This window comes from Vreelandella andesensis, from assembly GCF_003989795.1.
Taxonomy (GTDB): Bacteria; Pseudomonadota; Gammaproteobacteria; order Pseudomonadales; family Halomonadaceae; genus Vreelandella; species Vreelandella andesensis.
The window spans coordinates 1-57,671 of record NZ_RZHG01000015.1; the positions used below are offsets into that span (position 1 = coordinate 1).

Annotated in this window: 53 protein-coding genes (1 of these 53 running past the window's edge); 20 read left to right on the plus strand and 33 right to left on the minus strand. The window is 54.5% G+C overall.

Annotated features, from left to right (window positions below; genetic code table 11):
- The 4 genes from ELY33_RS07335 to lptF form a co-directional block, all read right to left on the minus strand.
- Positions 1–229, minus strand: a 229-nt coding sequence (locus ELY33_RS07335; RefSeq protein ID WP_167470059.1) for a helix-turn-helix domain-containing protein, incomplete at its 3' end; no start/stop codon positions are given.
- 180 nt (positions 230–409) lie between these two features.
- Complete coding sequence (locus tag ELY33_RS07340; RefSeq protein ID WP_126946158.1) at positions 410–901, minus strand: RDD family protein; 492 nt, start codon at positions 899–901, stop codon at positions 410–412.
- A 31-nt stretch (positions 902–932) separates the two neighbouring features.
- Positions 933–1,997: an LPS export ABC transporter permease LptG gene (lptG, locus tag ELY33_RS07345; protein WP_126946161.1), complete on the minus strand. Its 1,065-nt coding sequence runs from the start codon at positions 1,995–1,997 to the stop codon at positions 933–935.
- 15 nt (positions 1,998–2,012) lie between these two features.
- Positions 2,013–3,092: an LPS export ABC transporter permease LptF gene (lptF, locus tag ELY33_RS07350; RefSeq protein WP_126946164.1), complete on the minus strand. Its 1,080-nt coding sequence runs from the start codon at positions 3,090–3,092 to the stop codon at positions 2,013–2,015.
- A 152-nt stretch (positions 3,093–3,244) separates the two neighbouring features.
- Between lptF and ELY33_RS07355 the strand changes: the two genes are divergently transcribed.
- The 10 genes from ELY33_RS07355 to ELY33_RS07400 all read left to right on the plus strand — a co-directional run bounded on the left by ELY33_RS07355 (position 3,245) and on the right by ELY33_RS07400 (position 17,913).
- Complete coding sequence (locus tag ELY33_RS07355; protein ID WP_126946167.1) at positions 3,245–4,765, plus strand: leucyl aminopeptidase; 1,521 nt, start codon at positions 3,245–3,247, stop codon at positions 4,763–4,765.
- A 152-nt stretch (positions 4,766–4,917) separates the two neighbouring features.
- The gene (locus tag ELY33_RS07360) at positions 4,918–6,039 is read left to right on the plus strand and encodes a branched-chain amino acid aminotransferase (RefSeq protein ID WP_126946170.1); all 1,122 of its coding nucleotides are present in this window, start codon (positions 4,918–4,920) and stop codon (positions 6,037–6,039) included.
- A 154-nt stretch (positions 6,040–6,193) separates the two neighbouring features.
- On the plus strand, positions 6,194–6,625 hold the full coding sequence (locus tag ELY33_RS07365) for a DNA polymerase III subunit chi (protein WP_126946173.1): 432 nt from the start codon (positions 6,194–6,196) through the stop codon (positions 6,623–6,625).
- A gap of 77 nt (positions 6,626–6,702) precedes the next feature.
- Positions 6,703–7,914: an MFS transporter gene (locus ELY33_RS07370; RefSeq protein ID WP_126946176.1), complete on the plus strand. Its 1,212-nt coding sequence runs from the start codon at positions 6,703–6,705 to the stop codon at positions 7,912–7,914.
- A 58-nt stretch (positions 7,915–7,972) separates the two neighbouring features.
- Positions 7,973–8,752 (plus strand): SapC family protein, encoded by a 780-nt coding sequence (locus tag ELY33_RS07375; RefSeq protein WP_126946179.1) that lies wholly within the window; start codon positions 7,973–7,975, stop codon positions 8,750–8,752.
- A gap of 36 nt (positions 8,753–8,788) precedes the next feature.
- On the plus strand, positions 8,789–10,243 hold the full coding sequence (locus ELY33_RS07380) for a TolC family protein (RefSeq protein WP_126946182.1): 1,455 nt from the start codon (positions 8,789–8,791) through the stop codon (positions 10,241–10,243).
- Positions 10,230–12,368: a type I secretion system permease/ATPase gene (locus ELY33_RS07385; protein WP_126946185.1), complete on the plus strand. Its 2,139-nt coding sequence runs from the start codon at positions 10,230–10,232 to the stop codon at positions 12,366–12,368. The genes ELY33_RS07380 and ELY33_RS07385 overlap by 14 nt, the downstream gene beginning before the upstream one ends.
- Positions 12,365–13,681, plus strand: coding sequence for an HlyD family type I secretion periplasmic adaptor subunit (locus ELY33_RS07390; protein ID WP_126946188.1), 1,317 nt, complete (start codon positions 12,365–12,367; stop codon positions 13,679–13,681). Before ELY33_RS07385 ends, ELY33_RS07390 begins: the two co-directional genes overlap by 4 nt.
- A gap of 92 nt (positions 13,682–13,773) precedes the next feature.
- Positions 13,774–16,632, plus strand: a complete 2,859-nt coding sequence (locus ELY33_RS07395) for a valine--tRNA ligase (protein ID WP_126946191.1) — start codon at positions 13,774–13,776, stop codon at positions 16,630–16,632.
- Between the two features lie 204 nt (positions 16,633–16,836).
- A complete protein-coding gene (locus ELY33_RS07400) occupies positions 16,837–17,913 on the plus strand; it encodes a TauD/TfdA dioxygenase family protein (RefSeq protein ID WP_126946194.1) in 1,077 nt (358 codons plus the stop codon).
- Positions 17,914–18,083: 170 nt separating this feature from the next.
- On the opposite strand, the gene ELY33_RS07405 is transcribed toward ELY33_RS07400, so the two are convergent.
- The 8 genes from ELY33_RS07405 to ELY33_RS07440 form a co-directional block, all read right to left on the minus strand.
- On the minus strand, positions 18,084–19,718 hold the full coding sequence (locus tag ELY33_RS07405; protein WP_126946197.1) for an acyl-CoA synthetase: 1,635 nt from the start codon (positions 19,716–19,718) through the stop codon (positions 18,084–18,086).
- A gap of 98 nt (positions 19,719–19,816) precedes the next feature.
- Positions 19,817–20,266: an OsmC family protein gene (locus ELY33_RS07410; RefSeq protein ID WP_126946200.1), complete on the minus strand. Its 450-nt coding sequence runs from the start codon at positions 20,264–20,266 to the stop codon at positions 19,817–19,819.
- A 53-nt stretch (positions 20,267–20,319) separates the two neighbouring features.
- The gene (gene folD, locus ELY33_RS07415) at positions 20,320–21,210 is read right to left on the minus strand and encodes a bifunctional methylenetetrahydrofolate dehydrogenase/methenyltetrahydrofolate cyclohydrolase FolD (RefSeq protein ID WP_126946203.1); all 891 of its coding nucleotides are present in this window, start codon (positions 21,208–21,210) and stop codon (positions 20,320–20,322) included.
- Between the two features lie 16 nt (positions 21,211–21,226).
- Entirely contained in the window at positions 21,227–22,102 is an 876-nt protein-coding gene (gene purU / locus ELY33_RS07420) for a formyltetrahydrofolate deformylase (protein WP_244208580.1), read from the minus strand.
- Between the two features lie 115 nt (positions 22,103–22,217).
- Positions 22,218–23,267 carry a methylenetetrahydrofolate reductase gene (locus ELY33_RS07425; protein WP_126946206.1) on the minus strand — a complete coding sequence of 350 codons (1,050 nt, stop codon included), beginning with the start codon at positions 23,265–23,267 and terminating at the stop codon, positions 22,218–22,220.
- Positions 23,260–23,742: a methylenetetrahydrofolate reductase C-terminal domain-containing protein gene (locus ELY33_RS07430; protein WP_126946209.1), complete on the minus strand. Its 483-nt coding sequence runs from the start codon at positions 23,740–23,742 to the stop codon at positions 23,260–23,262. Before ELY33_RS07430 ends, ELY33_RS07425 begins: the two co-directional genes overlap by 8 nt.
- 62 nt (positions 23,743–23,804) lie before the next feature.
- Positions 23,805–24,983 carry a glycine cleavage T C-terminal barrel domain-containing protein gene (locus tag ELY33_RS07435; RefSeq protein WP_208644217.1) on the minus strand — a complete coding sequence of 393 codons (1,179 nt, stop codon included), beginning with the start codon at positions 24,981–24,983 and terminating at the stop codon, positions 23,805–23,807.
- Between the two features lie 255 nt (positions 24,984–25,238).
- The gene (locus tag ELY33_RS07440) at positions 25,239–25,730 is read right to left on the minus strand and encodes an Lrp/AsnC family transcriptional regulator (RefSeq protein ID WP_126946212.1); all 492 of its coding nucleotides are present in this window, start codon (positions 25,728–25,730) and stop codon (positions 25,239–25,241) included.
- A 254-nt stretch (positions 25,731–25,984) separates the two neighbouring features.
- On the opposite strand from ELY33_RS07440, the gene ELY33_RS07445 reads away from it, so the two are divergent.
- The 8 genes from ELY33_RS07445 to ELY33_RS07480 all read left to right on the plus strand — a co-directional run bounded on the left by ELY33_RS07445 (position 25,985) and on the right by ELY33_RS07480 (position 35,303).
- Positions 25,985–27,034 (plus strand): aminoglycoside phosphotransferase family protein, encoded by a 1,050-nt coding sequence (locus ELY33_RS07445; protein WP_126946215.1) that lies wholly within the window; start codon positions 25,985–25,987, stop codon positions 27,032–27,034.
- A gap of 24 nt (positions 27,035–27,058) precedes the next feature.
- Positions 27,059–28,273: an ABC transporter substrate-binding protein gene (locus ELY33_RS07450; RefSeq protein ID WP_126946218.1), complete on the plus strand. Its 1,215-nt coding sequence runs from the start codon at positions 27,059–27,061 to the stop codon at positions 28,271–28,273.
- A gap of 3 nt (positions 28,274–28,276) precedes the next feature.
- Positions 28,277–29,959: an ABC transporter permease gene (locus ELY33_RS07455; RefSeq protein ID WP_126946221.1), complete on the plus strand. Its 1,683-nt coding sequence runs from the start codon at positions 28,277–28,279 to the stop codon at positions 29,957–29,959.
- On the plus strand, positions 29,956–30,591 hold the full coding sequence (locus tag ELY33_RS07460; RefSeq protein WP_126946224.1) for an ATP-binding cassette domain-containing protein: 636 nt from the start codon (positions 29,956–29,958) through the stop codon (positions 30,589–30,591). Before ELY33_RS07455 ends, ELY33_RS07460 begins: the two co-directional genes overlap by 4 nt.
- Complete coding sequence (locus ELY33_RS07465; RefSeq protein WP_422822287.1) at positions 30,578–31,288, plus strand: TIGR04283 family arsenosugar biosynthesis glycosyltransferase; 711 nt, start codon at positions 30,578–30,580, stop codon at positions 31,286–31,288. Before ELY33_RS07460 ends, ELY33_RS07465 begins: the two co-directional genes overlap by 14 nt.
- Positions 31,278–31,910 carry a TIGR04282 family arsenosugar biosynthesis glycosyltransferase gene (locus tag ELY33_RS07470; protein ID WP_126946230.1) on the plus strand — a complete coding sequence of 211 codons (633 nt, stop codon included), beginning with the start codon at positions 31,278–31,280 and terminating at the stop codon, positions 31,908–31,910. Before ELY33_RS07465 ends, ELY33_RS07470 begins: the two co-directional genes overlap by 11 nt.
- 76 nt (positions 31,911–31,986) lie before the next feature.
- Positions 31,987–34,131, plus strand: a complete 2,145-nt coding sequence (locus ELY33_RS07475; protein ID WP_126946233.1) for an FAD-dependent oxidoreductase — start codon at positions 31,987–31,989, stop codon at positions 34,129–34,131.
- Positions 34,131–35,303, plus strand: a complete 1,173-nt coding sequence (locus ELY33_RS07480; RefSeq protein WP_244208581.1) for an FAD-dependent oxidoreductase — start codon at positions 34,131–34,133, stop codon at positions 35,301–35,303. The genes ELY33_RS07475 and ELY33_RS07480 overlap by 1 nt, the downstream gene beginning before the upstream one ends.
- A gap of 19 nt (positions 35,304–35,322) precedes the next feature.
- Here ELY33_RS07480 and ELY33_RS07485 read toward each other — a convergent pair whose 3' ends face one another.
- Genes ELY33_RS07485 through ELY33_RS07495 form a run of 3 tightly spaced genes read right to left on the minus strand, consistent with a single transcriptional unit; the run spans position 35,323 to position 36,708 of the window.
- Positions 35,323–35,754, minus strand: a complete 432-nt coding sequence (locus tag ELY33_RS07485; RefSeq protein ID WP_167470062.1) for an META domain-containing protein — start codon at positions 35,752–35,754, stop codon at positions 35,323–35,325.
- Between the two features lie 45 nt (positions 35,755–35,799).
- Positions 35,800–36,240: a lactoylglutathione lyase gene (gene gloA / locus ELY33_RS07490; protein ID WP_126946242.1), complete on the minus strand. Its 441-nt coding sequence runs from the start codon at positions 36,238–36,240 to the stop codon at positions 35,800–35,802.
- 18 nt (positions 36,241–36,258) lie between these two features.
- Positions 36,259–36,708: a DUF411 domain-containing protein gene (locus ELY33_RS07495; RefSeq protein WP_126946245.1), complete on the minus strand. Its 450-nt coding sequence runs from the start codon at positions 36,706–36,708 to the stop codon at positions 36,259–36,261.
- Positions 36,709–36,785: 77 nt separating this feature from the next.
- Between ELY33_RS07495 and ELY33_RS07500 the strand changes: the two genes are divergently transcribed.
- Positions 36,786–37,856, plus strand: a complete 1,071-nt coding sequence (locus ELY33_RS07500; protein WP_126946248.1) for a metal-dependent hydrolase — start codon at positions 36,786–36,788, stop codon at positions 37,854–37,856.
- A 31-nt stretch (positions 37,857–37,887) separates the two neighbouring features.
- Here ELY33_RS07500 and ELY33_RS07505 read toward each other — a convergent pair whose 3' ends face one another.
- The 8 genes from ELY33_RS07505 to rho all read right to left on the minus strand — a co-directional run bounded on the left by ELY33_RS07505 (position 37,888) and on the right by rho (position 44,785).
- Positions 37,888–38,628 (minus strand): MliC family protein, encoded by a 741-nt coding sequence (locus ELY33_RS07505; protein WP_126946251.1) that lies wholly within the window; start codon positions 38,626–38,628, stop codon positions 37,888–37,890.
- A gap of 47 nt (positions 38,629–38,675) precedes the next feature.
- Entirely contained in the window at positions 38,676–39,188 is a 513-nt protein-coding gene (locus tag ELY33_RS07510; RefSeq protein ID WP_126946254.1) for a DUF3087 family protein, read from the minus strand.
- Positions 39,189–39,316: 128 nt separating this feature from the next.
- Entirely contained in the window at positions 39,317–40,399 is a 1,083-nt protein-coding gene (locus tag ELY33_RS07515) for a 3-deoxy-7-phosphoheptulonate synthase (protein WP_126946257.1), read from the minus strand.
- Between the two features lie 3 nt (positions 40,400–40,402).
- Positions 40,403–40,570, minus strand: coding sequence for a hypothetical protein (locus tag ELY33_RS17830; protein WP_167470061.1), 168 nt, complete (start codon positions 40,568–40,570; stop codon positions 40,403–40,405).
- Positions 40,571–40,943: 373 nt separating this feature from the next.
- Positions 40,944–41,072, minus strand: coding sequence for a hypothetical protein (locus ELY33_RS18225; RefSeq protein WP_279629875.1), 129 nt, complete (start codon positions 41,070–41,072; stop codon positions 40,944–40,946).
- A 65-nt stretch (positions 41,073–41,137) separates the two neighbouring features.
- Entirely contained in the window at positions 41,138–41,917 is a 780-nt protein-coding gene (locus ELY33_RS07520; RefSeq protein WP_126946260.1) for an NAD(P)H-flavin reductase, read from the minus strand.
- Positions 41,918–41,959: 42 nt separating this feature from the next.
- A complete protein-coding gene (gene ubiD / locus ELY33_RS07525) occupies positions 41,960–43,453 on the minus strand; it encodes a 4-hydroxy-3-polyprenylbenzoate decarboxylase (protein ID WP_126946263.1) in 1,494 nt (497 codons plus the stop codon).
- 72 nt (positions 43,454–43,525) lie between these two features.
- Positions 43,526–44,785 carry a transcription termination factor Rho gene (gene rho / locus ELY33_RS07530; protein WP_009724159.1) on the minus strand — a complete coding sequence of 420 codons (1,260 nt, stop codon included), beginning with the start codon at positions 44,783–44,785 and terminating at the stop codon, positions 43,526–43,528.
- 466 nt (positions 44,786–45,251) lie between these two features.
- Here rho and ppx point away from each other — a divergent pair, with 466 nt between their 5' ends.
- Positions 45,252–46,787 carry an exopolyphosphatase gene (gene ppx, locus ELY33_RS07535; RefSeq protein ID WP_126946266.1) on the plus strand — a complete coding sequence of 512 codons (1,536 nt, stop codon included), beginning with the start codon at positions 45,252–45,254 and terminating at the stop codon, positions 46,785–46,787.
- On the opposite strand, the gene tilS is transcribed toward ppx, so the two are convergent.
- The 10 genes from tilS to bamA all read right to left on the minus strand — a co-directional run.
- Positions 46,768–48,054 carry a tRNA lysidine(34) synthetase TilS gene (gene tilS, locus ELY33_RS07540; protein ID WP_126946269.1) on the minus strand — a complete coding sequence of 429 codons (1,287 nt, stop codon included), beginning with the start codon at positions 48,052–48,054 and terminating at the stop codon, positions 46,768–46,770. The genes ppx and tilS overlap by 20 nt on opposite strands.
- Positions 48,035–48,991: an acetyl-CoA carboxylase carboxyltransferase subunit alpha gene (locus tag ELY33_RS07545; protein WP_126946272.1), complete on the minus strand. Its 957-nt coding sequence runs from the start codon at positions 48,989–48,991 to the stop codon at positions 48,035–48,037. The genes tilS and ELY33_RS07545 overlap by 20 nt, the downstream gene beginning before the upstream one ends.
- Before the next feature lie 173 nt (positions 48,992–49,164).
- Positions 49,165–52,668: a DNA polymerase III subunit alpha gene (gene dnaE, locus ELY33_RS07550; RefSeq protein ID WP_126946275.1), complete on the minus strand. Its 3,504-nt coding sequence runs from the start codon at positions 52,666–52,668 to the stop codon at positions 49,165–49,167.
- 39 nt (positions 52,669–52,707) lie between these two features.
- Entirely contained in the window at positions 52,708–53,325 is a 618-nt protein-coding gene (gene rnhB / locus ELY33_RS07555; RefSeq protein ID WP_126946278.1) for a ribonuclease HII, read from the minus strand.
- Entirely contained in the window at positions 53,315–54,517 is a 1,203-nt protein-coding gene (gene lpxB / locus ELY33_RS07560) for a lipid-A-disaccharide synthase (RefSeq protein ID WP_126946481.1), read from the minus strand. Before lpxB ends, rnhB begins: the two co-directional genes overlap by 11 nt.
- 61 nt (positions 54,518–54,578) lie before the next feature.
- On the minus strand, positions 54,579–55,346 hold the full coding sequence (gene lpxA, locus ELY33_RS07565) for an acyl-ACP--UDP-N-acetylglucosamine O-acyltransferase (RefSeq protein WP_126946280.1): 768 nt from the start codon (positions 55,344–55,346) through the stop codon (positions 54,579–54,581).
- A complete protein-coding gene (fabZ, locus tag ELY33_RS07570; RefSeq protein WP_009724151.1) occupies positions 55,343–55,786 on the minus strand; it encodes a 3-hydroxyacyl-ACP dehydratase FabZ in 444 nt (147 codons plus the stop codon). The genes lpxA and fabZ overlap by 4 nt, the downstream gene beginning before the upstream one ends.
- Before the next feature lie 134 nt (positions 55,787–55,920).
- A complete protein-coding gene (lpxD, locus tag ELY33_RS07575) occupies positions 55,921–56,958 on the minus strand; it encodes a UDP-3-O-(3-hydroxymyristoyl)glucosamine N-acyltransferase (RefSeq protein ID WP_126946283.1) in 1,038 nt (345 codons plus the stop codon).
- 51 nt (positions 56,959–57,009) lie between these two features.
- Positions 57,010–57,516 carry an OmpH/Skp family outer membrane protein gene (locus tag ELY33_RS07580; RefSeq protein ID WP_126946286.1) on the minus strand — a complete coding sequence of 169 codons (507 nt, stop codon included), beginning with the start codon at positions 57,514–57,516 and terminating at the stop codon, positions 57,010–57,012.
- Between the two features lie 47 nt (positions 57,517–57,563).
- On the minus strand, positions 57,564–57,671 hold the final stretch of the coding sequence (gene bamA / locus ELY33_RS07585; protein ID WP_422822288.1) for an outer membrane protein assembly factor BamA. Its footprint extends 2,244 nt past the window's final position; 108 of the gene's 2,352 nt are visible here — the last part of the coding sequence; its start codon lies off the right edge, out of view — the gene reads right to left on this strand; it ends in the stop codon at positions 57,564–57,566.

Sequence of the window (57,671 nt, forward strand, 5' to 3'; positions counted from 1 at the left end):
CCGAACTGACGTCGGCCAGAAAGGCCGTGTCCGGCTGCTTCTTTAACTGCGTTAAGAACGCGCGGGCGTCGTTATAGCCAACCTTTTCCTGGCGCTCGTAGAACGCATCGGTGCGGTAGCGTAGCACCGCATTCCAAACAAACCGCACGCACCCAAACGTCCGCGCCAGCAGGGCGGCCTGCTCGGGCGTGGGGTAAAAGCGATATTTGAAAGCGCGTTCGGTTTTCATGTCTTACAATTTAACCTACTTTATGTAAGAAAGCAATGCACAAGGCGTCCTGCGGACGCCGCGCTATTCATCCCCACCCAATGCGGTTACTTGGATGGAGTATTCCGCGCTTATCGATAAAAAAAAGCCCTCGGATAACGTCTTGTCATAGCACTATTTTTGGCAAAGCAGACGGTGAAATTATTTTTTCGGTAGTACGACGGTTTGCGTATTAGAGGCAATATCTGGCCAACTTCTACGTTCCCGATCAAACAAGACCCACCAGTAGCCAATACCAAACGCGGCCAGGGAAAGCCAGGCTGTTACACAACGAATTAGGCTTTGCTTAAGCGTAATCGCATGACCATCGTTGGTTTGCACCCTTAGCCGCCATGCTTGCATGCCTAACGTCATGCCGCCACGCCGCCAAGAATAAACAAAGAACAGCGTGACAAAAAACACCAGCATCAACCTTAGGCTCCAGATATCGAACGACGTTGTGCCTATCTCATCAGCCTGCTGCCCCAACACGAACCGAAAAAATGCCAAATGAACCACCGTCACCGCGATCCAAATGGCCGTCACCAAAAATCCGTCATATAGCATCGCACCCAAACGACGGCTTAACCCAGCAGGCCATACGCTATCTAATTGGGTAAAGCGTCGGGTTCTCGTCACCTTGCTTGTCACCATGCTCATCCTCTTTCATGTATCACAGCCCCAACTAGCCGTTGCGGCGTAAGAAATAAATACCCACCACCGCGCAGGCAAGGGTTGGCACCAACACGGCCCACACAGGCGAAAAACCAAAGATAGTTGACGCCGGTGCCAGCAGGTCTTGTACATACTTAAAAGTAAGACCTGTCACCACGCCGTAAAACACTCGCGTTCCCGCCGCCACCGTGCGCAATGGGCCAAACACAAAGGAAGCGGCGATTAACACCAGCGATCCCATCGTTAGCGGCATTAACACCTTTTGCCAGAAGTAGAGCAACGGCTGGTCAGCTTGGAGATTTTGGCTTTGCAAAAAATGGGCGTACGCCCACAACTCACTAGGCGCTTGGCTTTCAATATCACGCAGCAAGCGCTCCAATTGGGTAGGCGTTAATGCTGTATCCCAGCCTGCGCGTTGCTGATAGTCCGATTCCGTATGGTCATCAAAAATACGCGTGGTGGTAACGCCCTCAAGCTGCCATGCCCCCTCTTCCCAATGCGCGCGATTCGCATGGGTGGCTTCAATTAGCCGACGCTCGTTAAATCGATAGCGCGTTAAGTCCAGCACCACGTTATCCGCACGAATAGCGCCAAAGCGATACACACTTTCTCCTTCGAACTGCCAACCACTGCGGCTAGTTAGCTGTGCCCCTTCTCCCTGGCGTTGCTCTAAGCGCCATGCCTCGGCAAATTGTTCGGTGCGGGGAGATACAAATTCAGCGACCAGTAGTACCACCACTACCACTACCAACACCGGTTTCATGACGCCCCAAACAATCCGTGCAAGCGACCGACCAGCCGCGCGCATCACCGTTAATTCATTGCTAGAGGCCATGCTCCCCAAACCAATCAGTGCGCCAATCAATACCGCGACCGGGGCATATTGATAAAAACGCCAGGGCAGTCGCATACCCAAATAAATCAGCACATCCAGGGCGGAATAATCACCCTGGGTATCGCTTAAATCACCGATATAGGCAATGGTGATATCTAAGCCAAGTAAGACGAACTGAACAACAATTATGGCCGCCAATACGTTGCGGGCGATATAACGATCAAGACGATCAGCAAGCATGAGTTAGCCCCTTCATTAGCGCATTCCTTTACGTTGCGAGTGCCATAACAGCAGACAGCCAAGCGCCAAGAACAGCCCGTGCACAGGCCAAACACCAATAACAACCGCTAGCGAGCCGCTTCCAATGGCATCCACTGCGGCCAATAGCAGGCTTAAGTAGGCGACATAAAGGAAAACCGCTGGCAACAGTTTGGCAAACCGTCCTTGGCGTGGGTTTACTCTGGAAAGCGGCTGAGCCAGTAGCGCCAAAACAAACACCATTAGCGGCAACCCCGCTCGCCACTGAAACTGCGCTTGGGCCCGAGGGCTGGGGTCATTCCATAGCTCAGTCGTGGTCGCGTACTCTAATGAATCCAACTCTTGTCGATTCCGGCTCAAGCCCAGACGCAGCGTGTAGCGCTCAAACGTTAACCGCTCGGCGGTGTGCTTGCCTGGCGTCACGCCATAGCGCTCGCCATCTTCCAACACTAGAAAACGACTGCCGGTTTCTATGCTGGTTTCTTGATAACCAGAGCCTGCCCGGGTCACGTAGCTATGGGTCTTTTCCGCCCCAGCAACGGGCAGCTCATGAACCAACACTTCCTGCATTTTAGTGCCATCACTGCTGAAGTCGCTGATATAGGCAGTGCGCCCTCCACCGAAATCTTGAAAGCGCCCTGGTGCTAACACCGACACATCCAACCGGCTGCGTTGTTCTTCAAGCGCGGCCTCAGTTTGTAGGGCGCCCGCAGGCGTTAACCACAAGCTACAAAGCCCTACCAGCACCGCCACCACCGACGCTGGCAACAGCGTTACTCGCAGCAGCCGCATAGGGCTCATGCCACAAGCCACCATCACCGTAATCTCGCTATTCATATAAAGTTGACCATAGGCCAGCAAAATTCCCAGGAAAAATGACAGTGGTAGAATTAGCTCCATAAATCCAGGCAGGTGAAAAACCATCAGGCTGCCTAGAATAGTGACAGGAATGTCGCCCTCTGCCGCATCAGAGAAGTAGCGAATAAAACGGCTGCCCATGATGACCAGCAGCAAAATTCCAGCCACTGCAGACATGGTCAGTAACACTTCGCGAGTTAAGTACCGAAATAAAATCAACGCACTCTCCGGCTAGTAGCGCAGGTTGCAATGCAATGCGCCCATGGCTTGGGTACACTAATAAGACTGTTACCAAAATCTAAGCAGCTATTAAAACTCAAGTAGCGAGGTATTATCCCGAATCACTCGATGCTTGTCTTGTTGGAGACGTCATGGAATTTTCCGTTCAGACCGCGAACCCAGCCAAAGCCGAAACGGCTTGCCTCGTTCTGCCTGTCTTTAAAAGTGGCGACTTATTGCCCGCCGTCGCCAAATCAGATGACGCGAGCGAAAGGCTAATTGGCCAGTTACTTGACCGTGGCGACTTTGATGCCACGCTAGGCAATGTTCAGCTCGTGCCTTTTGCGCCGGGCCTGGGCGCCGAACGTTTGTTGCTCGTTGGCCTGGGCGAACGTGCCAAATGTCAGGAAGCAGCGTTTATTAAAGCGCTAGACGCCGCGATGACAGCGTTAACCAAGCTGTCGATTGATGAAGCTAGTACAACGTTTACTGACGTTCCTTTAGGCGATCGCGATACTGCATGGAAAGCCCGTAAAACGCTGGAAGCGGCTGAACGCGCCATCTATCGCTTTGACCAATTCAAATCGTCACCCGCAAAAGCCCCCAGCCTGACCAAGCTGAATCTTATTGTCAGCGATGCCGACGAAGCACCATTGGCCAAACAAGGAGCAGCTCTAGGTTCCGCCATTGGCCAGGGCATCAACGTCACCCGTACGCTGGGCAACTTACCGAGCAATGTCTGCACGCCTCGCTACCTTGCCGAGCAGGCCGAGCAGCTGGGTCGCAACTCTCAAGGCGCACTTGAGGTTGAGATTCTGGATGAAGAGGCACTAGAAACGCTGGGAGCCGGCTCACTGTTGTCCGTTGGGCGCGGCAGCCAAGAACCAACACGGCTGATCGTAATGAAGTACCAGGGGGCGGAAAACCCCAAAGAAGCGCCCCATGTGCTGGTAGGCAAAGGCATCACGTTTGATACCGGCGGTATTTCGCTGAAGCCCGGCGAAGGCATGGATGAAATGAAGTTCGATATGGGCGGCGCAGCCAGCGTATTCGGCACCGTAAACGCTGTGCTCGCTATCAAGCCCAAGCTGAATGTAGTCTTCATTGTTGCCGCTGCTGAAAACATGCCTGACGGTGCGGCCACCAAACCCGGCGATATTATCAAAACCTTAAAAGGCTTGACGGTTGAAGTGCTCAACACCGACGCCGAAGGTCGGCTAGTGTTGTGCGATGCACTTACCTACGCCGAGCGTTTCACCCCGGCAAGCGTGGTCGATATCGCAACCTTGACCGGCGCGGTCATTATTGGCCTGGGCCACCACGCCACGGGGCTGCTTTCCAACGACGATGATCTCGCGCTAGACCTATTGGACGCTGGCGAAGCGGCCTGGGATCGCGCTTGGCATCTGCCGCTGTGGGATGAGTACCAGGAGCAGCTGGACTCCAACTTTGCCGACCTGGCTAATATTGGTGGCAAACCAGCGGGCACCATCACTGCCGCCTGTTTCCTATCGCGCTTTGCCGACCACTTCCCCTGGGCACACCTGGATATCGCCGGCACCGCTTGGCATTCCGGCAAGCAAAAAGGTGCCACCGGCCGCCCGGTAGGGCTGTTAACCCAGTACTTGCTTGATCGTGAGGCCGAAGCCCAAGTAGAAAATAGCGACGACTAACATCACAATCAGGCGACCAACGGTTGCCATTCGTTGACGTAGACGTTACATCTAAGGGCATTAGCGTGCGCGCTGTTTTCAGGGCGCACGCTACACCTAATAAACACTAACATTTGCCCTTCGGGGCCAGGCTATAGCGGAGAGAATACGCCGTGCCCACAGTTTCAGATACCCAGCTTACATCTCATTTTGAAATACTACCGTCCAATCAACCGATGGCCGATGAGATCCGTGACAACATTTTAAAAAACCCCGGTTTTGGCAAGCACTTCACTGACCATATGGCCCACGTCCGCTGGACAGTCGACGCTGACTGGCACGGCCATCAAGTGCGCCCTTACGGCCCGCTAACTCTCGACCCAGCGGCCTCTGTGTTGCATTACGGTCAGGAAATTTTTGAAGGCATTAAAGCCTACCGCCATGCCGATGGCTCTATCTGGACCTTCCGCCCGGAGAAAAACGCTGAGCGTTTCCGCCGCAGCGCTCGCCGTTTAGCACTACCTGAGCTTTCCGATGAGGATTTTATCGGTTCACTGAAGGCGCTGCTGGCCCAAGACCATACCTGGGTGCCCACGCCCGCTAGCGATGCCGACGAGTGCAGTCTCTACCTGCGCCCGTTTATGATCGCCTCTGAGGCTTTTTTAGGTGTGCGTCCGTCCCATGAAGTGGACTACTACGTGATTGCCTCACCGGCAGCGGCTTACTTCAAGGGCGGCATTGAACCGGTGTCAATCTGGCTTTCGTCTCACTATAAGCGCGCCGCCCCTGGCGGCACCGGGTTTGCCAAGTGTGGCGGCAACTACGCGGCCTCGCTAGCTGCCCAGAAAGAAGCTGCCGCAAACGGGTGCAGCCAAGTGGCCTTCTTAGACGCCGCTGAAAACAAATGGATCGAAGAACTAGGCGGTATGAACCTGTTCTTCGTTTATAAAGATGGTCGTTTGGTAACGCCTCGTCTCACTGACACCATTCTGGAAGGCGTGACTCGCAACTCCGTACTTACGCTGGCAAAAGATGCGGGATTAACACCGGAAGAGCGTGCCATCAGCATCGACGAATGGCGTGAAGGCGCAGCGTCCGGCGAGATTACCGAAGTGTTCGCCTGCGGCACGGCAGCGGTTATTACCCCGGTCGGCGAACTGGTCACCGAAAACGAGCGTATTCGTTTACAAGGCGACGGCAACAACGAGATCGCTAAGCGTATCCGCAAAACGCTGCTTGATCTGCAATATGGCCGCAGTGAAGACAAGTACGGCTGGCTCACCCGGTTGGTATAAACCAGTTGGTATAAACCGGTTGGTAAAAAACCAGTTGGTAAAAAACCAGTTGGTAAAACCAGCCGGTATCAATCGGCTGGTATAATTGAAAGCTTCGTCGCCGCTGACAGCGGAGGCGAAGCTTTTAAGCGTGTTAACACCGCTGGAGCCTTCGATGGCACGTATCGATTTTTATATCCTTCCCGACACCACCCTGGAAGCGCGCCTGCAGTTTGCCTGCAAGCTTGCCGAGACCATTCACCGCAAAGGCTATCGGTTACACCTACACTGCGAAAATAAAGCCCTAGCCGAACAGGCCGATGAGGCCCTTTGGCAGTTTCGTGAAGATGCCTATCTACCTCACGCACTGGAAGACAGCGACATGGCCGCCAGCGTACCAATTACGCTAGGTTGGCAACAACTCCCCGTGCCCACGCAAGACACCGCACTGCTGAACTTACACCCCGACATTCCCGAAGGCGTGGAACATTACGCCCGCGTTGCCGAAATTATCAACCAGCACCAGCAGGTACTGGTCGCCAAGCGCGCCTGTTGGCAGCGCTATAAAGAAATGGGCCATGAGGTGGTGCCGCATAAGTTGGGGTAATCTTCCGCCTTCTGTCCAATGATTCCCAACAGCTTACGGCAGCGCCCCACATACCCCCTTCAGCGGAAGAGTCACAAATGCGTTTTCCCTCTCGGCTTGCTTCCAATCAACCATCTAACGCTTTTTTGGCGCGCGCCCCACTGGCGGTGATCGTCATCGCGCAACTGTTCGGCACATCGCTCTGGTTCAGCGTTAACGGCGTTGGGCTTGCGCTTCAGCAGGCTGTGGGCTTGAGTGAAAGCGATTTGGGACTGCTCACGATTGCGGTGCAAGCAGGCTTTATTATTGGCACGCTGTTGATTGCCACCACCGGCCTTGCCGACCGCGTGCGCGCCAGTCACTTGTTTGCTATTTCTGCGGTAGCAGGCGCGCTGATTAATGCGGCGTTTATTGGGGTGGCCGAGAGCATCAGCTTAGCCGCAGCGGCACGCTTTTTGGTTGGGCTGTGTCTTGCCGGTATCTATCCGCTTGGGATGAAGTTGGTGGTGAGCTGGACGCCCACCCACGCAGGCGCTGCATTGGGCTGGCTAGTGGGCATGCTGACGCTGGGCATTGCCTCGCCGCATCTACTGCGCGGGCTAACGCTGCACTTGCCATGGCAGTGGCCACTGCTACTGGCCTCTGCCCTTGCGCTGCTCGCCGCACTGATGATTTTTAAACTAGGCGTTGGGCCACACCTGCCTGCCAAAGCCAGCGGAGGACGCCCTTGGGCGGGGCTTGCTGCTTTCAGACAAAAGTATTTCCGCGCAGCGGCGCTGGGCTACTTCGGCCACTGTTGGGAGCTATACGCCCTATGGGCGCTGGTGCCGTTTTTAGTTGCTAGAGAGCTAGAGCGACTAGCCGCCGCGCCGGGCCTGCAGCCATGGCTCAGTTTTGCCGTCATTGCCTTGGGCCTGCCTGGCTGCGTATGGGCTGGCCGCTGGAGCCGCCGTGTGGGCAGCGCACGGGTGGCCTTTGTCGCATTAGCCACTTCCGGCATGCTTTGTTTAGCCTACCCGCTCTTAAGTGGCACATCGCCCTGGCTGCTGCTAACCCTGCTAGGAATTTGGGGCGTTAGCGTGATTGCCGATTCCGCGCAGTTTTCCGCGCTGGCGTCGGCCGCCGCCCCACCTGAGCGCCTCGGCGCGGCACTTGCCATGATGAATGCTGTTGGCTTTGGCCTAACGATACCTTCCATTGCCCTGGTCACCGCCCTGTGGGCAAGCCAAGGCCCCTGGGTGATCTGGTGGCTTCTGCCTGGCCCAGTGCTTGGATTAATCGCCATGCGTGGGCTCTCTTCGAGTAAATGAATAACACGTGTTTTTGGTAAGGTGGCCGCCTTATTAACAACACCCTAAAGGTTTTCCTATGGCCAACGCTGCCCACTGGGTGCCGCTTAACGTTAAGCACCATGGCGGTTTGATGTGGCAACGTTTTACTGCCTACCATTTTGCTCAGCACATCACCCAGGCAAGCCTAGCAGCGACCGAATTACGTCACGCCGCTGCCTGTTTTCCTATTGGATTTAACCAAACAACACAAGGCTGGCAGGCTGTCGCACTGTTGGGGCTGCGCGATAGTCAAAATCTTATGGTCGATAGCCAAGGGCGCTGGCGCGCAGCTTATGTGCCCGCCGTGCTACGCAGCCATCCGTTTGGGCTGTCTGCCGATACCCCTGAAACACTTTGCATCGATCAGCACTCCCCCTTTGTGGTATCGCGCCTGGATGCCGAACCGTTCTTTAATCAACACGGCGAGCTAGCCAGCTTTCCCCAACACGTACTGGCGTTTCTCCAGCAGCGGGAAACCGGTTGCCAGCGAGTTGCCCAGCAGCTTGAAGCCCTGGCCAATGCCAACCTACTCACGCCTTGGCTGCCAGAAGGCTATCAAGGCAGCGCGCCGTTATATCAAATTGATGAGCCCGCTTGGAAGGCGCTATCCACTGAACAAATGGGGCTTTTCTGGCAATTGGATGCCGTCCCTTTAGTGTACGCTCAGCTCATTTCCCAACAGCAACTTGGCGTTCTTCGCAGCCTCTTTCAGCGGCCAACAACACCGCCGCTGGCAGAATCTCCTTCCCGCCCTCTTTCCGAGTGGCAGGAAGCGTTCAGCAATGAAGAGCGCTATCAATGGCCGGATCCCTCTTAATTGGGTGCCAAGCACCGACGTTATTCAGGAAAGTGAATGTCTTTTAATGTTGATACGCGGCCACGCAAATGGCGACTACTCAGCAGCGTGGCCGCTGCGCTTTTGCTGGCAAGCCCATTACTGTTAGCTCAAACGGCGTTTGATGAAACGCTTACCGCAGCCCCGCCATTGCCCGCTTCATCCCTGAAAGGCCCTGCCTTTTCGCCGGAACTGTCGCAACTGCTAACGCGCTTTCGTTGGCACACGGGTCAGCCAACCGAAGCTACCCCAGCGCTAGGCGTTCTACGCCAAAAGATCCAACAGGCCCTAGAGCAACAACCGCGGATTCTTGCCCAGCGCTCTCGTGAACGTGAATCGGTGTTACAAATTGATGAAGTGCGCGCCGTGCGTCGCCCCCAGGTGAACGCTGGGCTTGAGTACCGTAATGACTTGCAACGCACCGAATCACTGCCCGACCGTGGCTCTCGCGTCGATGCGGTCGTCACGCTCAGCCAGCTACTGGTAGATTTTGGCGCGAGTGGCGAGCGCATTCGCGCGGCCGATCTTAGCGCTGAAGCGGCTTATTGGCAGTCCCACGCCAGTGTCGAAGAAGAAGTGCTTTATGCTGTGAACGCCTATCTGGATGTTGCCCGCGTTACCGCCCAGCGCCAGTTGGCCGAACACAATGTGCAGCAGCATCAGCGTATTTTTGAAGACGTTCAACTGCGCCGCGAGGCAGGCGCTGGTTCGCGAGCCGATGTGCTACGTGCCCAAAGCCGCTTAAGCGACGCTAACTCCCGGCTAATCTCTTTAGAGGGTGAGCTAGCCCGCGCGATGAACGTCTACCAAGAAGCGTTTTTCTCCACACCCGACGTGCTGGCCCTACCCCAAGGAGGTGCGCTGCTAAGCGAGGCCAGTGCCGACCAACTGCTGGATAACGCCCTTGCCCGCAACGCTTCGCTGCGCAGCCAAACCCTGGCTAGCGAGGCCAGCGAAGCCGAGGCTCAAGCCACTCGCAACGCTCGATTACCCAGCCTGAGCGTGGCTGTAGAAGGTCGCCAATTCGATGTGAATGAGTTCAACGAATCCGATAACGACGTGGCGCTGCTGTTTAATCTTGATTACACGCCTTATAGCGGCGGCGCGACCTCCTCGCGAATTGCCCAGGCGGTTGAACGTCAGCAGCAGAGCCAATTTGAACGCCAAGCGCTGCATCGCGAGTTGGAGCGGGAAGTCCGCTCTGCCTATACCGATACGCGTACCCGCCTAGCGGAGCTGGAAGCACAAACCGCTACGCTAGCCGCTGAAGAAGAAGCCCTGCTGGCCTATCGCGATCAGTTCGCTGTGGGAAGAAGCAGCATTAACGATTTGCTGGATGCCCAGCGCGATCTATTCCAAACCGCACTAGAACTGATCAACCGCCGCGTGCGTTGGGAGCAAGCTAGCTTTCAGCAGCTCGCGGTGACCGGGCAGTTACTCGATGTGATGGAGATTCACCTTGAACGCCGCTAACCCCCGCTCGGATGCCCTTGAACAATGCCTGACGTTTGTGGCAACGCGGCTTGAACTACCGGTGTCTGAAGCCGCTATTCGTGCCCAACGAGTAGGCACAGGCACCCCGCTCACCCCCGACGGTTTTATTGATGCTGCCGAGCGACACGGCATGGTCGCCGCCCTGGGGGAACACACACTGGCAACCCTGGGTAATTCGCTGCTACCAGCGGTCGCGCTGTTAAAAAACGGCCGCGCCGTGGTGATCATCGAGCGCATTGATGATGAGCGATTTGCGCTGTTCGATCCGGCATTGGGTAACCAGCCGGTCGAAACCGCGCTAAATGCGCTGCAAGCAGAGTACATCGGTCACTTAATTGCGGTGCGCGCCCGCTACCGGCCGGTAACACTGAATAGTGAACCAGCGATACAGGGTGGCCACTGGTTTTGGAGCGCACTCTCGTCTAACCGTTGGGTGTACACCCAAGTGGTGATTGCCGCTGCGTTAACCAACTTTCTTGGGCTTGCCACCTCGCTGTTTATCATGGTGGTTTACGACCGCGTGTTGCCGAACGAGGCCATTGAATCACTGGTTGCACTGACCATTGGTGTCAGCATCGCCTTGCTGTTTGATTTTGCGGTAAAAACGCTGCGCCAGCTGTTTATTGAACGAGCAGGCCAAGAAGCCGACCTGCGCATGGGCAGGCGTATTTTCGACCATGTGCTCAATCTACAAATGAGCGCCAAGCGCGGGTCTACCGGTGGGTTTGCCAATACCCTGAGGGAGTTTGAGTCGCTGCGCGATTTTTTCGCTTCGGCATCGCTGGTAGCCCTCGTCGATTTGCCGTTTATTTTTCTGTTTATCGGCGTCATTTATCTGATCGGTGGACCGCTCTTTATGGTGCCGCTGATTGCCGTGCCGCTGGTGCTGCTGATTGGTCTTGCCGTGCAGCCTTTCCTTAAACGCCTTTCCGGCCAAGCGTTTGAAGAGAGTCGTTCCAAGCAGGGCGTGTTGATTGAAGCCGTGGCGGGATTGGAAACTATTAAAGCCAGCGGTGCTGCCCCCATGATTCGCCAGCGCTGGGAAGAGAGTGTTCAGCAGCAATCTAACGTGGGTCGAAAAGGCCGCGCTATTCAACAGTTCGCCCTGAATGCCACCGCGTTCGCCCAGCAAGCTGCCCAGGTGAGTATCGTGGTGTACGGGGTATTTTTAGTGGGAGATGGCGTGATTTCCATGGGGGCAATGATCGCCTGTGTGATTCTAACCGGACGGGCACTCGCGCCGCTGGCACAGTTAGCACAAACCATGACCCGCATTAACCAAGCCCGCACCTCCTACCGCGCGCTCGATCAGCTCATGAATATGCCTTCCGAGCGCCCGGCTGGTCGTCACTACTTAAGCCGCCCTACCCTTGAAGGCAAAATCAGCTTGCAAGACGTAAGTTTTCGCTATCCAGAGCAAACCACTGCGGCACTGGCCAATATCAACTTGACCATCGAGCCTGGTGAGAAAGTTGCGCTACTGGGCCGCGTGGGTTCCGGGAAAAGTACCCTGGCGCGGCTACTGCTCGGCATTTACCCACCGGAAAAAGGCGCGGTGCTGGTAGACGACACCGACATTCGCCAAATCGACCCCGCAGATTTACGCCACAACATTGGCAGCGTGCTGCAGGAAGCGTGGCTGTTTTCCGGTACCGTTCGCCAGAATATTGCTATTGGTGCCCACCACCCCACTGATGAGCAAATTCTCCAAGCGGCCAAACTGGCCGGTGCCCACGACTTTATCGCCCGCCACCCCCAGGGCTACGACATGCCCATTGGTGAGCGCGGCGAAGGGCTTTCCGGTGGCCAGCGGCAGCTCATCTGCCTTGCCCGCGCGCTGCTGGGAGCACCCCCAATGTTGCTGATGGACGAGCCGACCAGCGCCATGGATATTCAAACCGAAAAAGAGGTTATTGCACGCCTAAGCGCTGCTAGCCAGTCGCAAACCCTGGTCATCGTGACGCACCGCACCAGCCTGTTAGCGCTAGTTGATCGCGTGATTATTGTTGATCAAGGCCAGATTATTGCCGATGGCCCTAAAGCCCAGGTGATGCGCCCTGTTGAAGCGGCGCCCCACCGTACGCGTGAAGGAACAACATTGTGAGCCGCCCGACTTCACAACTTGATTTTGAACATTTTGTGCGCCATGGCCGCGCCAAGCGCCCGATTGCCAGCAGCCTGCTGCTGCTCAGCATTATTGGCTTTTTAGTAATTGGCTTTTTGTGGGCTTATCTCACGGAAGTAGACGAAGTGACCCGAGGCCAAGGTAAAGTCGTGCCCTCGCGCAGCCTGCAAGTCGTGGAAAGCCTAGAGGGCGGCGTAGTGACTGAAATTAACGTGCGCCGTGGAGATACCGTCGAACAAGGCGACACGCTGATGGTGCTGAGTGGTGGCACACTGGAAGGTGACTACGAAGAGAGCTTACAGCGCCTGCGTTCGTTGCAACTGCGTTTGCAACGCCTGGAAGCCGAAATTAACCAAACTCCTTTAACACTGGATGACACACTCAGCCAAGGTGCCCCCAGCGTAGCCGCGAGTGAAACCCGCCTGTTTCACGGGCGTCAACTGGAGCTAAGCGCCGAACTTCAAGTGCTAGAACAGCAAGGCTATCAGCGCCGTCAGGAAAAAGCTGAGCTTGAAGCCGCGCTAAGCACTGCCCGTTCCGGCGTGCAACTGGCCGAACGTGAGCTGGCCATTATTCAGCCGCTGGCCCAGCGCGGCATTGAACCTGAAACCTCGCTGCTGCGAATACGTCAATCGCTTAATGAACTACGTGGCGAAGTCGCCCGCCAACAAAGCGCCGTGGCCCGCGCGGAATCCTCCATTGCTGAAATTGAAGACCGCAAAACAGCCGCCCGCAACGCCTTTGAAGCCGATGCGCTCGCTCAACTGGCAGAAGCGACCTCCCAGGCTGCGGAGCTACAAAAGACCCTTCCCGGCCGAGCGAATCAGGTGGCACGCACGACCATTCGTTCACCGGTCGCGGGGGTCGTTAATCAAGTGCATATTAGCACCGTCGGCGGCGTCGCAGGCTCAGGTGAGCCGCTGGTGGAAGTGGTTCCTGCCGACGACACCTTGGTCGTAGAAGCCCATATTCGTCCCTCGGATATCGCCTTCCTTTACCCTGGCCAGCCGGTAAAGGTGAAGCTAACTGCCTACGACTTTGCCCGCTACGGCGGCTTGGATGGTGAGCTGGTCACTATTGCCGCCGACGCCGTTCAAATGCCGGAAAGCGGTGAACTTATGTACCCCGTGGAAGTGCGCACCGACGGCTATCTTTATGACGCCGACAATGAACCGCTGGCGATTATTCCCGGCATGGTGGCGGAAATCGATATTCTCAGCGGTAAGCGCAGCATATTGGACTACCTCATGGAGCCCGTGGTGAAAGTACGCGACCGCGCCCTGCGCGATTAACCAACGCGCGGTTTCATCAACGCCCCTGACGCCAGGGGGTCGTTCGCGGTATACTTGGCACCATTTTTTTGCAAGCCGTGAGCCGACTCCCCATGGAAAAGACCTACCAACCCGAACAGATCGAAACCCGCTGGTACGAACGCTGGGAAGCCGACAATCGCTTCGCCCCCTCAGGCCGTGGTGAACCGTTTTCGATCATGATTCCGCCGCCTAACGTGACCGGCAGCCTACACATGGGCCACGCGTTCCAGGACACCATTATGGATACCCTGACGCGCTGGAAGCGGATGCAGGGCAACAACACCCTGTGGCAGGTAGGCACCGACCACGCCGGTATCGCCACCCAAATGCTGGTAGAGCGCAAAATTGCCGCCGAAGAAGGCAAAACGCGCCACGACCTGGGCCGCGATGCGTTTATCGACAAAGTGTGGGAGTGGAAAGAAGAGTCCGGTGGCCAGATCACCCGCCAGTTACGCCGCATGGGCGCCAGTGTTGATTGGTCACGCGAGCGTTTCACCATGGATGACGGCTTCTATAAAGCCGTACAAGAAGTATTCGTGCGCTTGCACGAAGAAAAGCTGATCTACCGTGGCAAGCGCCTAGTGAACTGGGACCCCACCTTGCACACCGCTATTTCCGACCTGGAAGTGGAAAACAAAGAGCAGCAAGGCAGCTTTTGGCACTTCCGCTACCCCCTAGCAGATGGCGTCAAAACCGCCGACGGTAACGACTACCTAGTGGTAGCGACCACGCGCCCCGAAACCTTGCTGGGTGATACCGGCGTTGCGGTTAACCCCGACGATGCTCGCTATGCCTCGCTGGTCGGCAAATTTATCGAATTGCCGCTGGTTGGCCGCCGCATTCCTATCGTTGCCGACGAGCATGCCGATATGGAAAAAGGCTCCGGCTGCGTGAAGATTACCCCAGCCCACGACTTCAACGACTACGAAGTAGGCAAGCGCCAGAACCACCTGCTGATCAACGTGTTTACCAAGGATGCTACCATTCTTGAACGCGCTGAAATCTTCGATATTAAAGGCCAGCCGCAGCCCAACGAAGACGCCACTCTGCCCGCCAAGTACGCAGGTCTTGACCGCTTTGAAGCGCGTAAGCAGATGGTTGCTGACATGGATGCCTTGGGCCTTCTGGAACAAGTGGAAACCATCAACAACACCCTGCCTTATGGGGACCGCTCTGGCGACGTGATCGAGCCGCTGCTCACCGACCAATGGTTTGTGGCGGTGGAAGAGTTGGCAAAGCCTGCGATTGAAGCGGTGGAAAATGGCGATATCCAGTTCGTGCCGAAGAACTACGAAAACATGTATTTTGCCTGGATGCGCGATCTACAAGACTGGTGTATTTCCCGACAGCTGTGGTGGGGCCACCGCATTCCCGCCTGGTACGACACCGACGGCAATGTCTACGTTGCCCGCACGGAAGCCGACGCCCGCGAAAAGCATGGATTGGGGGCAGATGTTGAGTTAACCCAAGACGAAGACGTGCTCGATACGTGGTTCAGCTCGGGCCTGTGGACGTTCGGCACCCTTGGCTGGCCAGAAGAAACGCCGGAGCTTGAGACCTTCCACCCCACCAGCGTGCTGGTGACCGGTTTTGACATCATCTTCTTCTGGGTTGCCCGGATGATCATGATGACCCTGAAATTCACCAAGCAGGTACCGTTTAAGACGGTTTACGTGCACGGTTTGGTCCGCGATGGTCAGGGTCAGAAAATGTCCAAATCCAAGGGCAACGTGCTGGACCCCATCGACCTGATTGACGGCATCACGCTAGATGCGCTGCTGGAAAAACGCACCGGCAATATGATGCAGCCGAAACAGGCCAAAGCCATTGCCAAGTCGACCAAGGAGGAATTTAAAGACGGCATTGAAGCCCACGGCACTGATGCACTGCGCTTTACGTTCCTTTCCCAGGCCACTACCGGGCGCGATATCAAGTTCGATATGAACCGCCTAGACGGCTACCGCAACTTCTGCAACAAGCTCTGGAACGCCTCGCGCTATGTGCTGATGAACGCCGAAGGCGAAGATTGCGGTATCTCTTCTCAAGGTCAAGGCAGCGAGGTCGAACTTTCCCTGGCCGACCGCTGGATTATCTCGCAACTACAGAAAACCGAAGCCCACGTCACCAAAGCGATGAACGAGTACCGCTTTGACCACGCTTCCCAAGCGCTGTATGAGTTTGTCTGGAACGAGTATTGCGACTGGTACCTTGAGCTTTCCAAGCCTGTTTTATGGGACGACAATGCCAGTGTCGAAGCCAAGCGCGGCACACGTCGCACGCTGGTGCGCGTACTAGAAGCGATTTTGCGCCTTGCCCACCCGATGATGCCTTACATCACAGAAGAAATCTGGCAGCGCGTTGCACCGCTGGCAGGCACCTTCGTCGGAGATGGCGCGTCCATCATGCTGCAAGCCTGGCCAGAAGCCGATGAAAGCAAAATCGATGAGCAGGCGAGCCTGGATATCGAGTGGCTAAAAGGCGTCATCATCGCGGTGCGTAACATCCGCGCCGAAATGAACATTGCCCCCGGCAAACCGCTGGACGTGTTGCTCACCAAAGGCAAGCCGGAAGACGCCGAACGCCTGGAAAGCAACCGTCACTTCCTAGCCAAGCTGGCCAAGCTAGAAAGCGCCACCTGGCTTGCCAACCCAGACGACGCGCCGCTTTGCGCAACGCAGTTAGTGAGTGACATGGAAGTGTTGGTGCCGATGGCGGACCTGATCGACAAAGACGCCGAACTCAAACGCCTCGCCAAAGAAATTGAAAAGCAGGACAAACTGATCGGCGGCATCGAGAAGAAACTCGGCAATGACGGTTTTATTGCCAAAGCCCCGATTGCCGTGGTGGAAAAAGAGCGAGGCAAACTCGCTGAATTCCAAGCTGCTAAAAAACTGCTGGAAGAGCAGCAAACGAAAATTGCGACGCTTTAAACATCCGCTTATAGCGCGACCCAAGACGGCACCTTTGAGGTGCCGTTTTGGGTAATGTACCCCGCACGGCTGAACGCGTCAGGAACAAAACCGCTGACAGCCTGCCCATAAGTGTTAGACCATAAGATTCTGATGGTCTGAGGCAAATCACTACCCTTTACCGAGTGACACTGCCTTGCATTCACCTATGGAGATCATTCCCATATGGCAACATTATCCGATAACGGCAGCAGCACGCTTCCTACCATACCGACGCTGAACCCTGACCACGTATCGCTGTTCGAGCGAGAAGGGTTGACGGTCAAGCCCCTGGAACCGCTTGGCATTGAAATATATGGCGCCGATGTTCGCACTCGGCTCTCCGAGCCTGTCATTGAAGCCCTGGAAGTGGAAATGGCCCATCGCGGATTTATCGTCTTCAAGCACCAAACAGACCTCTCGGCAGATGAGCTGGTCGATGCCAGCAAATGGTGGGGCGCCGGAGAAATCCATTCGACCCACGGTGTCCACCCCGCCACGCCGGGGATGAACCGAGACATTTTCCGCTGCTCCAACGACAACCGCTACGGGATCCTAGGCGTGGGGCCCCAGTGGCACAACGACGGCAGCTTCGAGGCCGCGACGTTCTCTCACTCAGCCTACTATATGGCACGCGCCCCCGAGCAAGGAGGCGGCACGCACTTTGCCCACCAGGGCGCCGCTTTTGATGCGCTACCCGAAGAAAAGCAAGCTTTTTGGGAGCGTTTGGTGTCAGTTAACTCGGCATCAGGCGTGAGCCACCCTGTTGTTCACACGCATCCCATTTCGGGGCGCAAGAGCGTGTGGCTTCACCTAGGAATGACCGGGGCGGTCATCGAACGGTTTCCCGAAGAAGACGTACCCATTGATGAACTGCAGCAAGCACCGGCCTCTGTCGAACAGCTTCGCTTGCTCAACGAAACCGAAATGAAGCAGCTTTTCAACGATTATAACGATTTGTTGAATGCATCATTCGAGAAGAACTACGGCATACGGTATCACTATGACACCGGCGACTTACTCTACATTGATAACTGGGCGCTAGCGCACCGGGCGGCGCCTGAAGCGCATATGTCCGCTGAGGAGCAAGGCCTGCGGATAATGGACCGTGTGACGATCAAATCCAGACAGAACCTAGCGCCTCATTTTGGCTTGCCGCAACACATTAACTTGGCTGGACCACACCCCTTCAATAGCGACGGTATTTGGAAAGCCGGTGGCGTAGGGTTCCGCTGGAAAGATGATATTCCCATGCAAAACTAATGCATGCGTTCTAAACGTCGATATCTATTCGACGAGCATGATGGCGAAAACACTGCTATCTCTGGCGATTGTCTATGCACCCGTTGTGGCATTGAGGTGAGCTTTCCAGGAGCGTCTGTTATGCCCGCCTAACGCTGGCCGCCCCAGCAGCAGTATGCATAAGCTCCATTTCACGGACTTTTTTCAAGCTGCTGGCGCAACTGAAACTTCTGAATCTTGCCGGTTGCCGTGGTAGGTAGCGGTCCAAAGATAATCTTTTTGGGTGCCTTGTAGTGGCTGATTTGTTCGCGACAAAAGCGCATCAAGGTATCCTCGCTCAGCTCGCTACCTGGGCGTAATTGAACGAAGGCGGCGGGGACTTCCCCCCACTTTTCATCGGCCATTGCCACAACGGCAACAAACTCGACATCCGGGTGGCGCTGCACGATGTCCTCGACTTCTAGTGAAGAAATATTTTCTCCTCCCGAGATAATCACATCCTTTAACCGGTCACGAATTTTTATATAACCGTCCGGCTCCATAACGGCTAGGTCACCGGAATGAAACCAACCGCCAGCGAATGCTTCACGCGTGGCAGCGTCATTACGTAAGTAACCTTTCATGACGATGTTGCCGCGGAACATAATCTCACCGACGGTTTTTCCATCGGCAGGCACTGGCTCCATGGTTTCCGAATTAAAGACTGCCATACCTTCCTGAAGCGGATAGGCGACGCCCTGGCGGCCATTTAGCCTAACGCGCTCAGTTAACGAGCACTGCGTCCAATCATCCTGTTTGGCACACACCGACGCGGGGCCGTAGGTCTCGGTTAGGCCATAAACATGGGTGAGTTCGATGCCGATTGTTTCCATCCGTTCTAGCACAGAGGCGGGCGGCGCAGCACCGGCTATCAGCCCAAAGACCTTGTGCTCGATGGGCTCTTTGGCCTCCATCGCGGCATCGGCAATCATGGTATGCACAATCGGTGCGCCACAGTAATGCGTGACGCCTTGTGCTTTAATCAACATGAGAATGTGTTTGGGATCTACTTTGCGCAGGCAGACACTGGTGCCACCAATCGCGGCCAGCGTCCAGGGAAAGCACCAGCCGTTGCAGTGAAACATCGGCAGGGTCCACAGGTAGGTCACATTAGCGGGCAGCGTCCAGGAAAGCACATTGCTCACCGCATTAAGGTAAGCGCCACGATGGTGACTCACCACCCCTTTGGGATTGCCCGTTGTGCCTGAGGTGTAGCCCAAGGAAATGGCATCCCACTCATCGGCAGGCAGTTGCCAGTCTTCCCAAATGGGCTGGTCAGCTAACAGCGCCTCGTACTCCAGCTCACCCGTAAAGCGCTCGTTGCTCTGACTGGGGTCTGACACATTGATCACTGTGGGTGCTGGCCCTTCCATCTGGGCCAACGCCTGCTCGACGATATCCACGTATTCGGGGTCAACCAGCAGCAAACGCGAACGGCTATGCGTTAATATGAAAGCCACTGCTTCTGGGTCCAGCCGGGTATTGATTGCATTAAGCACGGCACCCACCATGGGCACACCAAAATGCGCTTCATACATGGCGGGAATATTCGGCAGCATAACCGCCACTGTATCCCCCTTAGTAACGCCCATGCGGGTCAACAGCGACGCAAGTTGGCAGCAGCGAGCATACGTCTGGCGCCAGCGATAGCGTACGTCGTTATAAATTAGCGCTGTGCGATCGGGATAGACCGTTGCCGCTCGACGGATAAAGCTCAGCGGTGACAGCGCGACATGATTCGCCGCGTTTTTATCAAGCGCCTCATTGAAATGGCAAATATCACTCATGGTCTTATCCCTTTTATTGTTAGCAAGGGCTCATCACTTGGCCCTTCAGCCATTCATTGCCGGCTCCCACCGGAAATGGCTAATTAAAGCAAGCTACTTTACGTTGCATTAATCGTTACTTCGGCAGTCACTGAGTTGCGTATAAAACAGCTGTTATGGGCTTTGCTGTGAATATTGCTAATGGTCTCCTGGTCCGGCACTTTATCGCCACCAAAGGTGATGCGTGGTGATAGCTCAATACGCGTAATTGCCATCCCCTGTTTGCCATTACGTTCCAGATAGCCTTTCGGGTCATCCTGATAGGACGCCACCTGAAAGCCCTGCATTTCGGCAATAGCCAGAAAAAACAGCATATGGCAACTGGAAACGGCACTGATCAGCATCTGTTCTGGGTCAGCACAGTTGGCGTCCCCTTTGAATTCAACCGACGCGGAAACTGCCACCTCCTGATTGCCCTTCAGGCTTACACTGTGGTTACGTGAATAGGTATTAGGTTCGATCGCGTGGGGGGCATGCGTCCAGCTGATGGCGGCTTCATGTACGGACATAACGGCAACTCCTTAATTGTTTTAGTTACTTTCAATGTAAACATAGCGACATGCTAGCCATTGGCAGCCATAGCACCGTGCTCCACCGACAGCTGACGCGTTACGGCTCGCGTCGTATTCAGCAGCAGGCAGGCTATTGTCATCGGGCCGACGCCTCCAGGTACCGGCGAAATGGCACCGGCAACCTGAGAAACCGCTTCAAATGCCACATCACCAACGAGTTTGCGCTTACCCTCGATCTCGATAGCGTTAATACCAACATCAATCACCGTTGCCCCTGGTTTTATCCAGTCAGCGTCTATGAGCTCTCTGCGACCAGCTGCAGCAATAACGATATCAGCATGACGGCATAGGGATTCAATATCCCGAGTACGGGAGTGAACAATGGTGACCGTGCAGTTGGCCTGCAAAAGCAGCATTGCCATTGGCTTACCTACGATGTTGGAGCGGCCGACCACTACCGCATGTTTACCGCTCAAGTCAGGGTGAGCTTGGTGCAGCATGATCATGCAGCCCTGGGGCGTGCATGGCACTAACGTATCGCGTCCGGCAGCGAGCGCCCCAACGTTTAGCGGATGAAAGCCATCAACATCCTTATCGGGATGAATCGAGGCGATGACGGCGTCTTCATCCAGCTGGTCAGGCAAGGGTAGCTGTACCAAAATACCGTGCACTTGAGCGTCATCATTTAGCGCATCAATCAGCTGCGCTAATTCATTCTGGGTCGTGTTGGCATCAAGCAGATACTCTTTGGAACCAATGCCCACCTCTCTGGCACGCTTTATTTTGTTTCTCACATATACTTGGCTAGCAGGGTCTTCACCTACCAAAACCACGGCCAGTGTCGGTACGATGCCATGCTCATCCTTAAGTAACGCAACGTCTGAAGCCACCTGTTGCAACACCTGAGCTGAAAGCGCTTTGCCATCTATTATCTGAGCCATAAGGTTCCCACTGCTGCTATTTGAAAATCACGGTTTTGTCGCTTGATAGAAAAATGCGGCGCTCTGCGTGCAACTTAACGGCACGTGTTAGCGCCATCGTTTCAGTATCGCGGCCTAGCGCAACCAACTCTTCTGGGTAATAGGCGTGGTCGACCGGTTGCACCGATTGTTCGATTATCGGCCCTTCATCTAGGTCAGCAGTCACATAATGTGCCGTGGCACCAATCAACTTGACCCCACGATCAAACGCCTGATGATAAGGTTTGGCCCCTTTAAAACCGGGTAAAAATGAATGATGAATATTAATCGCACGGCCATGGAGCTGATGGCACAGCTGATCAGAGAGAATTTGCATATAACGCGCCAGGATCACTAGCTCAGTGTCTGTCTCGTTGACCAGCTTCATCAGCTCTGCTTCTTGTGCTGGCTTGTTTTCTTGTGTGATGGGCAGATAAACAAAGCGAATACCCTCCCGCTCAGCGATAGGCCGAAGATCTAGATGGTTGGAAACCACTGCGCTAATTTCAATATTCAGCTCGCCTTTACGGTGACGATAAAGAAGATCGAGCAAACAGTGATCAAAGCGGGATACCATTATTAATACCCGCGCTGGGCGATCAGCCTCATACATCTGCCACACCAGGCCAAGCCTATCGGCAAGTTCTACAAATCCTGCTTGTATTTGCGTAAAAGAAGCGCGGGCATTTGGCAGAATATTGAACACGGTACGCATGAAAAACTGCCCGGTAATTTTGTCGTCAAACTGGGACAGCTCGCTGATATTACAGCCATGCTCTGCCAAGTAAGAGGTGACGCCCGCAACAATCCCTGGTCGCGTTTCGCATCTAACCGTTAGCACAAAGTGGTTGGTGTGATCCTGAGTTTTTGTCACAACAGAGAGCCTATATAAATAAATAGTCAGAAATCGCGTTGCTTAGCTTCCTGCTAAAGCGGTCTTTGCTTCGAAGAAAAATTAGCAACATTCGTTTCGCATTTACGCCCATTCTTCACTCGTGGCCGAATCCCGCCGCTAATTTGTGCTGTTCACCACGTTGCTGTTCACCACGTTGCTGTTCGCTATCGGGCACCCATGGTCGTCGTTCATCCAACACGCCAGATTTCTTAATGATGTCGGCAACCGCTGATTCCTGGCGATGCGCCATGACATGAACCCCGCTAACGCCTTGTATCTCCCGCAGCTGTTGAATCATTTCGATACATATCTGCCGCCCCTCTTCCTTCTGATCCTGCGCCCCTTCCAAACGCTTGATCACCGCGTCAGGAATATGCACGCCAGGCACGTGACTACGCATCCAGTTTGCAGCACGAGCCGATGCCAACGGACCAACACCGGGCAAAATAAAGCATTTTTCGAGCAGCCCCAGGTCTCGGGAGCGGGCCATAAACGTTTCAAACTGAGGTAGGTCGAAGCAGTACTGCGTTTGGATGAATTGCGCTCCTGCGGCAATTTTTTTTGCCAACCGATAAGGTCGGAAATCCTGAGGCGGTACAAATGGGTTCTCGGCCGCCCCCAGAAATACCCGAGGCGGATCACTTATTTTGCGCCCGCTAACAAACGTTTTTTTGTCACGCAACCCGACGATGACGTCTAGCAAAGACATGGAATCGAGATCAAACACTGGCTTGGCTTCTGGGTGATCTCCAACCTGCACGCCATCGCCGGTTAAGCACAAAATATTGTTGACCCCCAACGCAGCGGCCCCAAGCACATCGCCTTGAATGGCAATTCGATTTCTATCTCGACAGGAGATCTGCATCACCGTGTCGTAACCCACCCGTGATAACAGCGCGCACATTGCCACGCTCGACATATGGCAGTTGGCGCCAGAGCCATCTGTGGCATTCATGCTATCCACGTAACCGTCAAAGACCCGCGCACGCGCATACACATCTTCTGGGTTCGCCGAGTCGGGAGGAGCCAGTTCACTGGTAACCGCGAAATAGCCAGCTTTTAATACCCGCTCCAGGCGGCTGTTTGAGCTATACGCGGATGCCAGTGTTGCTCGACGACCATCCCCTGTATCGTGATTAATCATCACGTCCCTCCTGCTTATGTTGAGAGGCAGCATCCGTCGCTTGACGTGCCACCCGCAGCCAGGAGGAGCTACCCTGCAGACGGTGATCAATGGGTAACTGCACGGCGTGTATGGCGTCGCCACTTTTCATTTTCTTACTGCCTTCCCAAGCATCTACCCAAACACAGCGCTTTTCGGGCAGCACTTCACAATGACCATTTTGCAGAACGCCGCCACAGGGTCCGTTACGCATGCTTTTAGGGCAATTCATTGGGCAGGACATGCCCGTAGAACTAAGAATACATTGACCGCACATCTTGCAATCGAACAGCAGCTCCTTGGAAAATTTTTCCAACTTACTGACCGGCTTTTCTACACGCGGGTACCCCACCTTGTTCCATAGCGGGGCAAGCTTGATGACCACCGGTTCAAACGTTCGATAAACAACCTCAAAAAACCTGGCGTTGCGCACGACCCAACGACGAATGGAATACATAAAGCGCTCCTGTGACTGCGATGCGAACTTGGGCAACCCCGCCCTTGGTCAGGCGCTGGCATCTATGCAGATACCGCGAGCTGCTTTTTAGGGTCAAAGAAAGGCTTCTCAACAACCACTGCCCGAGCAGGCCCACTCGCGGTAAGAACTTCCAACTCAGTACCGAGCTCGGCGTTCTCAATCGACACCATCGCCAACGCAATATTCTGCTCTAGGCGTGGTGAGTAGACGGCTGAGGTTACCTTACCCACAGTCTCTCCATTTCGCTCAATCGGCCAGAAAGTAGTATTGGGTCTTTTTAGAGGTGCTGCATCGATCCAAAGCCCGACCTGTTTGCGACTCACGCCCTGGGTCTGAATACGCTGCAAAGCGGCTTTGCCAATAAAGTCAGCGGGCATTTCAAGGCTCACCAGACGATCCAATCCCAGCTCAAAAGGATTCGTCTTCATATCAGCATCAGCATGATAGGAAAGCATGCCGCCTTCGACACGTCGGATCGTCGACGTATGGCCAGGCTGCAAACCGAAGGGCTGCCCAGCCGTCATGATGGTTTCCCAGAGTTCATCTCCCCGCGAACCATCACGCAGGTATAGCTCATAGCCCAATTCACTCGACCAGCCGGTACGTGAAACAATCAACGGAATACCATTGATTTCCATTTCATTCAGCCAGTAGTAGCGCATTTCCTTAATACTATCGCCAAACAGCGCATGCATGACGTCACCTGAGCGTGGCCCTTGCAATTGCAAAGGCGACACATCCGGCTCGCTGATCATGACGTCCAGACCAGAGTTAACGGCCAACCCCTGAGCCCAAAGTAGGATGTCACTGTCGGCCAGCGAGATCCAGAAGTGGTTCTCTGCCAGTTTCAGCAGAATCGGGTCATTCAGAATGCCGCCGTCAATATTGGTCATCAGAATATATTTACACTGCCCAACGGCCATGCTGGACAGGTCGCGCGGGGTCATCAGCTGCATGAATTGCGCAGCATCTGGGCCGGTGATTTCTACCTGACGTTCGGCCGCCACGTCACACAAGATGGCACCATTGACTAGGTTCCAGAAATTCTGTTCCGGGTCACCGAAATCACGCGGAATGTACATGTGGTTGTAGACGGAAAAGGCCTTGGCGCCCCAGCGAACGGTCGCGTCGAAATAAGGCGACTTACGGATCTGGGTACCAAAACCAAATTCGTCCTGTTTGTTGATGCTGACCACGGTGTTTAATGTCACGTTTGGCATGCTAACCACCTTATTGTTGTAGTGTTTTAAATACTGGCGAACGATAAAGCGTTCGGTGCATGCACTATAGGGGGACAAGACTTGTCAGCGCGGCCTAAAAAGTCGTTTTGGAAAGTCTGAACAGACCAAGTTTTGATGGCTTTTCAATAGAGGAGGATACGGCTTGTTTAATCGTCGTGTTTGGCGGGACTAATTGACGGGGATATAGGGATAGCAGAACAAAAAACCGTCGTAAAGCTGTCGTTGTCACGGTGCTCAACGGCGCTTATCTATCATCAAACAAGCGAGATTCAACTGGGTCGATTTTACTTCTCTGGTGGTGATATAGGTCATATAACGTTCCACCCCTAGCTCAGCGGCAAGGAGATCATCCATCACCTGCTGAAACGCGGATAAATTGGGGGTCACCACTTTCAAAACATAATCCACCCCACCCCCTGTCGCAATACACTCGATGATTTCATCGACTTGATTGATATAACGCTCAAAGCGCTCAAACGCCGATTTTTGATGTTCCTTAAGGGAAACAGTGACGACCACCTTTGAGGCGTTGGCGATTTGATTGAGTGCAATGTCGGCATGGTAGCCGCGTATAAGCCCCGCCTCCTTTAAACGGGTGTAACGCACCCAGCAAGGCGTCGGAGAAAGGTTGACCAGCTCTGACAGTTTTATTTTGCTGAGCGGCCCATGCTGTTGCAACGCACAAAGAATACGAATGTCAGCGGCATCAATAACTGTTTTTTTCATTGACTTTCAGCTCTACATAATTGGCAGTAATAGCCCGATAGGTGCCAGCACAAAACAACAGCCGCATCCTAGTTTTTTATCACCAACCTCATCGCTAAGTAACTATTGACTCGCCTAGCGACAAGCTATCAATCGATATTATTTTAGCGTCTCTTAACTATATCTTGATCACTCTTTACGACGAAACATGTAAGGTTGACGACAGTGCAGCCACTAACTGGCACTGCAAAACATATAACGACACGGATGAGGCTATGCCAACCCTTTTAGAGGCGCGCTTGCAAGCACTGGAAAGCACTCTGCAACAAGCAAATATCACTTATCAATCACTTTCACCAATGGCGGATACCGGGCTTGCACACGATCATGTGTGGATTCATCGCGACGGCGATGACTGGGTCGCCCGACTCCCCAAACAGAGCCAGATGAACCTGGCACCCGCGGAAAACTTGGCCTATGAAGCCGCGTGCTACGAACGCGCCAGCCAGGGCGGACATATGCCGTGCCTGCATGGCATTTTACCCGTGTGCGACGCCCTGCCCCGCGGCGGATTATTGGTGGAGGCCATTGAAGGCCGGCTGGCGCAGCTGCCGGAAGATTTACCGCGTATCGCCGAGGCGCTGGCCAGCTTGCACCAGTTGCCGTTGCCAAGCCAATCCGCCCCGCTGCTGGCTCCCAGTGATCCGTGGCAGGCCATGCGCGAAGAAATTAACCGCCAAGCCGAATGGCTGGAAAAGGCCGATTTAAGCGTCGATGTCATTGCCCGTGTCCGCGATGAACTAGAAGCACTACCTGCCACGCTGCCCGATACTCAGCGCTGCCTGATTAGCTTCGATACGCATCCCGGCAACTTTTTAATCACTGAAGAGGGTCGCGCGATTCTGGTAGATCTGGAGAAATGTCGCTATGGCCTACCGGGTATCGATTTAGCTCACACCTCGCTTTACACCTCGACCACCTGGGACCTTAACAGCCAGGCAGTGCTAACCCTGGATGAAGTCGCCTCTTTTTATCAACGTTGGCAAGCACGAATGAGCCAAATGCAAAAGGGCGAAACACCGAGCGCGGAAACACTGATCGCCTGCCGTCGTGCCACCTGGTTATGGTCGCTGACCTGGTGTGCTAAGTGGCGCGCTCAACATCTAAACCGCCAGGATGCCGAGCGGCGTGGTGAAGATTGGTCGGCAGAACTCACCGATGCTGCCGTCATTGCCCATGTCCGCGACCGGGTCGAGCACTATTTATCTCTGCCTATTATTCAGCATGTTCATAATGAACTTATCGGCCTAAAAGCGTCTCTATAAGTCGTTGATTCTTCGAGGTGTACAATGAAACCACGCGCTACCTTAGCGGCGGCTGTCGCCACCGTAATGCTATCACTGGCGCTACCCGTCGCCGCTGCCCCGGCTCCAGGTGATTGGGATGCCGTATTAGACGCCGCCGAGGGACAAACCGTTTACTGGAATGCCTGGGCGGGCGAAGAGCGTACTAACGCCTACATCAGCTGGGTGGCAGAGCAAGTCGATGCCCTCTACGGCGTAGAGTTGGTTCACGTTAAACTGGGTGATACCTCTGAAGCCGTGTCCCGGGTGCTGGCTGAGAAGCAAGCCGGCAACGATGATCAAGGCAGCGTCGATATGATCTGGATTAATGGCGAGAATTTTGCCGCCATGAAAGCCAACGAGCTGCTGTTTGGCCCCTGGGCGGATTCGTTGCCTAATTACGCGCTCACTGATCCTGACAACACGCCTGCCGTTCGCTACGACTGGACCATTCCAGTCGACGGTTTGGAGTCTCCTTGGAGCAGCTCCCAAGTAGTGTTCTATTACGACACTGCACTGGTTGAAGACCACCCCGACAACATGCCGGCACTGCTTGAGTGGGCTGCACAACATCCCGGTGAATTTACCTATCCTCAGGTACCCAACTTTCTGGGCAATGCGTTTATTACTCAGGCCCTGCTCGAGCTAAGCGACACCACGGATCTGTTTTACAAACCCATGCAGGAAGAAGATTTCGATGCCGCGACGGCACCGCTATGGGAATTTCTCGATCAGCTACACCCTCACCTGTGGCGTTCAGGACGTGCGTTTCCCTCCAATAGCGCTGACCTGCGTAGCCTGATGAGCGATAGCGAAATCAGCATTGCGCTTTCGTTCAGCACCACTGAAGCCTCTGGCGCCATCGCTAACTACGAGCTCCCCAAAACAGTAAGAAGCTACGTTCATGATAGCGGCATGATTGGCAACATGAGCTTTATGGCCATTCCTTACAACGCCCAACACAAGGCCGGGGCCATGGTGGTCGCCAACTACCTGATGTCGCCTGAAGCCCAGGCGGAAAAGCAGGATCCAGCGGTATGGGGCAGCAATACGGTCCTGTCCATGAAAATGCTCTCACCCGACGAGCGCGCACTCTTTGATGGTATTGACCTGGGGATCGCAACACTGCCGCCTGATGAACTGGGCGAGGTGCTGGGGCAGCCGCATCCAAGCTGGGTAGACGCCATTGTTGAGGCGTGGCAAGAACGCTACGTGAACTAGTCAATGTTACTGCGTTTAGCGCCCTGGGTAATGATAGCGTTACTCACCGTGCCTTTGGCGGCAGGGCTCACCATGGTCCTGCTGCCTGCCTTTGGCTATCTGCCGGTGCTCGGGGGAAATACGTTTCATCTGGAGGCATGGCAAGACCTGTGGGCGCGCGCTGGCCTAGGGCACTCCGTATGGCTGAGCTACGCCAGCGGCCTGATCACGACACTGGTGGCGCTGTTTATCGTGGTGCTGTTTCTGGCTGCCAGCCAAGGCACCTGGATTGACCGTACTATCCGGCGAATGGTCTCACCGCTACTGGCCATTCCCCATGCTGCCGTGGCGTTTGGTCTCGCTTTTTTAATTGCGCCTTCCGGCTTGCTGGTGCGCTGGGTCTCTCCTGGGCTCACTGGGTGGGAACGCCCACCCGACCTGCTTATCATCAACGACCCGTCAGGCCTTGCGCTCATGGCTGGCCTGATACTCAAGGAAGTCCCTTTTTTGCTATTGATGAGCCTGGCAGCGCTGCCCCAGTTGCGCCCTGATTCACGTGTTGTTTTGGCACGTTCGCTGGGCTACGCGCCCGGCATTGCCTGGCTTAAATGCGTTTTCCCTGCGCTTTACCCCTTGATTCGTTTGCCGGTTTACGCCGTGATTGCCTATGCCACCTCGGTGGTGGATATGGCATTGATTCTGGGCCCGACACTGCCGCCAACACTCAGCGTTTCAATTCTCAACTGGTTTAACGACCCCGATTTAAGCCGCCGTTTTATGGCATCTGCCGGTGCCGTGCTGCAGCTTGGCGTTACCCTGGCGGCGCTGCTTAGCTGGTGGATCGGCGAACAAGCAGTCAAGTGCCTGAGCCAGCGATGGCTGACCAACGGCGCACGCTCATCAGGGTCAACGGCGATTGCCGTTGGCGGGCGGGCGCTACTGATCACCGTCACCCTGCTGGCGATAAGCGCCCTTTTCGGGCTGGCGCTGTTTTCGGTGGCCGGGTTCTGGCGTTTTCCAGACGCCTTGCCAGGCACGTTTACGCTCGATCATTGGCAGCGTATTCTGCCCAGCGTGGCGACCCCGTTAATCAATACGCTAAGCGTTGGGCTCACCGCAACGCTTATCGCTTGCGTACTGGTGGTGGCAACATTAGAGCATGCCGCGCGTCATCATCTCGCCGCACGGCGCGTTCAGTGGCTGCTTTATTTACCGCTCATTGTGCCGCAGGTGGCCTTCCTGTTTGGCCTGGTGGTCGCCGCGGAAAGCATTGCCATTCGGCCGCAACACGCCCTGGTGGTCGCAACGCACCTGCTGTTTGTCATACCGTATCTGTATTTATCGCTATCAGAGGCCTACCGGCGGCTGGACCCGCGCTGGGGTCAGGTGGCGCTGTCCCTGGGAGTCTCACCCTGGCGCGCTTTCTGGCAAGTGCGCTTGCCGCTGTTACTGGCCCCGTTACTCACCGCCTGCGCCGTAAGCCTGGCGGTCAGCATCGGGCAGTATCTGCCAACCCTGCTGCTCGGCGGTGGGCGTGTTCCCACAATTACCACTGAAGCCGTTGCCATGGCGTCTGGCGGCAATCGCAGGCTAGTGGCGGTGCTGGCTCTTCTTCAGGCGCTGCTGCCCTTTATTGGCTTTAGTCTGGCGCTCTTGATTCCCCGCTTTGTGTGGGCAAAACGCCGCCAGATGCGAGGAGCTGCATGACCCCCAACCTCCAAACGCTGCACATCAAACAGCTGAAACTCACCCTGGCAGGCGACACCCTGCTGGCAATGCACCGGGACATAGCGCCTGGTGAAGTATTAACCGTGATGGGCCCTTCCGGCTCGGGTAAGTCCACCTTGCTGGCCTATCTCGCCGGTTTTTTATCGCCGGCGTTTCAGGCTCAGGGTGAGCTCTATCTTGGCGATAAACGCCTGGACACGCTGCCTGCCGAACATCGCGGCATTGGCCTGCTGTTTCAGGACCCCATGCTGTTTCCACATCTAAGCGTGGGCGGCAACCTGCACTTTGGCTTACCCCGCCGCGCTCGGGATAAAAATGCGCAGGTCGCCAAAGCGCTGGAACAGATCGGCCTGGCGGGCTTTGAAACCCGCGACCCAGCAACGCTTTCCGGCGGGCAGCAGTCCCGAGTGGCGCTCATGCGTCTGCTGCTGTCCAGGCCTCGCGCCGTGCTACTCGATGAGCCGTTTTCAAAACTGGATACCGCGCTGCGCCAGGAAATGCGCGCGCTGGTGTTCGGCCAGTTACGGGAAGCAGGCCTACCCACCCTGCTGGTCACCCACGATGAAGCCGATGCAGCAGCTGCCGGGGGGCCGATTGTTGTCCTCGAGTAATCCTGCACCCCGCCTCAGCCTTATCATGCCGATGCTGAATGAGGCCGCGGGCATCCAGGCGGCGCTGACGCTGCTGCAGCCGCTACGCGAGACAGGCGTGGAAATCATTTTGGTGGATGGCGGCAGTAGCGATGAAAGCGTGGCGCTGGCCACAGGGCTTGCGGACAGGATATTGATCAGCGAGCCGGGCCGGGCACGCCAGATGAACCTGGGCGCACAACACGCACACTCACCGGTGCTGCTGTTTCTGCACGCGGATACTCAACTGCCGCCAGGGGCTGAGAACGCGGCTATCAACAGCGTGCTTGACGCATTGAAAACGCGGCACTGGGGGCGTTTTGATATTCGCCTGGCGGGGAAAAGCCGCTGGCTACCGGTTATTAGCCAGCTGATGAACCTGCGCTCGCGGTTGAGCGGCATCGCCACCGGCGACCAGGCAATTTTCGTGCGCCGCGACACGTTTTTCGCAGCCGGTAGCTTTCCTGATCAGCCGCTGATGGAAGATATCGAGCTCAGCAAAAGATTAAAAAATATTGAACCTCCTGCCAGCCTGGCTACCCAAGTGGTCAGCTCTGGCAGGCGCTGGGATCAATTCGGCGCCTTTCCAACCATCTGCCTGATGTGGCGGCTACGCTACCGCTACTGGCGCGGCGTTAACGCGACCCAACTGGCCAAGGAGTATCGAAATGCCCGTTAAGCCACCCGTGCAGCCTCATTTACATCTGCTGGCCAAAGCGCCACTGCCTGGGCAGGCGAAAACACGCTTAATTCCTTGCCTGGGGCCAGAAGGTGCGGCCCAAGCCCACGACAGCATGGTTCGCCACTGCGTTGCCACCGCCTGCCAAGCGCTGGGGGCGCAGCACGTCACCCTATGGACCTCCCTAGAGCATCAGCATCCGCTATTTCTGGAGCTACAAGCTCGCTACGGGATATCGCTTGCCGCCCAGCAGCAGGGCGATGTAGGAATGCGCGTTCGTCACGCACTGAATAGTAGCCAAGGGCCAGCAATGGTAATGGGCACTGATTGCCCTAGCATTACCGTTGCCATGCTTAAACAGTGCAGTGCGGCGCTTGAAAATGTGCCCGTGGTTATTTTACCCGCCGAAGACGGCGGCTATGGATTGATCGGCACTCATGACGACCACCCCAGTCTGTTTGAGAATATTCCCTGGGGAACTGAGCAAGTCCTCAACGTCACTCGCCAGCGGCTTGCTGCACTGGCCCTGGAAACTACTTTTCCGGCGACTATGTGGGATATTGATCGGCCAGAAGACTGGCAGCGCTGGCAACAAACCCTTAAATACACGTCTACGGCGTAAGGAATTCACCTTGTACGCCACTATTACCAAACAAATGTTCTCCTTCTAACACCATCCTATTCCAACGGAGCCTGCCATGAACCGTCAGCGCCTGCTGATTATCGCCCTGCTGCTACTGGCCGTGCTCGGCTTTTACCTAAGCGGCGCCCACACGTTTTTCACCTTGGAAACCTTGCAAGCCTATCGCAGCGACTTTCAGGCGGCGTTCAATCAATCCCCTTGGCGGGTTGCGGGCATATTTTTTATTGTTTATGTGGCGATCACTTCACTCTCCCTTCCGGGTGCCACCCTACTAACACTGCTTGGCGGTATGCTTTTTGGCTTAGGTTGGGGGGTGTTGATTATCTCTTTTGCCAGTACCATCGGCGCAACCTTGGCCTTTTTACTGTCGCGTTTTTTATTCCAAAAACCGATTGAAAAACGCTTTCCACGCCAGTTCGCCGCGGTAAATCGAGGTGTCGAACGCGATGGCGCTCTGTATCTCTTCACAATGCGTTTAGTCCCGGCATTTCCGTTTTTTATGATCAATCTGGTCATGGGTCTAACACAAATTAAAACCACCACCTTTTACTGGGTAAGCCAAGTCGCCATGTTTCCCGGCACGGCTATTTATGTCAATGCGGGCGGGCAGCTAGGTGATCTGGAGAGCCTTGCAGGCATTCTTTCACCGACACTTATCGCATCGTTTGTCATGCTGGCCATATTCCCCTGGATCGCCCGACGGATTGTGTCACTAGTACAAAGGCGTAAGGCTTATAAAGGCTTCACTCGGCCTGCCCATTTTGATTACGACATCGTGGTCATTGGCGGCGGCTCCGCCGGGCTGGTCACCAGCTATATTGGCAGTGCCGTGAAAGCCAAAGTGGCCCTGGTGGAAAAACACAAAATGGGCGGTGACTGCCTGAATACCGGCTGCGTCCCCTCCAAAGCCCTGATTCGCGCCGCACACGCAGCCCATGAAGTGCGCACAGCATCGCGCTTTGGCGTCAACACCAGCGAGCCTGAGATCGACTTCACCAAGGTGATGAGCCACGTCCACCAGGCCATTACCGACATTGAGCCCCACGACAGTGTCGAGCGCTATTCTAGTCTCGGCGTTGAGGTCTATCAGGATCACGCCACGTTGATTTCCCCCTGGGAAATAAAAGTCGGTGAGAAAACCCTCACCGCCCGCCACATCGTGCTGGCCACCGGCGCCCGCCCCCGTGTGCCAACGCTACCGGGCATTGAACACGCGCCGGTACTCACCTCGGAAAATTTATGGTCGCTCACCGAACTGCCTAAGCGCCTGGTGGTGCTGGGTGGCGGTGCCATTGGTTGCGAGCTCAGCCAAAGCTTTGCCCGCCTGGGTAGTCAGGTCACCCTGGTGGAAGGTGCGCCTCAACTGCTGGGCCGTGAAGATCAAGACGTCGGCGACTACGTGGAACGCGTGCTCACCCGGGAAGGGGTTAGCGTGATGAGCGGTGCCAAGGCGGTGGAGGTCACTCAAGATGATCAGCAACATCAACTGGTCGTTGAGCACAACGGCGAACGCGCCACGCTTAGCTTCGATTACTTGCTGGTCAGCGTTGGGCGGCAAGCCAACGTTGAAGGAATGGGCTTGGAAGCGTTAGGCATTACCACTACCAACGCTGGCACTCTAGACCTCAATGAGCGCCTGCAGACCCGCCTCCCCAACATCTGGGCCTGCGGCGACCTGGCGGGCCCTTATCAGCTCACCCACGCCGCTGCCCATCAGGCGTGGCACGCCGCCGTGAACGCGCTGTTTGGTGAGTTAAAAAGCTTCGCGGTGGACTACCGCTTTATGCCCGCAGTCGTCTATCTTCAGCCGGAAGTTGCCCGGGTCGGACTCAACGAAAAAGAGGCCACCGCCAAAGGGGTGGCGTTTGAAGTTACCCACTACGCCATGAGCGAGAGCGACCGCGCCATTGCCGAAGGCGCCACCGAAGGCTTTATCAAGGTGCTCACCGTGCCCGGTAAAGACAAAATTCTGGGTGCTACCATCGTGGCGCAAAACGCAGGCGAGTGGCTCGGCGAATTCACCCTGGCCATGAAGCACGGACTGGGGCTCAATAAGATTCTGGGCACTATTCATCCTTACCCAACGTTGGGGGAAGCCGCCAAGGCTACCGCTGGCGTGTGGAAAAACGCCCACAAGCCGGAACGGATTCTTGCGCTATTGGAACGCTACTTCCGCTGGCGGCGTGGCACGGAAAAATGATGCCTCCCATGAAAAATCTCGTGTTAATTGGCGCGGGTCATGCCCATGCATTCGTGTTAGAAGCCTTTGCCCAGCGCCCCGATCCGGCTATCGCTGTTATTGTCGTCAGCGACAGTGCCCTGTCGGCCTATTCTGGCAGCGTGCCGGCGTGGCTGGCAGGGGAATGCACACTGCGTGAAACGCAAATTGATGTGGCCGCGCTAGCTCAACAGGCAGGCGCTCGTTTAATCACCTCACCTGCCGTGGCCATCGATACCTCTACGCGCCAGATAACACTTGCTAACGGCGAAGTGGTCCACTTTGATGTGGCTTCATTTAACGTGGGCTCTACGCTCAAGTTGCCCGAACAGCCGCTTCCCGAAACCCATGACGAACAGAGCCCTTATTTGTTGGCGATGCGACCGTTAAGCTCACTTCACCACCGCTGGCAAACACTAAGAGATAACGTCGAACAGCTTCCCCGAGGCTCTCGCCAGCGGGTGGTTAGCGTAGGCGGCGGCGCAGCAGGCTGTGAAACCTTGATGAGTGTGTTGGTGCAGCTTCGTCAACAACGTTCAGACATTACTTGGCAAGGCGCGCTAATCAGCGCATCAACCACGCTACTACCCGACGCAGGTCGCCTGCCCCGCTGGTTAACGCAACGTGCACTGCGCCGGGCAGGCATTACCGTCCTTCACAGCGTGCGCGGGGAAGCATTGGTTAATGGTGGCGTACATACCTCTGAAGGCGAACTCATCGAAGCGGATATTGTACTGTGGGCAACCGGTGCCGTTGGACAACCCTGGCTGCAAGGCACAGCACTGCCGCTGAATCAGCAGGGATTTATCCAGGTAAATAACACACTGGAGGTAGCGGGCCAACCGGGGCTGTTCGCTGCTGGAGACTGTGCCGCTTTCAACCCACCACAGCACTCTTCTCCACTACCCAAGGCCGGCGTTTATGCGGTACGCATGGGGCCGCTGCTCGCCGACAACCTGCGCGCTGCCTGCCACAGGGAACCGTTAGCCACTTGGCAGCCACCCAAGCGCGTGCTAGCACTGATCGGCACTGGCGACGGCCATGCGATTGCTAGCAGAGGTGCCATCGGCTTTTCAGGCCGTTGGGTATGGGAGTGGAAAAAGCGGATTGATGCGCGCTTTATTGCCCGCTTCAATCCGCCTTTTGAGAGTTAACACTCAGGTCAGCCGTTGATCAGTTAGCTTCGCGCCAGCCACCCAAAACCCGACTATCTGGGCCGAAGAATACCAGTCGGTCGTGATCAATTAAGAACCGGTAGGCGGTGTCGAGCATATCCGTCACCCGCTTAGCGTCTTCCATATTGGGGCAAGCCATGCGTGTCGAGGCCAACTGACTAAACTCGATGCGTTGGTTTTCCCCTAGATTCACATTGCCGGTAAAGCGGTTACAACCATCCGAGCCGCTTACGCTGCCGTCGCGTCCAATTTGAAAGAACGGCGTATCAGGTAACGACACCCGCTCATCGGTACCTACTAGCAGTAAATTCCAACGCTGATCGACTATTGGCCCTGACAGCGACACGCTTTCCGGCGCTGCCGTGCTCTCTTGCTCTGGTGCACTGCTACACGCGCTGATGAATAGCGCGGTAGCAACACCGGCTAACATTGCTCCAAATTTGACCGTCACTGTCTCATGCTCCTTGTTGACAAATCACCAGCTTCCACTGTTTTCCATTGACGCCCATGGCTCCTGAGAGGGCAGCGCATCGCCTTTTTGCAGTAGCTCAACAGAAATACCATCGGGCGACTTCACAAACGCCATGTGCCCATCCCGCGGTGGGCGGTTAATGGTCACGCCGTTATCTTGAAGCTTTTTGCATAGCGCGTAAATATCGTCGACACGATAGGCCAAATGGCCGAAGTTGCGCCCACCGGCGACCTCTTCATGGTCCCAGTTATAGGTCAACTCAAGTTCTGGCGCCGTTAAGCGTTCAGAGCGCGCTTCATCTTCCGGCGCGGCCAGAAAGACCAGGGTAAAACGGCCTTTTTCGTTTTCTTTACGACGCACTTCTTTAAGCCCCAACAGGTCGCAGTAAAAATTCAGCGACGCTTTCAGGTCGGTTACCCGTACCATGGTGTGCAAAAACTGCATGTCATTCTCCCTTCAGCATTACTGGGTGTATTCGCTAAAAATAGCCGGGGGGCTGTCGTTGCGGGTCCAACTGAGAACGGCGTAATCATCAACTCGGCCTGTTTCCATCCCCGGAGAGCCATGAGGCATGCCCGGCACCGTTAGCCCAACCACATCGGGCTGCTCATCCAGTAAGCGCTTAATATCTGAAGCGGGCACATGACCTTCAATCACATAGCCCTCTACGACCGCCGTGTGACAGGAAGCGAGTTCAGGCGGAACGCCGTTGGCCATTTTAATGGACCGCACATTGCCATCGCGATGATGATTAACATCAAACCCGGCTTCTTCGAGGTGGCTCACCCACGCGCCGCAACACCCGCAGTTGGGGTCACTGTGCACATCAATAGTAGGCGTTGCCAAAGCGTTGAGCGAATACGCAGCAAGAAGACTGACTGCCAGACGCTTAATTAGACGATTTTGTGACATTTAAAAATCCTCTTAACGTATCTGTATAATAATACATAATTTGCTGAGAATTTGGGGGCCACCCCAAGGAGATATTCGTGGACTCAATTACACAAGCTGCCCTTGGGGCCGCCATCGGCGGTGCAGTGCTGGGCAAACGACTGGGCCGGAAAGCCGTGCTTGTTGGTGCGCTGCTCGGCACGTTACCCGACCTAGACGTAGTGCTCGACTATGGCGATGCCGTCGCCAATGTGACAGAGCACCGCGGTTTTAGCCACTCGCTGTTTGTGCTGACCGGCTTAGCCACAGCGCTGGCACTGCTGTGCAATCGTTTCGCGCCTGCTCGTGATATATCCCTGGGAAGATGGTGGTGCTTTTTTGCGCTCATTTTAATCACTCACCCGCTACTGGATTCCTTAACCACTTATGGCACTCAGTTGCTCTGGCCGCTAGATAGGCCACCTGCAGCGTGGCCTATTGTGTTCATTATCGACCCTTTTTACACCCTGCCACTACTGGTTGCGCTGATTATCGCTGTTGCTACTAAAAAAGTGTTTAGAGCTTGTACCGTTGGATTAGCGGTATCGGGTCTATATTTACTGCTGGCGGCAGGCGCGAAATGGAGCGTTGAGCAACGCTTAGCGCCGGCATTAGCCGATGCTGGCTTGCAGGCAGCGCCCGTGTTGATTCAACCAACACCGTTTAATATTGCACTGTGGCGCGCCACCGTTATTGACGGAGATCGCTACTTTGAAAGTTTGATTAGCGTATTTGATGGTCAGCGCGAGCCAGCGCTTGAACCTATAAAGCGTAATGTCGCACTTGAAGAAAGTGCGTTAGCTGGACCGCTAGGGCAGCGGTTAGTGTGGTTTGCTGGTCCGTTTCTACGTTATGACATCCAGTGGATTGATGATCAGGAAACCTTGATCGCCACCGATATTCGTCTCGGTTTTCCAGGATTTCATCCGTTCAGTTTTACCCTGGCGACGCGGGACGGAGATCGTTGGCGTCCGGTAGACATTAGTGAAGAATTAGACACTTCCCGCAGCCTTCAATTTACGACGCTGTCTAGACTCGCCGCTAGAGCGACCGGAAATGTTGCGGCGCTATGTGCTAGCGATTTTATTGAATCTCACTGGCGTGCCGAGCCCTTCCAATACCGATGCTGATACGCCAGTGGATTAAAAAAGGGCGCAGCGGTTAGGGAGCGATACCCTGGCCGCAGCCTTTGTACTGTTCGCCGCCAATTGTCAGCGTAACGCGGGCAGGATAAGGCTGTCCTTTCATGTCATCGAAACAGGCGCCCGCTTCAATTCGAACACGGAAAAACTGCTCGGCGTTGGCATTTTCAATCACAACACGGCCTGCGTCGTTATCCATAACACTTACCATATAGGGCATGGTCTGCGTCTCGCTGCCGTAGGCGGTTGTCCAGGTCATCATCGGTGCGTCATGGGCGAGCTCAATCGACCAGCCTGGCTCATTACCGCGCCCCAGGAACATCACACCAGGATGGTCTGCACGGGTCGCGGCTAGTCGACGCTGCCCCTGCTGACATTGAAGCTGACCACGCGGTGTTTCCACTTGCGCCTTATCACCGCGGTTCCAAAAGCTGATCTCGCCATCTTGATAGCGCGCACCACTTGCCACTATTGCCTCTGGTAAACGCCACGCGCCGTGCAGTGACCAGAGACGCAGGTTATCGTCGTTCACTGCGGTCACCAAGTTTTGGTTTGCAGGTTGGCACTCCCAAGCGTCAAAGTGTGCCGCGCTACCAGGAAACAAGACAGCCGGCAGTAACGGTGCACTACTGTGTACGGTGGTTTTAGACTTTCCAGCAGCATCAGTAGGTGTTGTCCCTGTCGTTGCACAGCCCGCTAGCGCAATCGTGCCCGCAATCAGCGCCATTAAACCGGTTAACCGATTAGGTAAGTAAGTCATGCGTCCCGCTCCCTGTTGTCATCACTGTTGTTACCGCTAATGCTGTCTTAACGACGCTTAAATGCTTTCAAATCCTGCGGATCAAAACCATCAACCTGGGCTGGCAGTCCCAGCTCTTCGCGTTTTAACTTTATCTGCATTTTTTCAGCCAGGCGCTCTGAGTCATCATCGGTTGTACGGCCATTGAGCTCAGCAAGCTGCGTCATGCCTTGATGGTAAAACGTCACTATATCCAACGCTACACGATTACCTTCTTCTACGCCGCGTCGAAGCGGTTGCAGATAGCCACTGATATGGGAAAGGTGATGTTTGAGCTGCCATACGTAGCGCATTTCAGTCATCCAGGGACGATCTTTAAGCACCGCAAACAGCGCACTGGTAGCCAACAAGCCAAGGAATACCCCTAACCCGTTGAGCCATAAGCTGCTGCCAAAGGCAGACGTTAAAAGCATCGAGAACAGTAAACCAAAGACAATTAATTGCCCTGCCATGGCAATACTGATCATCCGCGCCTTACGCTGGTAGCTACTGGGGTTATGCTGCTCAAGGGTAAAGACCATGGCCAACCTCATCATCAAAAGTAGTCCCTTATGATACGGGGCTGGCCAGGGCAAACAAGAGGTCATCAAGTGCGGTTATCAAGTACTGCTATCCAGCACAGCCATCAAGGGCGCTCAAACAGTGCTGCTTAACTCATTCGCTCAGCGGCAGTTTTTAGCAATCGTTCGGTCGTTTCCCAGCTCACACAGGCATCGGTCACCGATACGCCGTAGCGCATCGCGTTGGGCGACAGCGCTTGCTTACCTTCAAACAAGTAGCTTTCGAGCATTAACGCCACTAAGTTGGCATCGCCAGCTTTACGCTGCGCCAACACGTCGAGCATCACTTCGCTTTGGCGTCGATGATCTTTTCGTGCATTAGCATGGCTGCAATCGACCATTAAACGTGGGTTCTGCTTGGCTTCACGTAAGGCATTCACGGCTGCTCGTACATGATGTGCTTGATAGTTTGGCTCGCCGTGACCGCCCCGCAGCACTACGTGAGTATTTGGGTTGCCAGCAGTTTCCTGCATAATCGGGCGCCCTTCATTATCCATTGCGAAACGCTGGTGGGAATGAGCGGCTGCCTGCATGGCATCAATGGCGACCTGAACGTCACCGCTGGTGGCATTCTTGAACCCCACCGCTGCCGCAAGATCACTTGCTAGCTCACGGTGTAACTGCGACTCGGTCGTTCGAGCACCGATAGCGACCCAGCTCAGCAAATCATCTAAATAGGGTGCTAACATTGGCTGTAAAAGCTCTGTGGCCACCGGCAAGCCCCGCGAGGCAACCGCGTGCATTAGCTTTCTTGAGAGAGTAATACCCGTTGACATATTGCCACTACCATCCAGCGCGGGATCATATGCCAACCCCTTCCAACCCACCGTGGTGCGCGGCTTTTCAACGTAAACACGCATGACCGGTAGCAGTTGCCCGCTAACTTCCTCGCTGAGGGCAGCTAGCCGGTCGGCATACTCCAATGCCGCCTTTGGATCGTCGACGGAACAAGGGCCGACAACCACTAATAAACGCTTATCCTGACCGTTCAGAATACGCTGAACCGCCTGGCGCTGATGGGCAATTTGCTCACCCAGCTGGCCATTGATAGCGACATTGCGGCGTAGCTCTGCCGGTAAAGGCAACGGCTGGGATGAGTTCAAGGAATCGTTCATTGGTGACGCTAAGTTTTTTGACAACGTCGTGCAAGCAGGACTGACATGGGCGTTCATAACTCAACTCTCCGAAAGCGTGTAGCATCGTGACAACAGCACCTTGCCACCCTGGCTTGCACGATCGGAGGTGGCAGCTTGCACCGACCGCGCGTCGCTAAATCGCCAGCCATAGCCATAACCGATATAGTTGGCGAGCAAATTAGCGAGAGAGTTTGCGCGGTACATCATGATGCAGCTCCTTGATGAAATTCCTGTAAAATCTGGGTAGTTAAACTAAATAAACGGTTAAAACGAAAGAAGCCTCGGTTGGGCTACCAACCGAGGCTTCTTTGCATGCGGCAGGCAACCTAATCGGTGTGCCTGTTGACGCGACGCTACTGGCCGGCCAAGGGCACACCGCGGCTAAACCAATAGGCAGCATAAACAAACGCAAACACCCGGGCACCGATAAATGATAGCGGCTTAGCTTGTATTGGCTTAGCTTGTGTTGGATGAGTGCATTGTGCTGCGTGCATGGCGATATCCTGATTGACTGCGTTTACTCGAAAGCAATAAAGACTAACTATTCAATCCTGCCTGCATACGGAGAAAATGGCAACTATCAGCCGCCAAACGCTTGTATCCAACCAATCGTTGCGGGCAGTGCACTCATGCTCACCAGGACCACAACGCCGAGCACAATAGAAAGTAAACCTGATTCGTCTTTGAAGTTGTCGTTATGGTGGGCCATGAGAGCCTCCTTTATATCGGTGTCAGTCATCGGCTCACGCCGTGGGTCAGTTATAGGGCGATATTCTAGTGAGGGCGAGGAGCGTAAGCAAATACATCAGAGAACACTCGCTCGCTGCTGATGTCTTTTCGTTCCAGCACATCGATACAGGCATACACCATTCCCGGTGAGCCCGATAGATAAATATCACAGTCGTTGGGTGTCAATGCAGCCCCTGCGAGCTCGCCCTCAAGCGCACTTTCTAGCACCAGGTCAATGCGTCCTTGATGGTGTGAAATACGCTCCCCAGCCGCCAACGGCTCGGTAAGCGGAAACTCTGTGACGGCTTGAAAGGCAACATTTGCATGCTGCTGCGCCCACTCGCAGGCCAAGTCTTCAGCGTAGAGGTCGCGATGCTCGCGATTTGCCCACCAAAGTGAAATAGGTCGAGCGGGCTGCCGCCGCAGTGCCGCTTCTACAATGGCTTTCATCTGTGAAAAACCAGTGCCTGCCGCTATCAGCAGTAGCGGACGCTCGCTTTCAGCATCCAGTACACATTTACCGCTGGGTAAGCGAACGGTCAACTGGTTGGCTACCTGTAATAACTCTCGAAGACGAGCCGAGTTGTCCCGCTCAGGCCAGTGCTGAATGTGCAATTCAATAATGCCATCACCACGCTCAGCGCTGGCAATAGAAAACGGCACCCAGGTGCTATCGTCCAGCTTCAGCTCTAAATACTGACCAGGGGCATGCTGCATGGCTTCGGGCCGCCCTTCTAGGGTCACCCCAAAGACGTCGGGATTTAAATCCTCAACAGCAATTACCTGGCAGGTTAACGTCTTGCAAGTTAACGTGCTTGCACTCATGAAAGCCTCTTTATGAAAAGTCGTTCGACCTGCGCCGCTGAGTTAGCCGTGGCGAGGTGTGGGTAACGGGATGTCGATGCCTAGTTCGTCCCAACGCTCGTCAACGCGCGTCTTTATCGCATCGTCCATCACGATGGGGGTTCCCCACTCTCGATCCGTTTCGCCTGGCCATTTATTGGTGGCGTCGAGCCCCATCTTAGAACCCAGCCCGGACACCGGCGACGCGAAGTCGAGGTAATCAATGGGCGTATTTTCCACCATTACGGTATCACGTGCCGGATCCATACGCGTGGTAATGGCCCACATCACGTCTTCCCAGTTACGCGCATCAACGTCGTCATCCAATACAATGACAAACTTGGTGTACATGAACTGGCGCAAAAAGCTCCAAACGCCCATCATGACCCGCTTGGCGTGACCAGGGTACTGCTTCTTCATGGTCACGACGGCCATCCGATAGGAGCATCCTTCCGGCGGTAGGTAAAAGTCGACGATCTCGGGGAACTGCTTACACAGGATTGGGATAAACACTTCGTTAAGCGCGACGCCTAGAATAGCTGGCTCATCGGGTGGGCGGCCAGTATACGTGGAGTGATATATCGCGTCTCGCCGCATGGTCATCCGCGTAACAGTAAAAACAGGGAAGTGATCGACTTCGTTGTAATAACCGGTGTGATCGCCAAAGGGTCCTTCAGGCGCCATATCGTCGGGGTAAATAAACCCTTCCAGAATTATCTCGGCAGACGCAGGCACTTCCAGGTCAGCGTGTCCGCACTTGACAAGTTCAGTGCGTGAACCGCGAAGAAGCCCAGCAAACGCGTACTCGGAGAGAGAATCAGGTACCGGTGTAACGGCGCCCAAAATCGTTGCAGGATCAGCCCCCAGCGCCACTGCCACAGGAAATGGCTCACCGGGATGCGCTTTTTGAAATTCAAGAAAATCCAGCGCACCGCCGCGATGAGAGAGCCAGCGCATAATCAGGCGGTTTTTAGCAATTTTCTGCTGTCGATAAATGCCGAGGTTTTGGCGCTTTTTGTGCGGGCCTTTGGTAATTACCAACGGCCAGGTCACTAGCGGAGCCGCGTCACCAGGCCAACAGTGCTGGATCGGCAAACACCCTAAGTCAACCTCATCACCTTCAAACGATAGCGCTTGCACAGGGGCACGCTTGACGCTTTTTGGCCCCATACTAAGCACTTGCTTGAAAATCGGCAGCTTATCCCAGGCGTCTTTTAGCCCTTTAGGCGGGTCTGGCTCTTTTAAGAACGCCAGTAGCTTACCCACTTCGCGCAGCGCCTCTACCGACTCTTGCCCCATGCCTAGTGCGACCCGTTTAGGCGTACCAAACAGATTGCCCAACAGCGGCATGCTGTGCCCCTTCACATTCTCAAACAATAATGCAGGGCCGCCGGCACGCAACGTACGGTCGCAAATTTCGGTAATTTCCAGATAAGGGTCAACTTCTGCTTTAATTCGCTTAAGTTCACCCTGCGCTTCAAGCGCCGCAATAAAGTCGCGCAAGTCGTGGTACTTCAAGGCACTCTCCTCAAGGCACTTACCTCGGCTGTCAGGCACTGCAAACGCTGTTGCTTGACCTTATTGAAGCGCCTAGCGGCGCTTCATTGCTTCAAAGAACTCCAGATTCGTCTTGGTATCTTTCAGACGATCAATCAGAAACTCTGTAGCGGCCGTGTCTTCCATCGGGTTTAGCAGCTTGCGAAGAATCCACATGCGCTGCATTTCATCTTCAGACGCCAGCAGATCTTCACGACGGGTACCACTGCGACGAATATTGATCGCGGGGAACACGCGTTTCTCAGCCAACTTGCGGTCAAGATGCGCTTCCATATTACCGGTGCCCTTGAACTCCTCGAAGATAACTTCGTCCATTTTCGAGCCGGTATCGACTAGCGCGGTGGCGATAATCGTCAGGCTACCGCCTTCTTCGATATTACGCGCAGCACCGAAGAAACGTTTTGGCTTCTCAAGTGCATGAGCATCCACACCACCGGTTAGCACTTTACCGGAGCTAGGCACCACGGTGTTATAAGCACGTGCTAGGCGGGTAATAGAGTCGAGAAGAATCACTACGTCTTTTTTGTGTTCTACCAGGCGCTTAGCTTTTTCGATAACCATTTCGGCCACCTGCACGTGGCGGGCGGGCGGTTCATCGAAGGTAGAGGCAACCACTTCGCCACGCACGGTGCGTGACATTTCGGTCACTTCCTCGGGGCGCTCGTCAATTAGCAATACGATCAAATGGCACTCAGGATTATTGCGCGTAATTGACGTCGCAATATTCTGTAGCATCAGTGTCTTACCCGCTTTTGGCGGCGACACCAATAGACCACGCTGACCTTTACCAATCGGCGCTGTTAGATCAATGATGCGGGCGGTGAGATCCTCAGTGGAGCCATTGCCGATCTCCATGCGCATCCGGTCATCCGGAAACAGCGGCGTTAAGTTCTCAAAGAGAATCTTATGCTTGGCATTTTCCGGACGATCAAAGTTGATCTGGCTAACTTTGAGCAGGGCAAAGTAGCGCTCACCTTCTTTGGGCGGGCGGATTTTGCCAGAGATGGAGTCGCCTTTACGCAGGTTAAAACGACGGATCTGAGACGGCGATACGTAGATATCATCCGGCCCAGCGAGGTACGAGCTGTCGGCGCTACGCAGGAAGCCGAAGCCATCCTGAAGGATTTCCAGCACACCGTCGCCATAAATGTCCTCTCCGCTTTTTGCATGCTTTTTGAGGATGGCGAAAATGATGTCCTGCTTGCGCGAACGGGCTAGGTTGTCGATACCCATCTCGCGGGCGATATCGAGCAGCTCGGGAACGGTTTTTTGCTTGAGTTCAGTGAGATTCATCGGTGTGTTAGAAAATTGCTCATGGAAGCTGGGCGACAAGCGCCGGGAGTAAGATAGGAGGCGTGGCCTAAATAGTAGGGCAAAGCGCCGAGTGATGCGTTCAGAACCCATCTAGGCACACGCTCAGATACTGAAAGCTAGACAGTCTTGAGGTAAATGCCAATAAAAGAGTATCGGCATAAATGACTGCTTAGCGTGAGGGTGCTAATAAACTAGTTAATCTGATCGGCACAGAAAATGCTGTTTCAGCGGGTTATCTGACGACTTGGACATCTGGCTGATGCCATTTGGATACGTACTGCTCGGGGTGCCCGAGTGATACGCCTGTATAATAGGCAAATACGTTAACTCGGATCAAGCCAGTAACCCGATGGTAGTCAAGGCCCACGATAAACGCAAGCCTTTGACAATTGACAATGCTAATGGGGCACCGCAACCTTGGCATAGTCACTAGTAAGGAAAGCCCATGCCCAAGGAAATTTCGCTCTCTCAAACCGCACCGTCGGTTGAACCAGATAACACCGAACCGCGGCGTTTAGCCGCCATCGACCTGGGTTCCAATAGCTTCCATCTGTTGGTTGCCAATTATCAACACGAGCGCCTTCAAGTCGTTGCCAGAATGGGTGAAAAAGTTCAGTTAGCCGCAGGGCTAGACGAGAACGGCTATTTAAGCGAAGCAGCAATGCAGCGTGCATTGGATTGCCTGGGGCGCTTCGCACCGTTTCTTACCGGCATTGAGGATGCCCATCTTCGCATTGTCGGTACCAATGCGTTACGCGATGCCCATAACAGTCAAACGTTTATCGAACGCGCCGAGGCGCAGCTTGGTCACGCTATCGAAATAATTGCTGGCCGCGAAGAGGCCCGTCTTATTTATTTAGGCGCTGCCCATGCGCTGGCCGAAAGTGGTCGCCGCTTAATTGTTGATATTGGTGGCGGGTCGACAGAATTTATTATTGGCGAAGCCTTTGAGCCCAGAGCGCTTGAGAGTTTACGCATGGGCTGCGTCACCTTCAGCAGCCGCTTTTTTCCTGATGGCGAACTTGGCGAAAAGCGCATGCGTCGCGCTGAGCTAGCCGCCCTTTCAGAGCTGGCCAATATTCAGCGGCCCTATCAGCGCCTTGGTTGGGATGACCCTGTGGGCTCCAGCGGAACGATTAAAGCGGCCGCTAGCGTGCTATTCGCTTACGGTGATTCGCCTCAGGAAGGCGTCATCACCCGTAGCGGGCTGAAAAAACTGCGCGAGCGCTTACTAAAATGCAAACAGCTGGATAAAGTTGAGCTAGATGGTCTAAAGCCTGACCGGGCTAAAGTCTTTCCGGCAGGTATCGCCATTTTAAACGCCATCTTTGAAGCCTTTAATCTTTCCCAAATGCGCTTTGCAGATGGCGCCCTGCGCGAAGGCGTACTCTATGACATGACGGGGCGGAATAGCCCAGAAGATACTCGCTCTAAAAGTTTGGATGCATTAAAGCGGATTTATGATGTTGATTCCCGGCAGGCAGAAAATGTCGCAGACACCGCCCTTCATCTATTTAATAACGTAAAAAAAGCCTGGGGACTAACCCAGGAACAAGGCCACTACCTTGTTTGGGCAAGTCATGTCCATGAAATTGGCTTGGCTATTTCTCATAGTCAATTCCATCGCCACGGTGCCTACTTACTAGAGCATTCCGATTTGGCTGGCTTTTCACGCCCAGAGCAGCGCTTGCTGGCATTTTTAGTGCGCTCCCATCGACGCAAGTTTCCAACTAAAGAGTGGCAGTCACTCCCCGCTTCGCACCAGGAAGGTTGTGCCAAGCTTGCTCGCTTGCTGCGCCTTGCTGTGCTGCTTAATCACTCGCGGTCCGAAAACGTTTCTCCGATACCAGTGATTAGCGCCAAAGGTCAGGCGCTTACGATGACACTACCTGCTAGCGATGAACCGACGCTATTAAGTACCGATATGGAGCAAGAACAGGCGTATATGACAGCAGCTGGGTTTACGTTTTCGGTTTTGTAGGGCTAAGAACAACCCCTTCAGCCTGACACAATACGTCGGTAGGTGGTCGGATAACCCCCAGACATAAATCACCCTCCATCACGACAATCAAACGCTCACGTTCCCAGGGCGGTTCTCCCCGCTCTTGGAGCAAGCGTTTAATATCGCGCCGTCCGCGCTCTTTTAGCGCAATCACCTCACCACCGCGTCGCCATCGCAGGGTTACGCGGCGAGGTGGTAGCAGTGAGATGTCTAGCCTGCCCAAGGGCGTTGTTTGCCCTGAAGCTCCCTCCCATTCGACTTCCCAATTAGGCAACGTTTTAAGCGGCGGCATAAGATAAAGACAGCGCCGCCAAATCCGCGCATCGGCCCCTGGCCATACAATGTTCACTTGGGCGTCGTTCTTGGCATCTAGCTGTGCAAGCAAGCTTTCGAGACGTTTTTGAGTGGGCGCCGGGAGACCTAGCTGACCACAAAGCGTACGAACGAGCAGTCGCTGGTGCGGCAAGGAACGCTGACCAAGCAACGCAGCATCTATACAGTGCTCTCCTCGCATCAGCGTTGCCAGTTCTTCCACGGCATAGGCCTCCAACAGTTGATCTGCCTCTCCGGCATGCTGGGCACTGTTGGCAAGGGCACGTGCTGCCCCAGGCCAACGAAGCTGTAGAGCAGGCATCACCTGATGACGTAAACGGTTGCGGTCGAACGCAATGTCGCGGTTTGTTGGGTCTTCGCACCAGTTTATTGATAGCTCATGCGCTGCCTCTGCCAGCGTTTGCCTACTGACATTTAGCCAGGGGCGCAGCAGAGTAAGCCCTTGCCACTCGCGGCGAAAAGGCATGCCTGCCAAGCCACGCACGCCACTGCCGCGAAGCGCCGCCAACAACAACGTCTCCGCTTGATCATCTTGGTGCTGGGCTAGCCATAGCGTATCGCCACTGGGAATATGCCTTGTGAATGCTTGATAACGCGCTCGCCGCGCTGCGCCCTCGACACCCTCGCCCTGAGTATCCACAGCAACGTTTGCCGTCACTAGCGATATATCAAGCGCATTACACAGCACCAAACAATGCGCTTCAAACTCGCAGGCGGCGGCTTGTAAGCCGTGGTTAATATGAATTGCCCGCAGCGGGCGACCCGCATCTCGGCAAACCTGAGCGGCCAACGTCACTAGCAGTGAGGAGTCTAACCCGCCAGAAAGCGCTACCCAAATAGTACGCCCTGGCGGGGTCTCCGCCAGGGCGTCACTGAGCAAACGTAACAGCGGTTTAAGCGGCTGAAGCGCCATAGCTCATCAACCGCTTATAGCGGCGTTCCAACAGCGCATCGCTATCAAAGCGTTGCAAACGCTCCAGACTGTTGGTCAATGTCTCTTTAACGCGCTTAGCTGTGTCTAGCGGATGACGGTGCGCACCACCCGATGGCTCTTTAATCAGTTCATCAACAAAACCAAGCTCTTTAAGGCGCTCAGCCGTGATACCCATGGCTTGGGCGGCATCAGATGCTTTTTCAGCACTCTTCCAAAGAATAGACGCACAGCCTTCCGGAGAAATGACCGAATAAGTGGAGTACTGCAGCATATGTAGCTCATCACACACACCGATGGCCAGTGCGCCACCAGAGCCACCTTCGCCGACAACGGTGGAGATAATTGGCGTTTTCAGACGCGACATCACCGCTAAGTTATAGGCAATGGCTTCCGACTGACCTCGCTCTTCCGCATCAATTCCCGGATAAGCACCAGGTGTATCGATAAACGTTAAAACAGGCATTTTGAAGCGCTCAGCCATTTCCATTAAGCGACAGGCTTTACGATAGCCTTCAGGACGTGGCATACCGAAGTTGCGGCGCACCTTCTCTTTAACATCGCGACCTTTTTGATGACCAATGACCATCACCGGCTGATCATTCAGGCGAGCCACTCCGCCAACCAGGGCCGCATCATCAGCAAAGTTACGGTCGCCGTGAAGCTCGTCAAAGTCAGTGAAAATATGCTCAAGATAATCTAGCGTATAAGGACGCTGCGGATGGCGGGATATCTGGGAAACCTGCCAGGGCGTTAAGTCCTTAAAGATCGATTCGGTTAACTTACGGCTCTTCTCTTCTAGCCGCGAGATCTCATCAGAGAGGTTCAACTGGCTATCGGAGTTGACTAAACGCAGCTCCTCAATCTTTGCCTGAAGCTCGGCAATGGGTTGTTCAAAATCGAGATAGTTTGGATTCATCGGCTCTGCCTGTAAGCTGCCTATAAAAAAAAGAAGCCTTGTCGAAACGGGCATATATAAGGAGCATTATCGCACCCTGAACCTGCCACGCAAGGCAGTCCCCTTTTCAATTAGCGTGCCGCACCGCCATTTAGCGTTCAATCTGGCGGTGGCACGCACGTTTATAGTGTTTGTTAGCGATAGCGTAACTTTACGCCGACCTGCCCTTGCACATCACGAAGGGCTAGCAACAGATCGTCGCTGGGAGCTACCTTCCATTCATCAGCCAACGCTAGCCATCCAACCGCTTCTGAGTGGCGATACTGCAGCCGCACCGGCAACCCGCCGCTATCGCGGTAAGGGTTAAGACTCTCGCGCAGATTATCGACTAAACGTCCGTTGATCTGTTCAGCATCCAGCGCCAGCTCCACCGCCTCGCCATAGCGTATTCGCGCGGTCACCATTGGAGTAACGTCTTTACCCCGCAAGCGCAGGCCACCGGAAAAGTCGTCGTTGGATACTTCCCCTTCCACGATAATCACTTGGTCAGACTCGATTTGGCCGCGCAGTTGGTCAAATAGTTCACCAAACAGCGAAGCCTCGATGCGCCCAGTACGATCATCCAGCGTGATAAACGCCATTGTATCGCCACGTTTAGATTTCATGGTGCGCATGGCCACCACCAAACCAGCCACCCGCTGAGGCTCACGAGAGGCCTTCAAATCACTAATGCGGGTAGAAACAAAACGCTTCAGCTCTCGTTCATACTCATCAATGGGATGACCTGTCAGATAGAGGCCTAGCGTATCTTTTTCCCCAGAAAGACGCTCACGATCCGTCCATTCACGGACACCCAGGTACTCGGCGTAAGGATCTGTCTCTTCCTCTTCCGCCGTAAATGCATCGCCAAACATATCCAGCATACCCAGATTTTGGTTGGCGTGATTTTGAGCAGCTGCTTTCAAAGCATCTTCCATCGCGGCCTTAAGCACCGCCCTATTCGGGCCTAGATTATCCAGCGCGCCGGAGCGAATAAGCGCTTCCAAAGTACGCTTATTCATCCGCTTTGAATCAATACGGCGACAAAAATCGAAAAGGTCTTTAAATGGGCCGTCCGTGTTGCGGGCTTCGACAATCGCGCCAATTGGGCCTTCACCTACACCACGAATGGCACCCAGGCCGTAAACCACGCGCCCCTCTTTATCAACGGTGAACTTATATCCACCGACATTAACATCCGGCGGTGTCACCGTCAGTTTGAGGTGGCGGCATTCCTCAATCAGCGGCACGACCTTATCCAGGTTATCCATTTCCGTCGACATCACGGCGGCCATAAACGGGCCAGGATAGTGCGTTTTCAACCAAGCGGTTTGATAAGACACCAAGGCGTAAGCGGCAGAGTGCGACTTGTTAAAACCGTAGCCGGCGAATTTCTCTACAAGATCAAAGATATTACCGGCGAGGTCTTTATCAATACCATTGGCGGCACACCCTTCCATAAAGCCTGAACGCTGTTTAGCCATCTCTTCAGGCTTTTTCTTACCCATAGCGCGGCGCAGCATGTCTGCCTGCCCCAGTGAATAACCGGCCATTACCTGAGCAATCTGCATGACCTGCTCTTGGTACAAGATAATGCCGTAGGTTGGGCTTAGTACCGGTTTTAACAGGTCATGTTGATAATCTGGGTGTGGGTAAGAGACCTCAGCACGGCCATGCTTACGATTGATAAAGTCATCAACCATGCCCGACTGTAGCGGGCCCGGGCGAAACAGGGCGACTAGGGCGATCATATCGTCGAGGGAATCGGGCAGCAGGCGCTTAATCAGCTCCTTCATACCCCGGGATTCCAGCTGGAAAACGGCGGTCGTTTCCGCTCGCTTAAGCATCTCAAACGTTTTGCTGTCATCTAACGGAATAGCGTCGATATTAAGTGGCGCTTGACCGTTTACTCCCCGCACTTTATCGACCATTTCCAGCGCCCAGTCGATAATTGTTAGCGTCCGTAAGCCCAGAAAATCGAACTTCACTAGCCCAGCATCTTCAATGTCGTTTTTATCAAACTGCACCACGAGGCCAGAGCCATCTTCATCACATAGCAGCGGCGCGAAATCTGTCAGTTTGGTAGGCGCAATGACTACCCCCCCCGCGTGTTTACCGGTACCGCGTGTGGTGCCTTCCAGCTTAAGGGCCATTTCCCAGATTTCTTCGGCCTCTTCATCGTTGCTAATAAACTCTTTCAGTGCTGATTCTTGCTCAATCGCTTTAGCAAGCGTCATACCCACTTCAAACGGAATTAACTTAGAGAGTTTATCGCCCAACGAGTAAGGCCGCCCCTGGGCGCGTGCCACATCGCGCACCACCGCTTTAGCGGCCATTGTGCCAAAGGTGACGATCTGAGATACCGCGTTTCGGCCATAGCGATTAGCCACATACTCAATCACCTTGTCACGCTTTTCCATGCAAAAGTCGACGTCAAAGTCGGGCATAGAGACACGTTCAGGGTTCAGAAAGCGCTCGAAAAGTAAGTCGTAGCCAATGGGGTCAAGGTCAGTGATTTTTTGCACGTACGCCACTAACGAGCCCGCACCAGAACCACGCCCAGGGCCTACTGGCACGTTGTTATCCTTGGCCCACTGGATAAAGTCCATCACGATCAGGAAGTAGCCAGGAAACCCCATCTGGATGATAACGTTCAGTTCAAACTCAAGCCGATCACGGTAGCGCTGATCAATCTCGCGATACGCGTCGCTATCGCGGGGGTACTGTTCAGCAGGGAACAGAAAATCTAACCGTTCGGTGAGACCGTCGTGGGAAACGTTGCGAAAGAACTCATCCTGGGTCATTCCCTCAGGAATTTCGAACTCAGGTAGGAAGATTTCGCCCAACCGCACGTCAACGCTACACCGCTCGGCAATCATGACGCTGTTTTCAAGCGCTTCAGGAATATCAGCAAACAGCGCTGCCATTTCCTCAGGGCTTTTTAGGTACTGCTCTTCGGTATAGCGTTGCTCACGGCGCGGGTCATCCAGGGCCTTGCCTTCACCGATGGCAACGCGGGTTTCATGCGCCCAGAAATCTTCCCGCTCCAAAAAACGCACGTCATTGGTCGCGACCACTGGGGTATTCGATTCAATCGCCAGCGTCACACTTGCGTGAACACAGTCCTCTTCAAGCGCGCGTCCGGTGCGGATTAGCTCAAGATAAAAGCGGTCTGGAAAAGCGCGTTGCCACTCTTCTAACAACCCCCGAGCCTCGCGCTCATGCTCTGACAGCAAGTGGCGGCCAATCTCGCCTTCACGCCCACCCGATAGCGCAATCAACCCTTCGCTTTGCGCCAACACCCACTGTTTGTCCAGAATAGCCCGCCCTTGGCGCTGGCCGTCAGTCCATCCTTTAGAAATCAGTTCGGTGAGGTTGCGGTATCCGACCTCGTTCATCGCCAGCAGCGTAATGCGATAAGGATGGGCCTCATCATGGGGATTATACAGCCACAAATCGCTGCCAATGATGGGTTTAAGACCCGCGCCCTGGGCTGCTTTGTAGAATTTAACCAGGCCAAACAGGTTGGCTTCATCGGTTAAGGCCAGCGCAGGCATCCCGCGTTCAGCGGTGGTGCTGACCAGTGACTTGAGTTTTACCAAGCCATCAACCAGGGAGTATTCACTGTGCAAACGTAGATGAACGAACGGAACCGTCATGGGACTCTCAGCAACAAGGCTAGATAAATAGAAAAAAGCTTACAGCAGCGCTAACTGACGCTGAACCGGTGCAAAGCTCCGGCGGTGTTCGACAAGCGGCCCGTAGGCAGACAGTGCCGCCAAGTGTTCTTTAGTTGGATACCCTTTGTGGCGGGCAAAGCCATAATCAGGATAGCGCAGATCCAACTCGGCCATCTGTGCATCACGCGCCACCTTGGCCAAAATTGACGCAGCGGCGATAGCCGGATGGCGGGCATCGCCTTTCACCACCGCTTGCCCAGGAAGCTCGTGGCCAGGCAGCCGATTACCATCTATCAACAAATATTCGGCCGCTGGTGCCAACGCATCAATCGCACGCCGCATAGCAAGATGGGTGGCATGGTAAATATTTAACTGGTCAACTTCAGCTGCACTGGCTTCGGCCACAGCAAAGGCTAACGCTCGTTCGCGGATTTGCACATCTAACGCTTCGCGTTTTTTCGCGGTGAGTTTTTTTGAATCCGTAAGCCCCTCAATAGGTCGGCTAGGATCAAGAATCACCGCCGATGCGACCACACTACCGATCAGTGGCCCACGTCCAACTTCGTCTACGCCGGCTAATAAGTCGCCTCGATAGCCAACAACCAAAGGAGGATAGTCAGTCGACTTACCGGCCATGGTTACTCCCTTCTTGGTCAGCGATATCTTCGATGCTATCCAACGGCTGACCCGCTACCAGCGAGGTAATTGCCTGTGCGGCCCGCTGGCTGGCATTGCGCTGTAGCGCAAGGTGCATATCGGCAAAACGCGCTTCCAGGGCGTTGCGTTCTTGGGCATTGTTAAGCATTTCGTCAAGCCGATCAGCGATCGCTTCTGGTGACGCGGCGTCTTGAATCAGCTCTGGCACGATGCTCTCTTGGGCGATCAAATTAGGCAGTGAAATCCACTCGGTTTTTACCAACCGCTTTGCCAGCCAGTGGGTCATCGGTGCCATTTTGTAAGCCACTAGCATTGAACGATGGCATAGCATGGCCTCTAGCGCAGCGGTGCCCGAGGCAAGCAGCACAGCATCACTGGCAACCATCGCCTCCCGGGCTTGGCCTTCCAAGAGCATGACCCGCTTACTTAACGTGGGGTAGTTTGCCAGAAGCTGGCTGATTTCTTGATAACGCTGATGGGTAGCAGCAGGAATGACAACATGCAGCGATTCATTACGCTGGCAGAGCAACTCAGCAGCGCGCAAAAACGTGTCACCAAGAAAGCGTATTTCATTGCCCCGCGAGCCAGGCAACATTGCCAAAACGGGTACTTGAACAGGCAGTGCAAGCGCTTGGCGAGTCGCCTGGCGATCATTCTCAAGCGGTAATTCATCCGCCAATGGATGGCCCACAAAAGCGACCGGCACTTGGTGGTGATGGTAAAAGTCAGCCTCAAAAGGCAGTAGCGTCAACATACCATCGACCGCCTTGGCGATCTTTTTTACACGCCCCTGCCGCCATGCCCACACCGAAGGGCTGACATAGTGGGCGGTTTTTAGTCCGGCAGCACGTAGCTGCTTTTCAAGGCCAATATTGAAGTCTGGCGCGTCGATGCCGATCATAATATCAGGCTGCCACGCCAGCGCCTCTTCACGCAGAGTACGGCGCACGCGAATGAGCTCAGGCAGGTGTTTTATGACCTCAACGAGGCCCATCACCGATAACGTTTCAAGGGGAAAGCGGCTTGACAGCCCATTTGCTTCCATACGAGGGCCGCCCAGCCCACGAAATTCTATTCCTGGATAACGAAGCGTCAGCTCGCGCATCAATCCTGCTCCGAGGATATCACCGGAGAGTTCGCCTGCAACAATGTAGACGCGCTGAAGTGTCATGGGGACGGGGGGAGTAGTGGCATTTGAATCCATCGTTGATGTCGACTAGACATCAACGTCATTAGCGGACGATACCGCGCGTTGACCGCTCAATAGAGTCGGCGAACGTGGTGACTTCTGGCAGGTCGAACCGGCTGCGCATTTCGCTAACCGCTTGCTCAACAGTTAACCCTTGGCGGTATACCAGCTTGTAGGCGCTGCTTAACGCATTAATCGCGTCACGGCTAAAACCACGGCGCTTCAAGCCAACAAGGTTAAGGCCTCGCGCTTCAGCGGGGTTGCCATTGATCATTACAAAAGCGGGCGTGTCTTTGGTAATAATCGACCCACCGCCGGCCATCGCATGCTCGCCAAAGTGGCAAAACTGATGAACAGCTGCGAGGCCGCCAAGAATCGCGTGATCGCCTAAAACAACATGGCCTGCCAGAGTAACTTGGTTGGCTAAAATACAGTCATTGCCAACCACACAGTCATGACCTACATGAACATATGCCATAAATAAGTTGCGCGAACCAATGGTGGTTTCACCGCGATCTTGCACGGTGCCACGATGGAGGGTAACGCCTTCACGAACAACGTTATCATCCCCCATTACCAACCGTGTTGGCTCGCCTGCGTATTTTTTGTCTTGGCAGTCTTCTCCTACCGAAGCAAACTGAAAAATTCGCGTACGCTCACCTAGAACGGTAGGCCCTTTAATAACCACGTGCGGGCCTATCACAGAACCAGCGCCAATCGTGACCTCTGGCCCAATAACACTAAATGGGCCAACCTCAACATCGTCAGCGAGTTGCGCTTTGGCGTCAACCAGTGCAGTAGGATGTATCAAGCCACCTTCCTCTCAGCACAAATAATTTCCGCCTCGCAAGCTAATTCGTCGTTAACCGTGGCACGACAAGCGAACTTCCAAATGCCACGTTTTCCACGGATAACATTGGCTTCTAACACTAACTGGTCGCCCGGCATCACAGGGCGTTTGAAGCGGACATTGTCACTTCCTACCAAATAGTAAACATAGCCGTCGGCGGGCAGTTTATTGACCGTTTTAAAGCCCAAGATACCGCACACCTGAGCTAGCGCCTCTAACACTAAAACACCCGGCATAATGGGATGGTGCGGAAAATGGCCATTAAAGAACGGCTCGTTAATACTGACATTTTTGTACGCAACGATGGATTCTCCCACGGTTAATTGCGTCACTCGATCCACCAGCAAAAATGGGTAGCGGTGAGGCAAGTATTCGCGAATTTCGTTAATATCCATAACCATCGTAACGACCTCTAAAATGACAAAAGGCCTGAGTCATATCAGGCACGCGCCAGCAGACTTGCTGGTCAAAAGCAGTGAATTATAACCTGCTGCTATTCAGCCTCAAGCTACCTGCCTCTAAATTACTGACGTAACTATTCACTGCGATAGCTTTTCTCTAAACGAGATAAGCGCTTGGCTATTTCATCTAACTGCTTGAATCGCACAGCATTCTTACGCCACTGGGTATTGTGCATGGCACCGGTACCCGATGAGTAGACACCTGGCTCATGAATCGAATTGGTCACTAGACTCATCCCCGTTACCTGCACGCCGTCACAAATAGTGAGGTGTCCGGAAAGTCCAACGCCTCCACCAAGCATGCAATGCTTGCCCACCTTGGTGGAACCCGCAATACCAACACAACCCGCTAGTGCGCTGTGATCACCAATGCTCACGTTATGCGCAATCTGTACTTGGCTGTCGATTTTCACATCGTTACCAATTACGGTGTCTCCCAACGCGCCGCGGTCAATGCTTGAACAACTGCCGACCTCAACGTCATCGCCTAATACAACCCCGCCTAATTGAGCGATTTTGTGCCATCCGGCACCGTCATGAGCAAAACCGAAACCATCACCACCGATCACGCAGCCACTTTGCAAAATCACTCGTTTGCCAACGACAATTCCATGGCTGACCGTAACGTTAGCGTGTAGCCGAGTCTCATCACCAATCACACTGTCCGCGCCAATCACACTGCCAGCACCAACCACCACACGTTCACCGAGCATCACGCCTGCTTCTATTACCGCATGCGCTTGAACAGAAACGCCTTCACCCATCACGACACTCTTCGCCACAACGGCCGTGGGGTGAATACCGGTAATATCCCGAGCAGGTAACGGATCAAACAATTGAGAAAGCTTGGCGTAACCTAAATAAGGGTTAGCCATTTCTAGGCGCGGAACAGGGCAATTCTTGCCATGCTCTGGATGAAGCAATACCGCCGCTGCTTGCGTGGTTGCTAAGTCTTTTAAGTACGCTCGATTAGCGAGAAAAGCAACTTGGTCAGACGCTGCTTCTTTAAGCGTTGCAAGACCCCGAATCGGCTGTTCGGCGTCGCCTTCAAAATCGACGTCCAAGTGACGTGCAATATCCGCAAGGGTGAAGTGATGAGAAGCGTGCGTCATGGGAGCCTAAAGAAACAGGGGTGCGGACAGCCCGCACCGACAGTCATAAAATTAGTTTAGCGAATCAAAAATCTGTGTGACTTCGTTAGTCACATTAGGCAGGTCACTCGATGAGTGCAACACGCCTTGAGGTTCTACCAAAACATCAATGTTGTGACGCTCAAGAACCTGTTCTACCGCTTGCTCCAGCTTGGACTCAGCACCTTCTAGGAATCGTTGCTCAGATGCTTGCTGGGCTTGGAGTACTTCACGGCGTAACTGCTCAAAGCGGCCGCCCTTTTGCTGAAGCTCAGCAATTAGCGGGTCTCGCTGGGATTGAGACATCGTCTCACCTTCGCGCTGCAGTCGCTCTTGCAGACGCTGGAGTTCTTCTCCCAGCGCTTGTGCTTCGCGCTGCTGGTTACCAATTTGGCCTTCCAATTGGCTCAACGATGACTGCGCCGACTGTGTATTCATTAACGCGGCGCGCCAATCAAGCACTGCCACTTCTGCGGCAACGGCGTAGGCGGGAAGCGTCATTGCGCCAAGTAGGCACACAGCTGCTGTCAGTTTACGCATCGTATTTACTCCTTTTTATTAGGTGGGTACCGTGGCATCCCACCGTGTTAGAACGTTTGGCCCAGCGAGAATTGAAAGAACTGAGTATCGTCACCGCTTTCTTCGCTTAACGGCTCTGCCACGCTGAAGGTCAACGGACCTACCGGCGTTAGCCA

What these genes read in the sequence shown, in the direction of transcription:
- ELY33_RS07485 (WP_167470062.1), bottom strand. Translation starts at nt 35,754, where the DNA reads ATGTTAGCCGGTGTTGCTACCGCGCTATTCATCAGCGCGTGTAGCAGT.
- ELY33_RS07460 (WP_126946224.1), top strand. Translation starts at nt 29,956, where the DNA reads ATGACCCCCAACCTCCAAACGCTGCACATCAAACAGCTGAAACTCACC.
- ELY33_RS07450 (WP_126946218.1), top strand. Translation starts at nt 27,059, where the DNA reads ATGAAACCACGCGCTACCTTAGCGGCGGCTGTCGCCACCGTAATGCTA.
- lpxB (WP_126946481.1), bottom strand. Translation starts at nt 54,517, where the DNA reads ATGACACTTCAGCGCGTCTACATTGTTGCAGGCGAACTCTCCGGTGAT.
- ELY33_RS07425 (WP_126946206.1), bottom strand. Translation starts at nt 23,267, where the DNA reads ATGATTAATCACGATACAGGGGATGGTCGTCGAGCAACACTGGCATCC.
- rnhB (WP_126946278.1), bottom strand. Translation starts at nt 53,325, where the DNA reads ATGGCCGGTAAGTCGACTGACTATCCTCCTTTGGTTGTTGGCTATCGA.
- ELY33_RS07430 (WP_126946209.1), bottom strand. Translation starts at nt 23,742, where the DNA reads ATGTATTCCATTCGTCGTTGGGTCGTGCGCAACGCCAGGTTTTTTGAG.
- ELY33_RS17830 (WP_167470061.1), bottom strand. Translation starts at nt 40,570, where the DNA reads ATGATGTACCGCGCAAACTCTCTCGCTAATTTGCTCGCCAACTATATC.
- ELY33_RS07445 (WP_126946215.1), top strand. Translation starts at nt 25,985, where the DNA reads ATGCCAACCCTTTTAGAGGCGCGCTTGCAAGCACTGGAAAGCACTCTG.
- ELY33_RS07435 (WP_208644217.1), bottom strand. Translation starts at nt 24,983, where the DNA reads ATGCCAAACGTGACATTAAACACCGTGGTCAGCATCAACAAACAGGAC.
- ELY33_RS07580 (WP_126946286.1), bottom strand. Translation starts at nt 57,516, where the DNA reads ATGCGTAAACTGACAGCAGCTGTGTGCCTACTTGGCGCAATGACGCTT.
- ELY33_RS07395 (WP_126946191.1), top strand. Translation starts at nt 13,774, where the DNA reads ATGGAAAAGACCTACCAACCCGAACAGATCGAAACCCGCTGGTACGAA.
- ELY33_RS07545 (WP_126946272.1), bottom strand. Translation starts at nt 48,991, where the DNA reads ATGAATCCAAACTATCTCGATTTTGAACAACCCATTGCCGAGCTTCAG.
- ELY33_RS07515 (WP_126946257.1), bottom strand. Translation starts at nt 40,399, where the DNA reads ATGAACGCCCATGTCAGTCCTGCTTGCACGACGTTGTCAAAAAACTTA.
- ELY33_RS07380 (WP_126946182.1), top strand. Translation starts at nt 8,789, where the DNA reads ATGTCTTTTAATGTTGATACGCGGCCACGCAAATGGCGACTACTCAGC.
- ELY33_RS07410 (WP_126946200.1), bottom strand. Translation starts at nt 20,266, where the DNA reads ATGTCCGTACATGAAGCCGCCATCAGCTGGACGCATGCCCCCCACGCG.
- gloA (WP_126946242.1), bottom strand. Translation starts at nt 36,240, where the DNA reads ATGCAGTTTTTGCACACCATGGTACGGGTAACCGACCTGAAAGCGTCG.
- rho (WP_009724159.1), bottom strand. Translation starts at nt 44,785, where the DNA reads ATGAATCTCACTGAACTCAAGCAAAAAACCGTTCCCGAGCTGCTCGAT.
- ELY33_RS07355 (WP_126946167.1), top strand. Translation starts at nt 3,245, where the DNA reads ATGGAATTTTCCGTTCAGACCGCGAACCCAGCCAAAGCCGAAACGGCT.
- ELY33_RS07440 (WP_126946212.1), bottom strand. Translation starts at nt 25,730, where the DNA reads ATGAAAAAAACAGTTATTGATGCCGCTGACATTCGTATTCTTTGTGCG.
- ppx (WP_126946266.1), top strand. Translation starts at nt 45,252, where the DNA reads ATGCCCAAGGAAATTTCGCTCTCTCAAACCGCACCGTCGGTTGAACCA.
- ELY33_RS18225 (WP_279629875.1), bottom strand. Translation starts at nt 41,072, where the DNA reads ATGGCCCACCATAACGACAACTTCAAAGACGAATCAGGTTTACTTTCT.
- ELY33_RS07470 (WP_126946230.1), top strand. Translation starts at nt 31,278, where the DNA reads ATGCCCGTTAAGCCACCCGTGCAGCCTCATTTACATCTGCTGGCCAAA.
- lpxD (WP_126946283.1), bottom strand. Translation starts at nt 56,958, where the DNA reads ATGACGCACGCTTCTCATCACTTCACCCTTGCGGATATTGCACGTCAC.
- folD (WP_126946203.1), bottom strand. Translation starts at nt 21,210, where the DNA reads ATGGCTCAGATAATAGATGGCAAAGCGCTTTCAGCTCAGGTGTTGCAA.
- ELY33_RS07375 (WP_126946179.1), top strand. Translation starts at nt 7,973, where the DNA reads ATGGCCAACGCTGCCCACTGGGTGCCGCTTAACGTTAAGCACCATGGC.
- ELY33_RS07495 (WP_126946245.1), bottom strand. Translation starts at nt 36,708, where the DNA reads ATGTCACAAAATCGTCTAATTAAGCGTCTGGCAGTCAGTCTTCTTGCT.
- lptG (WP_126946161.1), bottom strand. Translation starts at nt 1,997, where the DNA reads ATGCTTGCTGATCGTCTTGATCGTTATATCGCCCGCAACGTATTGGCG.
- ELY33_RS07340 (WP_126946158.1), bottom strand. Translation starts at nt 901, where the DNA reads ATGGTGACAAGCAAGGTGACGAGAACCCGACGCTTTACCCAATTAGAT.
- dnaE (WP_126946275.1), bottom strand. Translation starts at nt 52,668, where the DNA reads ATGACGGTTCCGTTCGTTCATCTACGTTTGCACAGTGAATACTCCCTG.
- ELY33_RS07400 (WP_126946194.1), top strand. Translation starts at nt 16,837, where the DNA reads ATGGCAACATTATCCGATAACGGCAGCAGCACGCTTCCTACCATACCG.
- ELY33_RS07505 (WP_126946251.1), bottom strand. Translation starts at nt 38,628, where the DNA reads ATGACTTACTTACCTAATCGGTTAACCGGTTTAATGGCGCTGATTGCG.
- ELY33_RS07520 (WP_126946260.1), bottom strand. Translation starts at nt 41,917, where the DNA reads ATGAGTGCAAGCACGTTAACTTGCAAGACGTTAACCTGCCAGGTAATT.
- ELY33_RS07405 (WP_126946197.1), bottom strand. Translation starts at nt 19,718, where the DNA reads ATGAGTGATATTTGCCATTTCAATGAGGCGCTTGATAAAAACGCGGCG.
- fabZ (WP_009724151.1), bottom strand. Translation starts at nt 55,786, where the DNA reads ATGGTTATGGATATTAACGAAATTCGCGAATACTTGCCTCACCGCTAC.
- ELY33_RS07365 (WP_126946173.1), top strand. Translation starts at nt 6,194, where the DNA reads ATGGCACGTATCGATTTTTATATCCTTCCCGACACCACCCTGGAAGCG.
- ELY33_RS07370 (WP_126946176.1), top strand. Translation starts at nt 6,703, where the DNA reads ATGCGTTTTCCCTCTCGGCTTGCTTCCAATCAACCATCTAACGCTTTT.
- tilS (WP_126946269.1), bottom strand. Translation starts at nt 48,054, where the DNA reads ATGGCGCTTCAGCCGCTTAAACCGCTGTTACGTTTGCTCAGTGACGCC.
- ELY33_RS07510 (WP_126946254.1), bottom strand. Translation starts at nt 39,188, where the DNA reads ATGGTCTTTACCCTTGAGCAGCATAACCCCAGTAGCTACCAGCGTAAG.
- ELY33_RS07475 (WP_126946233.1), top strand. Translation starts at nt 31,987, where the DNA reads ATGAACCGTCAGCGCCTGCTGATTATCGCCCTGCTGCTACTGGCCGTG.
- ELY33_RS07480 (WP_244208581.1), top strand. Translation starts at nt 34,131, where the DNA reads ATGCCTCCCATGAAAAATCTCGTGTTAATTGGCGCGGGTCATGCCCAT.
- ELY33_RS07455 (WP_126946221.1), top strand. Translation starts at nt 28,277, where the DNA reads ATGTTACTGCGTTTAGCGCCCTGGGTAATGATAGCGTTACTCACCGTG.